Here is a 44,128-nt window from a genome sequence, read left to right as displayed (position 1 = left end):
CCCAAAATCCCTTTCTTGCCGTAAAAGAGCTGATGGATGGGTGAAAAAATCAACAATTCTACTCCTTGGGACACAGGGAGTCTGCCGGAAAAGATAAGTGATTATCTTGCTAGTTAGGATCACCTTCGGGTGAGTGAAACCTACGGAGGGAGGATAAGACCAGCTTAGAGATGGCTCGCGTCGAGGCTCTCCCGTTGAAAGAGGAAGCCCGCACTCTATTTGTTTACAAAATGAGTGTCGGGTATGTCACGCCTTTAAGGCTTTGCGGGTATGGTACCAAGCTGCCATGCCCATCACTGGAACTAAAAAGCCCAAACTCAGCAGCACGATCCGCAAGCCGAGGTCATCCGATCCCACGGCTTTGCTGACAGCATCCGTCAGCGGGCCGGTCAGTGCTAAAGGCAAGCTGAGAGCAATATTAATCGCATTGTTCTCCAAGCCAAAGACTTTTCCCCGCATGGATTCGGGAGTTTTTTCTTGAATCAAAGCTTGCATCGGGCCGTTAATTAAGGAAGCGCCAAAACCGAACAGAGCACTCAATCCGAATCCCAGCCAAAGCTGTCTGACAAAGGCAAACATTCCCAACACAAAACCCATCATTACGAAACCAATTAATGGCAAAGGTTTGTTGTGCATTCGATCGCCCCAGTGGCCCAAAAACGCCGCGCCGAAGACCATTCCGATGCCCGCAGCAGCCAGCAAAAACCCAAATTGAGTTTCTTTGAGACCTATTTTGCCCGAAAGTGCGATCGCCAGAACTTGCAGCGCCGCAAACACCGAATACAAAATCGTCAACTGCACCATCGCGTTGCTAATCAGGCGATTGTGCTTCAAATACCGCAAACCTTCTTTAAAGTCTTGCCAAGGATGAACATTTTTGCCACTGCTACCGCCGCGATTTTCTTTAATGTGCATCAAGTAGAGCAAACCTGCTGAAATCAGGTACAACCCGCCCAGAAAAAACTCTTGAGAAGCTGGCCCGTAGCTGTGTTTGAGCCAAGTAAATATCGGTTCGCCGATCGTCATTCCGACAATTATCCCGCCCATTGTGGACGAGGCGAACAGAGCATTTGCCGACATCAGTCCCTCTCGCCCCACAGCCAGCGGGATTGCCGCCGCCTCTGCGGGAGCAAAAAATTGCGTTACGGTAGACACTAAAAACGTGAGTACCAACAACACCACAAAAGTTTTGGGCAAAAACGGCAAAGATCCAATCAACACCGCTCGGATCGCGTTGCAGCCGATCAGCATTTGCTTTTTGGAAAAGCGGTCTACCACGATACCGGCCGCCGAACCAAAGACGATCGCCGGTAGCGTGTAGGCGATCATCACCGCTGACAGCATCGAATTTTCCGAATGCTGCCAAGAAACGGGCCAGGGTCGGTAGTCGCCTGTTTTCAGCAGAATAATCAGCAATACGTAAAAGATTTTATCCGCCACTTGGGCCAACAACTGGCCAGTCCACAAGGTGAGGAAGGGGCGATTTCTCAGTAGGGCATCAAGCCCGCTGCGGTCAGGGGGAGGGCTAGCTGGGTGCATAGGAATAGTTTAACTGACCGCTTCTGGCAATTATAGTTTTCAGCAATACGTGCAAATCTGACTTGTGCAAAGCGGAAACCGGCGAAAAATCCTGTCTCCTGTGTTCTTTTTCTGTTTTAGCAGATCGGCGACTCTGGGCTTGGGTCTTTTTCACTTTACCGCGATCGGCTCCACACGGCCACCACCGCCGGAAAATCAGGGAATGTTGTTAAATGTTGACCTGCATTATTTCATCGGGAGTACAACATAAGGTAATATATTTGACAAAATAGTTGCTGTTGGCAGTGATCTTAAAAGATGTCACGCCGATTAAGTAATATAACGAACGTAGTAATGTTAGGAGTGAGAAACTTGAAAAAGGTTGAAGCTATTATTCGCCCGTTTAAACTTGACGAAGTGAAAATCGCACTCGTCAATGCTGGGATTGTGGGGATGACTGTTTCTGAAGTTAGAGGTTTTGGCCGTCAGAAGGGCATGACAGAACGCTATCGCGGTTCTGAGTACACTGTTGAGTTCTTGCAAAAGCTCAAGGTCGAGATTGTTGTCGAAAACGATCAGGTTGACATGGTGGTTGATAAAATTATCGCTGCTTCCCGCACGGGCGAGATTGGCGACGGCAAGATTTTCATTTCCACCGTAGAACAAATTATCCGCATTCGGACGGGAGAAAAGAACCTGGAGGCAATCTAGAATACTGGGGAATTGGGAATGGGGAATTGGGAATGGGGCATTGGGCATTGGGCATTGGGCATTGGGCATTGGGCATTGGTAATCAATCACAAATAACCAATAACTAATAACCCATAACAACTGACTTCTTCCTTCTTCCTTTTTCCCTCCGAAATTACTTGACTAATGACTTCATTTGTGGTAATAAAGCCTGGAATGCTTGACCGCGATGGGAGTGCGATCGCTTAATTTCGGGTGTCATTTCGGCAAAACTCTGTTGCTGTGCGGGTACGTAAAAAATTGGGTCATACCCGAAACCTCCCGTACCGCGAGGAGAGTGCAGGATTTCGCCGCGACAAATTCCTTCTACTTGCAGGGCAATTGTACCGTCGGGACGGGCGATCGCGATCGCACACACAAATTGTGCACCCCGGTTCTGTTCGGTTCCCAATTCTTTGAGAAGCCGAGATATCCTGTCAGCATCGGTTTTTCCGTAGCGCGCCGAGTAAATCCCAGGTTGACCGTCGAGTGCATCTACCATTAAACCAGAATCATCGGCGATCGACCATTCACCGATCGCTTTGGCAATTTCCGAAGCTTTCAAACAAGCATTAGCGATAAAAGTCTCGCCAGTTTCTTCTATTTCCAACTCTGCCGGCTTCAGTTGCAACTCCCATCCCAAATCCTGAAGATAAACCTGCATTTCCTTAACTTTGCCAGGATTGCCCGTAGCCACAACTAGCAATTTATTATTTGTCATTATTTCTGTTAAAAATTACGGATCTATCTTAACAAAAGATTGGTGAAACGGCTGCAACAAAATTCCCAAAATCTTATCAACGTCTTGAATATAATATTCGATCTGATCGATATAAACAGTAGTTTCCTCCAAAATCAAGAATTTCCAGTTAGTACCCGTTGTCACCGCGCCGTAAATGCGATCGATCTCAGTGTCTTGATTTTGATTAAAAGATTGAGCCGCCACCATTGCTGCAACACATTGACCCAACCCGCCCATAATATCTTCTTTTTTTGCCTCAAAAATTGTTACAACCGGAGCGCTGATGAATAATTGTTCTGGAGAACCGCTCATGATATAATCGCAAAACCCTTGCAAACCTCTTTCTGGATCGACTATAAAATCTTTACCTGAGAAAAGAGAAACTCGTTTGTTTAACATTCGCCTAACTTCTGCCAAAATCGGAGCAATTAAAAATTCCGATCGAGCTTTTTGAGTTGATATGAAAGTTGCGAGTGGCACATAATCGATGAGAAGTGTTGTTAATATTTCTGATGGTGTAACAGGTTCTGTGTCTGCAAATAAATTGCGCGTTTCATCTAAAGTTAATCCAAAATCTTTTTTGACTCTCGCAAGGCTGAAATCGCTGTATGCCATTTGCTTTTATACCAATTATTAAAAACTCTTACAACATTCTTCCGTAGGGTGTGGATCTCTTAAAAATCTCTGCATAAAAATCAACTGTTCGAGTGGCGACGCACCTTACACAATTGTTGAATAAACAAGCACGAACAATTATTGTGTATCAAGCTTTGTCAGGTGCGCTGCTTTAAGATTGTTTGTCTAATTTAGAGATTTTTAATGGCGGCACATCCTGCAATACTTTTGATTTATGAATAAGAAAGATTTTTTTGAACCACAGAGGCCGCAGAGAACACAGAGAAAGAGAGGTTTCATATTAATTCATCCGCGTTTATCTGCGTTTATCTGCGGTGGCAAACTCTTCTCAATTCTGTGCCCAACTCTTCGCCCAATTCAAGTTTTGCATCACCTCTTTCAAGGTCGCAGCTTCCGAATACAACCGCAACACTGGTTCAGTACCGCTAAACCGAATTAACAGCCAACTTCCGTCAGCCAAACGGAATTTATATCCGTCAACTTTGTTGCAATCTACAACTGCTTTCCCCGCTATTTCTGTGAGAGGTTGATTTTGCAGCAGCGACAGCAAACGCGCTCTTTCTGCCATGCTTGCTAGATGCAAGTCAATGCGATCGTAAGCTGAAGTAAAATTAGTTTCTGTTTGCAGTCGGCGATAGATGTCGCTCAAATCTTCCCCGGATTTGACAACGGCTTCTAGCAAGTACAGCGCCGATAGCAACGCGTCTCTTTCGGGTATGTGGGTACCGTAGCCGATTCCGCCGGATTCTTCGCCGCCGACTAGGACTTGGGTGGTTAACATTCGATCGGCAATATACTTGTAACCGATCGGCGTTTCAAACAATGGTAAGCCATAAAGTTCGGCAATTTTGGGCATGATGTCGGAACCGCTGACGGTTTTGATGACTTCTCCGGTGAAGCCGCGCCGTTTGGCTAAGTGTTCGATTAATATAGGAACTAGGATTTGAGAACTCAGAAAGTTGCCATTACCGTCAACCGCAGCAATTCGATCGCTATCTCCGTCAAATACAAATCCGATCGACAAACCAGATGCTTTTCGCTGGTGAGTCCGCATGACGCGGAACAACTGCGACAGGTAGCGCGGCAAAGGTTCCGGTGCACCGCCACCAAACAGCGGATCGCGATCGCTGTTGACTTCCTGCACTGTTTCTTCTAATATTTGAGCTAATCCGCCCGCCGCTGCGCCGTGCATTACATCTACAAATACTGTGATTTTCCCGGATGCGATCGCCCCCTTAATCGCTTCAATATCCACCATTTCCCGCAAGGTTTTGCAGTAAGCCGGCCAAGGATTGAAACTTTCCAATTTTCCGGGAGTTGCTGAAAGTGCCGCCGGATTTTCGAGTTTTGCTTCTATCTGTTGCGTAACTTCGGGCGAAACTGAACCGCCAAATCCGCCCTTGACTTTTAATCCTAAATATGCGCCTGGATTGTGGCTGGCTGTCAGGACGATCGCACCTAAAGCATTTAATTGTTTGGCAGCTAAACTAAAAGCCGGAGTTGGGGCGTAGGATTCGCTGAGGAGCACGTCAAATCCGGCGTTTTGGACTGCCTTAGCTGCTGCGAGGGCAAAATCTTCAGCCAGAAATCGGCGATCGTAACCGACAATTACAGTGCCGCTACTGGCATTATTGCCGCCGGTTTGTGCGAGAACTTGTGCTGCTAGGGGAGCTACCAACGCTACGCGATCGAAGGTAAAATCGTCAGCAATGATGCCGCGCCAGCCATCTGTACCGAATTTAATAGGATTCATCGTTTAGTCACAAGCCATAAGTCACTCGTCTATTTTATGAGCTTATTTGGCGATCGTCAGTCTATTTTAGATTTTAGATTTTAGATTTTAGATTTTCTTGCAGCCTTGAATCTGGCAGCTTGAACAAGACTCTAAAATTTGGGGAGCTCCTTTTAACGAGTGTACCTGGCACGGTACCGGTTTTGGGGCTGCTTAAAAGTCATCATTAGTCAGCAGTAAGCAGTCATCAACCGACAACTGACAACCGACAACCGACAGTTGACAACTGACAACTGTCAACCGACAACTGTCAACTGTCAACCGACAACTGTCAACTGTCAACTGTCAACTGTCAACTGTCAACTGTCAACTGTCAACTGTCTAAAAGAATGCCGGTTGGTGGCGGATCAAATTCAGGAATTCTTCGCGAGTTTTTTGTTCCTCCTGAAACACGCCCAACATCGCACTCGTCACTGTCCAAGCACCGGGTTTTTGCACGCCCCGCATCGTCATGCACATATGGCTGGCTTCCATTACTACAGCCACTCCCTGTGGTTCCAATATTGTCTGAACTGCTTCGGCAATTTGGCGCGTCAAACGTTCTTGTACCTGCAATCGTCGGCTGTACATTTCGACAATTCTCGCTAGTTTGCTCAGTCCCACTACTTTTTGGTTGGGAATGTAAGCGACGTGAACTCGACCCATAAATGGCAGCATATGGTGTTCGCACATACTGAAGGCGCTGATATCTCGCACCAGTACCATTTCGTTGTGACCTTCGTCAAAGATAGCGCCGTTGAGGAGTTCTTCGAGGGATTGACTGTAACCGCTGGTGAGAAACCGCATTGCTTCTGCTACCCGCTTCGGGGTTTTGAGCAATCCTTCGCGTTCGGGATCTTCTCCTATTCCCAGCAGCATCGTCCGAACGGCTTCCATCATTTCTTCCTGACCTATTTCTGAGGTTACCGGAACGTTGGATTCTTGACCGTGGGAGGAATTGCGATCGGGTCGAGTGGCGATGCGGGGCAAGTTGTTATCGGCGGTTGCGGGCTGTTTCATGGTGTCAGTTGAGATTGAGTTTGAGCCGTTCGTACCGTTATTCGATGCAATTGTCATAAAAAGTTGGTGTGAGGATGAATCTATTTTCGATTTTCGATTTTCGATTCGGCATATACCTATCGATTTTCGATTTTCGATTGAGGGATAGAACGAGAGATTTAAAGATTGTTGAATTCGATAAAAATCCAGCTTTCTACAATCTCAAGTTCACAAAACTCCGGCGTTGGACATGAGCGTGATTTCTTCAATGACTGCACTTGTCGGTAACTGAACTGCGTGCAGGATTGATTGGGCGACGATTTCTGGAGTTAACATCGCGCTGCGATCGAAATCGGCTTGGACGCTCTCTGTGTCCCACATGGGAGTGTTGACAGAACCCGGACAGATGGCTGTGACGCGAATTCCGCCAGCCCGTTCTTCTGCGGCTAATGTCTTGGATAAAGCCATGAGACCGAATTTGCTGACGCAGTACGCTCCCCAGTTGGGGAAGGTTTGGGTGCCTGCGATCGAGGAAACGTTGATGATGATTCCCGATCGCCGATCGCGCATTCCCGGCAAAATTCCTAAAATACACTGCCAAACGCTAGTAAGATTCAGGTCTAGAACGTTCTGCCAGTCGGCTAGGGGCGTTTCGGTCAATGAGCCGGTGTAGCCCATGCCAGCGCTGTTGACCAGGATATCTACGGGGCCGAATTGAGCTGCGATCTCGCTGATGCCGCTTTGCACTTGCTCAATTTTTGCCAAGTCTAAGGGATAAGCTTCTGCTTTCACTCCGAATTCTCGGGCTGCTGTGGCAACGGCTTCTAGGTTTTCTGACTCTCGGCTAACTAAGGCCAGATTTATGCCAACGGCAGCGAACCCTAGAGCAGTTGCTTTGCCAATACCGCTGCTGGCTCCGGTAATCAGAGCCTGCTTTGTTGTTCGATCGTTCATTAAATTTCCTGATACTTTCGCTCGGCAACTCTCTCAAGCGTTACAGCCTTCTTCGGCAAATTAGAAAGCTGTTTGCCACGGGTGAACACAGTTAATTATGAAATTAACATTAAGAACTGTTAAGCCGATGTCATCTGAAAAATTATAACACTGCTGACAGATTCGCAGAATGGTGAGTTGTGAGTTATGAGTTTGAAGTTAAGAGATTTTTAACTCATAACTAATAACTATGAATTCGTCGGCTCAAGCAACCTTTTCAGTGAACACACCGATGTCGCGGAATTTTTGATACCGGAGATCGCGTCGCTGCTGGCCGGTGAGCTGTGTCAGTTCTGCTAAGTTTTCCAACAAAGCTCCTTTGAGCATAGCCGCAGCTTTCAGGGGATTGGAGTGCGCGCCACCAACGGGTTCGGGTACTATCTGATCCAGAACGCCGAGGTTTTTCAAATCCCAGGAAGTAATTTTGAGGGCTTCGGCGGCTAAGTTGGCTTTACCGGAGTCTTTCCAGAGGATGGCCGCACAAGCTTCGGGGGTGGCTACGGTATACACGGAATGTTCTAACATTAACAGCCGCTCGCCGACGCCGATGCCCAATGCGCCCCCGGAACCGCCTTCGCCGATGACAGTGCAAATAATCGGAACGTCGAGGCGAAACATTTCTCGGAGGTTGCAGGCGATCGCCTCTCCCTGTCCGAGCTGTTCGGCTTCTAAGCCAGCCCAAGCCCCCGGAGTATCGATAAAGGTGAAAATTGGCATACCGAAGCGATCGGCGTGTTCCATCAACCGCAGGGCTTTGCGGTAGCCGCCGGGAGCTGCCATCCCGAAGTTGCGGGCGATATTGTCTTTGGTGTCGCGTCCTTTTTGATGGCCGATGATGACTGTAGGGCGCCCGTCTATGCGGGCAATTCCGCCGACGAGGGCGGGGTCGTCTCCCCCGCGCCGATCGCCGTGGAGCTCGATCCACTCGTCGCTAATTGCCTGAATGTAGTCGAGGGTGCTGGGGCGGCGCGGGTGACGGGCGAGTTGCAGCCGCTGCATAGGGGACAAGCTGCTGAAAATTTCTTGTCGCAGTTGGGCGGAACGAGCTTCGAGTTTGCGAATTTCGTCGGTGACATCGACGCTGTTTTCTGCGGCGAGTTCGCGAATCTGGTGAATTCGGGTTTCGAGTTCGGCCAGAGGCTTTTCAAAATCTAGGAGTAATGGTTTGCGGTCGGGGTTTGCCACGCTGATAATTTCTATAGGGTTTTTAAGGTGAAAGTCGATCGACTGTTTCCCGATCCTACCTTGTCAGTTGACACTGAAAAAGAGGGTTCTTGGGAAGTTTTGAATTTTGAATTATGTTTTTCTTCGTAGCCAGAGTTGAAAACCTGAGGCTTGAGCCTCGTTTTTTGTTACACTATTTTTGCTTAATCCCAGAGTTTTACCAGAAAGAATTGGTTTAAAGCCGAAACCCTTGTAGGGAGAAATTAAAATCAGACTATTCATTAATCCAATCCTCTTGCTTCCAGGTAGCTGTTAACTGTCAACTGTCAACTGTCAACTGTCAACTGAACCACCCCCCCTATGCCTGCCCACAGCCACAAAAGACCTAACCCTGCTGAATTGTTCCAAAGCGCAAAAAGCGATACAAGTGCGATCGAACTCAGTCCGTCGGAAGCTTTGACAGCTATTTCAGTCTTAGCTGTTGCCGCCGACGGTGAAATATCCGAAGCCGAAAGACAAACCCTTGCCGCCAATCACATTCGCTTGTTCGGCTCTTATTCTGGCGAACACTTCCAAGAACTATTTAAGAAAGTTCTGAAATTGAGCAGTCTGTACACTCCGGCCGAAGTATTTGCCGCAGCTAAAAACGCATTGAATGCTCAGCTTCGAGAAACAGCTTTTGCAATTGCCACAGATTTGGTCTTGGTAGATGGAGTTTTCACAACCGAGGAAAAAGATTTCTTAGTTGAACTTTCCCAAGCTCTCGACATCTCCGAGACAATGGGCAAAAAAATCATCGAAGTCATGACCATCAAAAACTGCGGGGACAATTTGATCTCAGCTCAATCTCTTGAATAAGTTGAGCGATAGACCACTATATCATGTCTGGTTAAATAACCGTTAGCTGTATATTTTTGACCGATCCGCACTCTTTGTCCTGACTGCCAAAAACTTTTCTTCGAGTCGTGCGATCGAACACAATCTCAACTCTTAACTCCCTCAAAAAAAAAGTTACTGGTTATTATCAGAAAAAATTTCCTCAATAACCAATAACCCTTAATCAATCACATCAAAATGACATCAAAGGTCGGAAACCGTGCTTGACGGAAATTTCTCCGATTTGCTCCATCTTTTCTACCGTAATTTGATTCCGTCCCCAAGAAAAATTGGTGTACAACTTTTCAAATTCCAGCAGCATGGATTCGGCAAAACAGGCAAATAACTGCCGGCCCGGCACATCCATATTCACAATCTTCATAATCTTCCACTCAATATCGAGGGAATGCTCCACAATCCCGCCATTGAGTACGTAAATTTCGGGATGCTGAACCTGAGTTGCCAGATTTTTCGGATAACCACCGTCAATCAACAAACAGGGTTGCTTCAATGTCTTGGGGTCAATTTCTACTCCCTTTGGCATACTGGCTACCCAGACTACAATATCCGCTTGGGGGAGAGCTTCTTCCAAATCCATGATTTTGCCTCGTCCCAATTCCGATTGCAAATCTTGCAATCGTTCTTTGTCGCGGGCAATGAGCAACAATTCTGCTACATTAGTTTTAACATTCAGCCAGCGGCAGACAGCACTGCCAATATCTCCAGTAGCACCACAAACCGCCACAGTAGCTTTTGAAAGTTCAATCCCCAATTTGGGGGCTGCTTCTTCTACTTGGCGGCAGAGGATGTAAGCCGTGTGGGTGTTACCAGTGGTGAAGCGTTCAAACTCCAACTTTAGATTGCGGATTTGCTTAATTTGCTGCAAGTTGAAGGTTTCAAAAATGATCGAAGAAAAGCCGCCTAAAGCAGTGATATTAATCCCGTTTTTTTGAGCGTGTGCCATCGCGTTAATGATTTTGCGAGTGGCTGCTTTGATCCGGCGAGTGGCTAGCATTTCTGGTAGAAAACACGACTCCACATAGCGGCCTTCTATTTTTTGCCCGGTAATGCTAGTGACAGTGATATGATCGACTATCTGGGGCGGTGCGCTGCACCAAAAATCGAGCCCTTGATCGGCATATTCTGGATAGCCCAGCTCGTTAGCTACTGATTGGGCGTGTTCTAAGCTGGTTAAGTGACCGATTAGACCAAACATTAAGTTGTCAAATGAAGGAAGAAGAAAGATGTCAGTTGACAGTTGACAGTTGACAGTTGTTAGTTGTCAGTTATCAGTTATCAGTTGTCAGAAGTCAGAAGGGAAAATTAATTTTTTTTAATTTAGTTCCCGTTCTTTATTTCCAACTTGATTGGGGTACAAGACCTTGTAATGCAGAAGGAAGAAGGGAAAATTAAAAGGTTTTAATTTTTAATTTTTATCCCATTCCTTATTTCCAAATTGATTAGGCTGCGAGGCCTTGTGCTGACATCCGCATGATGTCGCGGTTGTTAAACCCTATGTTACCCAGGGCTTCGCCGTAGGCAATCATGAAGTCTTCAATTAAAGCATCTTTTTCCATTCCCAAAACGCTAGCATCGTCTGCGACAGCGTTTAGCAGCCTCCAGATGATGGGCAGGTTTTGGCGGTTGGCGGCTTCGAGTTCAGCTTTGGATTCTTCAAAGTGAGCTTGCAGCCAGACTTCCCCAAAGTTGAGGTGGCTGTATTCTTCTTTGACGACGCCTTCGGTGATTTTGCGGGCAAAGTCATCGGCGACGGGAATGTAGATGTTGTAGGCTGCGATCGCAAAACACTCGATAATGAGTGATTGAATCAGCAAGCAAGTTACAACCTTACCTTCGGCGGATGCCGTTTGGAAGTTGCTGTGCAAATCCGAAAAGAACTCCTTGGCAAATACCATGTCAGGCGTGACTTTGAGATTCTTGCCACAAGCTTGGAAGCCTTTCATGTGGCGGTTCTCCATCTTGGACAAGCCAATTAACTCACTTTTTTTGTCAGCCAACATTTCTGCCAGTTGCAGGTAATTGTCATGAGCTTCTTGTTCGCCTTCAATCACAATGGCGTTGATGCGGCTGTAAGCATCTTTGTAAGTTTCGGTTTGAAAGTCAATTGTTGGGCTGGCCTCAAGCTGGGGCATAGATATGTCGTCTCCTTATATAACCTTGTAGGATGTTTGGAAACCCCTTTGAATTTTGGGGTCACGTGCACTACACTTTACCTATTTTTGACTAAAAATTTACGGTTGTGTGGGAATCTGGAAGGCGATCGGGTTTGAGAGCCTCACAAGCTTATTATTTTAGGTTAATTCACAAGTTTATGGGTAAATCGTGGGACAGGTCTCAATCACTGGAACTGCTGAGTTTTATTTTGTTGCTGGTGGGGGCGGCGCTGGTGCTGCTGCCGCTGGCTGCTGTTTTTTGGGTTTCTTTATCACCATCTGGTGTCGGTGTCAAGGCCACAGGTCTGACTTTTGGGAACTATCAGGAGGCTTGGCGCCGGGGTAATTTTTTGTTGGCATTTCTTAATTCTACTCTAGTGGCGATCGCAGTTACTGCTTTTCAGGTAGTGACTTCTGCTTTAGCGGGTTATGCTTTGGCCAGGCTGAAGTTTCGCGGGCGACAGGCCCTAGTTTTGGTGGTTTTGGCGACGCTAGTGATTCCGTTTCAGCTTTTGGTGATTCCAATATTCATGGTTTTGAAGTGGGGTCATTTGCTGAATACTTACGGGGCGCTGATTTTGCCGACGGCGGTTAACGGTTTCGGAATTTTTCTGCTGCGCCAGTATTTTCTGACAATTCCGGTGGAGTTGGAGGAGGCGGCAATGCTGGATGGGGCTAACCGCTGGCAGGTGTTGTGGCAGGTGATGCTGCCTTTGGCGCGCCCTGCTTTGGTGACACTGTTTTTGTTTACCTTTATCGGCGAGTGGAACGATTTGTTTAAGCCGCTGGTGTTTACAACGCGACCAGAGTTGCGGACTGTGCAGTTGGTTTTAACCCAGTTTCAGGAACAGTTTACTAGCAGTTGGCAGTTGTTGATGGCGGCGGTGGTAATTGGGACTGTGCCGGTGGTGTTGCTGTTTTTGGCGGGCCAGCGGCAGTTTATTCGGGGGATTGCGGCAACGGGAATTAAGAATTGAGTTGGTGGGCCGAAGAAGACCGGGCGGTTGAAACCGCGTCTATACAAACAAAACCCACCTCCGTGGGTTGAAGAGTGAGCAATTAAAATTACGTTATTTTCTTTACACCCTCGCTCGGACTTCCTTTGTGTATGCGCGGTTTTAACCGCGGCCCGATCTATAATTATCCAATAAATGAAATCTATGCAGAATTTGCAAAAGCTGGGTTGGTTTTTATTTATTGCATCTTTTTTGCCCTGGCTGGCAATCTTGTTTATTGTACCATTCCTACCACTGAGCATCGCCGAAAAAACGCAAATAGATGTTGTTTTAGCTGTGCTAGCCGAAGTGTGTTTTTGGCTGAGCGTGGTAATTTTGGGGAAAGAAGTAGTTACTAAATATCGGCGTTATTTGAATCCCCGCTATCTTTGGAACAAAATCAGAAATTTTCACCGCAGATAAACAGGGATTGACGCAGATTTGGTTCGTAGTGAGGACTTTAGTCCGCATTTGGAGAGGACTAAAGTCCTCACTACGAACCCAGGTCAAGGTTGAGCTATTCGCTGATAATTTGCAAGCGAATAGAGCGCTCTCCGTCTCCAAAATCCACTTCAATCTTTTCTCCGGAAAGACTGTCCAAGCATCCCAAAAGTAAGCGCAAATTTGGTGTGCTTGCTCCTGTATCCACGTACAATCTATCTGCCAAACTTCCTAAACGCTTCCAAACAGTGTAGAGTTTGACTACAGTTTGTTCTAGCAAGGCGGCTTGTTTGACAACATCGGCGGTAGTTCCCAAACAGCCGACTCGCAAAGATTCTTCCAAAGCCATTTCCATGTCTAGGTGAGACTGGTTCAGAGCTTGGACTTGGGCGGCGGCATCGAGATATTTCGATAAATTCTTGGCGTCAGAAGTTAGCTGTTTGACTGTATCTACATCTGGATTTTCTGCTACTTCTTTTTGAATTTCGCTTTGGTGAGATGGGGAGAGTTTCTCCATTTCTTTGACTAAAGGAGCCAGATAGCGGGAAGGAAGAGAACCGCTAGATGCTTTTTCTTTGACTTCTTCTGGCAATAAATCGGAGTTCATTGCCATCCATTCGTCGGATAGTTGTTTGACTTCGCGACGGGTAATACGATCGCCCTTTCCGGCAGCATCTGTTACCATTTGCTGTACTTCTGGAGATGCTTTGGCCGTTTCTACAAAGGCTCTTTTGCTGAAGTTTCTAATGGATTCTGGGTCTAAATCTCCTTGTTCGATGAGAGTATCGGCACTTTTAGCTAATTCGATTAAAGAATAGGCTTGACTTTTGCTGATTTCTCTTTCTTTTAGCCAATTCAAGAAGCCGGTACCGCGTCCGTCGCCGCCTTTTTTTTCTCTATCTCTGACTGTGCGGAGAATTTGTCCGCGCCAGATGTCGGTTTGTAAGTCGAAACGATCGCACACTTTCCAGGCATTGTCAACCTGATTGTCAAAATCGAAGTCTGGTATTTGTTCGTCTTCGGGATCTGGTAATTGGAAATTGATATCTGTCAAGCCTCTGAGGGCTTCGGCGAGTTCTGTGGGAGATTGGGGGACTTCAGCCATTAGGAGAAATTTGTGTAGAGCGACAGCCGGTTTAATTGGGAATTTGCACGAATTGAGATTGAAGACGCTATCTGTAGTAGTAAGGCGGCAAGGCTGACACTACTGATAGAGTTTTTGTGCAAGTTATCTCATTATTGCATGGCGGGGGGCGATCGGCGAAAAGATACTCAAAAAGACTCCGGGTACGGCCCTGATGGGACTTGATGCGAGTGCTGGCTGTGGGGGGATTGAGTTAAAGTGAATTAGGAAACTAAAGGAACTAATAAAATGCTGGAAACTACCAAACGTTAGGAGCGCTTTATCCCTTTGTTAAGCTAGAATTGAGAAAATAAGGTAAAGGAAAAGTGCCATGTCAGAACAAGACATCGCTAAGATAATTACGATCGAACCGGGAAAGCGTGGTGGTAAGCCCTGTATTCGGGGCATGAGAATTACGGTTTATGACGTGTTGGAATATCTTGCATCTGGGATGAGTTATGAAGAAATCCTAGATGATTTTCCCTATCTCACGCAACAGGATATTTTGGCTTGTTTGAGTTTTGCTTAAGAGGTAACTATGTCAACAACTGCGATCGACATTGGCACGCTGGTTGTCAGTACGCCTGAAACCTGTGGAGGGCGGCCCCGAATTGCGGGAACCAGAATTTCTATTGCTCAAATTGCCGTTTGGAATAAACAAGGAATGAGTGTAGAAGAAATACTCGAAGAGATTCCCTATTTAGATTTAGCACAGGTTTATGCGGCCCTATCTTACTATCATGCTAACCGTAATGAAATTGAGGCAGATTTAGCTGCGGAATTAGCTGAATATCAGCTTTTGGAAGCTGAACACAGGGCGGGGAATCTTTAATGAGCCTGATTCGTTTGTATTTGGATGAGGATACGCTTAGAAAAGCATTCGTGCAAGCCCTGCGAGAGAATGGGGTTGATGTGGTGACTGTCTCAGATGCCAATAATTTAGGGCGTATAGATGAAGAACAACTGATATGGGCAACAGAGCAAGGTCGAGTCATTTATACTTTTAATAGTCGAGATTTCTGTCGGTTGCACGGGAACTTGCTCGCAGTAGGCGGGAGTCATTCAGGAATTATTGTTGCACCGCGACAAAGTTACTCTGTAGGCGAACAGTTGCGCGGTTTGTTGAATTTGATTGGTAGCAAGTCTGCTGAGGAAATGATGAATCAACTGGAATTTTTAGGAACTTACATTAGTTATGAATAGAAGTATCTAAGTCAGTGGTTGTAACTATCCCTGCCTTGTGCTAGATTTTTATCCAATTCCGTAAAATTTTTGTCAGGGCGATCGCCACAGCATCGCAATGAAAAAATAACTACTATCTCCCTGCGTGAAATCATGCCCCAAGACTTCTCCGGTAAAAATCTCCGAGGCCGCAACTTCAAAGGTCAAAACCTCACAGGTGCAAAATTCATCGGTGCAGACATCCGAGGTGCAAACTTCACCAATGCCATCCTCAGAGAAGCTGACTTCACTGGTGCCAAAGCTGGACTGCAACAGCGATGGCAAATTCCACTGCTAATAATCGCATTACTTATCGCAGCAGCAGCGGGATGTGTCGGGGCAATAGGCGGTGCTTTTGTAGGAGCTTTTTTGTCCGAAAACTATCAAAAATTTCTGAGTTACCCAGGGATAATCTTTTCAATAGCTACTGTTATTTTCTTGATGATTATTATCCCCCACGGATTCAAGTCTGCTTTTGAATTTTTCCTAGTTATAGCTTTTGTTTTTGTTGTAATTTTAACGTTTTCCTTTGGCTTATCATTAGAAGTAGCTGGACCTGTAAGTCTGGGTTTATTATTAACTTTGGTTTTTGCTGTAGAGTTTTCTTTGGCTTTGGCTTTAACTTTTGCTGGAGTTGTATCTGATACTTTTGCTTTAGGTGTGATCGCGACTTTATTTGGAAGTTTGATCGCACTAATACTTGTAGCTTTTGTTAAGGCGTTTGCAATAGCAAGAGCTATTAGTGTCGTTGGGGCTTTGGTTGGCATTTACGCTGTTACTTTTATATCAGGTTATATTAGCAAGCGAGCTTTAGCTGATGATAACAGATTTTCGTGGCTAAAAAGTATAGCAATTGAGTATGCAACTGTGAAAGGTACTACTTTTCGTAATGCCGATTTAACTGATGCCAATTTCACTGAAGCAACTCTCAAAAGTACAGATTTTAGAACAGCTAATCTCACTCGCACTTGCTTCCGAAATACAGAAAAACTCGATCGCGCGCGAGTCGGTAAATCGATATTAGCTGATACCCGCGTCCGAGAATTACTCGTCACTGGCAATGGCTACAAAAAATCCTATGTTGGTGCGAATCTTCAAGGCGCAAACTTGATAGGCGTTAATCTCAACGAGGCTAATCTCAAGCAGGCTAACCTCAGCGAAGCAACTTTGCATCAAGCTAATTTGGAATGGGCAAACCTCACTGAAACTCAAGCCTTGGCAACAAATTTTACAGCAGCTAGTTTTACAGGTGCTTGTTTGGAAGCTTGGAACATTGACGGTAATACAAAGCTCGATCGCGTTGACTGTCGGTTTGTTTATCTTCTAGAATATCCTAAACCGGGAACTGACGATCGCGAACGTCGCCCGAACAGTGGCGAATTTGCACCCGGAGAATTTACCAAACTGTTTGAGGAGGTTTTGAATACCGTTGACCTGATTTTTCGTAATGGCGTTGACTGGAAAGTCTTTATCACTGCTTTCACACAAGTGCAATTAGACAATGAAGAGACTGAACTCACTATCCAGGGTATTGAAAATAAAGGCGATGGAGTTTTCGTTATCAAAGTTAGCGTTCCTCCCGATACGAATAAGGAAAAGATTCATAGTGAATTTACGCAAAATTATCAACGAGAACTTAAAGCTGTAGAAGAAAAATATAAAGCAGAATTAAAAGGTAAAGATGACCAAATTGTTATATATCGCCAGCAAAGTGCAGATATGTGGCTAACGATTAATAAGTTAGCCGATCAACCTATTAATGTTGAATTTAAAGCCATAGCAGAGATTCAATCTATGTATCAAAGTTATGACCAAAGCCGTAAAATTGAAATTTCCGGCGGCACCGTTAACGCTGCTGGTGCCGGATCGTTAAGTCTAGGAGATAATGACGGTACAACAGCTAACACGATCGAGCCATTGCCCGATCGAGCCGATCGCCCTTCCTGACAAAGTGAGTAATGCTATAATCTTAGTCAAACTCTGGTAACAGCGGAAACCAAAACTATGAGCGTATCAGTAAGTTCAGAAAAACCGGAATTCAAAGAATTACTGCTGCAATTGCAAGCTGCGATTGTAAATGAAAACACAGAATTATCAATCCAGAATATAGAAAATTCAGAAAAGGGAGTAATTGCCATCTTTGTCAATACTCTGACAGATGAGAAGCAAGCTATAATTTATCACGATTTAAAGCAAAACTACGAACTGCTATTAAAGGCTATTGAAGATAAATATCAAGCGGAATTACGAGCCAAAGATTGCGAAATTGCCATGTACCGTCAAGAAATAGCTATTTCCGAAGCAGTTTCCGAAAGTTTAACAGAACTTGATAATCCCAGTCAAGAAGATGACTCGATCGCCGAATTAGAGGATGTAGAGTCACTAAGGGCGATCGCCGACAAATACAAAGCCGAATTAAAATACAAAGAGGAGGAAATCGCCTGGTGTCGCGAACAAATAGCTGAACTGAGAGAACTCAATTTGATGTTAGCTAAACAACCGCTATCGATTAATATTATTCAGGAGGAAAAGTAAGCATGAACTCTGAGCCAAATCATGCACAATGACGAAAGTCTTACTCGAATCATCCAGGCATACGAGCAAATTATCAAAGATTTAGAAGCCAAGCACAAATCCGAACTGCAAGCTAAAGATAGAGAAATAGCGTTTTACCGTCAGAAAAGTTCGGAGCTAAATGAACTTCTAAAATTGTTGGCTAACCGACCAGTTAATGTTAAGATTACTAATAAAGCTAAATCTATATCGGAGAGTAAAGCTATGAGTGACCCAATCGACCAAAGTCGTAACATACAAATTACAGGTGGAACCGTTAATGCTAGCGGTGCAGGAGCCTTAAGTTTAGGTGATATCAGCGGTACTGTTGCCAATACAATTAATCAATTATCTGATTCTGCTAAACCAGATGAACCGGGAATCAAAGAATTATTGACTGAGTTACAAACTGCGATCGAAGCTGAAACTAATTTATCTGATGATGATAAAGCCGAAGCCTTGGAACAGGTAAAAGCTTTGGCAGAAGTAGGGCAAAATCCCCAAGAAGGCACAATGAAAAAAGCGGGGAAAACAGCAATGAAAATTTTGAAAGGCACTATTGCTAGTTTACCGAGTGCGGCAACATTGGTCGAAGCTTGCAGTAAGTTGTTGCCCGCGATCGCGAGTCTCTTACTTTTACCCTAAAATTATTCAGAAATTCAGACATAACTAACGCGCTGCTACGAAGAAACCGGGTTTTTGACAATATCTGGGACTGCAATGAGTATGCTCGGAAAAACTCGGTTTCTGAACCCCGTGCGAAGTCCTAAAAAGGACACAGCAATGCTGTTTCCCTACCCCAAAACTCAACATCAACCGCCAGTCAAAGCTTTAAACACCCACCCAAAAAACATCACGCTCAAGAAAATTACACTACCAACAATTAACATCAAACCCAACAGCAAAGCCACCACAAACAACCAATCAGCTTTTTTTCCAGCCGGTTCAGGCGAACCTAAATGAGCGTCTAGCAATTCTATATTTTTGACATTAGCTTTCCAAGCCACATCAAGTAAGTCTCCGGCAACTGGTACAGTACCTGCAACTGTATCAAATACGATGTTAGCTGCCATCTTTACTAAAGTCTCTTGCGGCACTCCCATTTGAGCGGATTTGAAAACTACATAACCTGCAAAAATTGAACCAACTAAATCGCCGCCACCCGGTATCAATCCTAATATTGGATCGAGTCCGATGCGGTATTTTGTGCCGGGAATCGGAATTGCATTGTCTAGTAAATGACTGATGCGGCGGAGTCGGCGCAAGGATGCAGCCTGAGATTTGTTGGGAGTGTTTGCGGAGGAATTTTGTATAGGAGGACGAGACATTTAGATTACTCCTGACTTTATTTCTTAGTCCGCGGAGGCGGACTTCGTTTTTGTAGAAGCGATTTCAATCGCCGAATCATGAAGGTGTTAACTTTTATCATACAGAGAAACCCGGTCTCTATTCAAAACCGGGTTTCTTGCTTCTAGCTGCTGGCTGTTAGTTTAGCCTACTATTTGTTGCCTTCGGTGAAGTCGGCGTCAATCACGTCGTCGCCGCCGCCAGTCGGGCCGCCGTCTCCAGGGCCACCAGGGCCGTCAGTGGGGCCGCCTGCTTGCTGGTAAAGGTTGCTGCTGACTGCGTAGAATGCTTGCTGCAACTCTGTTGTCAAGGTTTTGATCCGATCGTCATCTTCACTCTCGATCGCAGCCCGCAAGTCTTTTAGCAAGCCTTCAATCTTGGTTTTGTCATCAGCAGGAACTTTATCGCCCAATTCTGCCAACTGCTTCTCGATTTGGTAGGCTTGAGAATCGGCTTGGTTTTTGCGATCGATCCGTTCGCGACGTTCTTTGTCAGCAGCCGCATTCGATTCGGCTTCCCGAACCATGCGATCGACTTCATTGCTAGGCAAAGTAGAAGCACCGGTAATGCTGATAGATTGTTCCTTACCAGTACCTTTATCCTTAGCAGCTACATTCAAAATACCGTTAGCATCGATATCAAATGTAACTTCAATTTGAGGTACGCCACGGGGAGCTGGGGGAACTCCATCTAAACGGAAAGTTCCCAAATCTTTGTTATCGTTTGCCATTTCCCGTTCGCCTTGCAAAACGTGAATTTCCACGTTTGTTTGGCCATCTACAGCAGTCGAGAAAGTTTCCGACTTCTTGGTAGGAATTGTGGTGTTGCGGGGAATGATTTTGGTCATCACGCCGCCCAAGGTTTCCACGCCGAGAGACAGCGGGGTAACGTCGAGCAACAGGATGTCTTTGACTTCGCCTGCGAGCACGCCTGCTTGAATTGCGGCACCGACTGCGACCACTTCATCCGGGTTTACCGTTTGGTTGGGGTCTTTGCCGAGGATTTTTTTGACGAGTTCTTGCACGGCTGGAATGCGTGTAGAACCGCCAACTAAGACAACTTCATTAATTGCTGATTTGTCGAGTTTGGCGTCGCGGATTGCGTTTTCTACGGGAATGCGAGAGCGATCGATCAAATCTGAACAAAGTTCTTCAAACTTGGCCCGCGTCAAGGTGGTGTCCAAGTGTTTTGGGCCGTCTTGAGTTGCGGTAATAAACGGCAAGTTGATTTCTGCTTGGGTAACGCTCGAAAGTTCAATCTTGGCTTTTTCGGCTGCTTCCGTCAGGCGTTGCAGTGCTTGTTTATCTTTGCGGAGGTCAATTCCTTCGGCTCTTTGGAATTCTCCGGCGATGAAATCAACAATTTTTTTGTCGAAGTCGTCACCACCGAGGTGAGTGTCTCCAGAAGTTGCTAGCACTTCAAATACGCCGTCGCCGACTTCGAGAATTGATACGTCGAAAGTACCGCCGCCCAAGTCAAATACGAGGATGGTTTCGTTGCTCTTTTTATCTAATCCGTAGGCTAAAGCGGCTGCTGTAGGTTCGTTAATAATCCGCAGAACTTCAATACCGGCAATTTTTCCCGCGTCTTTAGTAGCTTGGCGCTGGGAATCGTTGAAGTAAGCGGGTACTGTAATTACCGCTTGGGTAACAGTTTCGCCGAGGTATTTGCTGGCATCTTCTACGAGTTTACGCAACACTTGCGCGGAAATTTCTTCGGGAGCAAATTGCTTGCCGCGGGCGGGACAGTCGAGTTTGAGGCTGTTGCCGACTTTCAGGACTTTGTAGGAAACTTCTGTGGTTTCGTGGGTTACTTCGTCAACCCGACGCCCGATAAACCGTTTTACTGAGTAAAAGGTGTTTTCGGCGTTCATCACGGCTTGACGCTTGGCGATTTGTCCGACGAGTTGATCGCCATTTTTAGCATATGCTACTACGGAAGGTGTGGTGCGACCCCCTTCGGCGTTGGCTATGACGGTGGGTTTGCCGCCTTCCATAACTGCGACGCAGGAGTTTGTCGTACCTAAGTCAATTCCAACTACTTTTCCCATAGGGGTGTTCCGGCTCCAATCTCTACAAAATTTTGGTTTTCTATCTGTGTGATAGTCTGGTTATTCAGAACTGCGATTCTACTTCGCGGTTTACGGGTAGTCAGCTCTGCTTTAATACAACAGTCTTCGATAGGGTGCTTATCTCTATACTGCGGGCGGTTAGACCTTGCGATGAAGGTGTATTTACCGAACCTGTTGGGGGACGGTTGCATCGGTGAGGCTTGTACTGCTACAGCTTTGGACTGCTTTTCTTTACTCTTCCTAATGTAGGGCGTGCGATCGATTCGGGCATTGTGGCAAACCGTATACGTTGTGTTGTATTTGCCGTCTTGCGCGTATAAATTTAGTTGGGCCGGTTTGGGCGATTCGTTGTGCGATCGCATTTTTTGGATGCCAAATATAACGGTTATCAGAAAGATGAGGTACGTTGTTGGGCTTTAGCCCTCTTAGTTTAAGGGTTATGTAAGCTGTCAGTTATACATCATCCATCTTTTTGAGAAAGGCTATATAAGATTTTATACGATGTCCATGCCAAGCGGACTGAAGATAATGTAATTTAACTGTCAACTCTTCAACCCGCTTTCGTCGGGTTTTGTTTCTGTAGATGCGGTTTCCAACCGCCGGATTTCAACCGCCGAGTTTCAACCCAATTTCAACCACCGCCGAATTTCAACTACCGCGCATCGCCAATTAAAATAAACGGCGACCAATAAAACGGATGGCGACTAATCTGACTCAACTTAGCTTGCCGCAAAGCATCATTTTTACTCATCCCCTTATTAATATTTTGATAAAACTGAACCATCAAATCTTTAGTAGCTGCATCATCAACACTCCACAAACTCGCCATCACAGCTCGTGCACCCGCACGCTCAAATACATAGGCAACTCCCGATATTTCTTCACCGTTAGAATTTGCTTGCATAGCAGTTTGACACGCGCTTAAGGTGAGGAGTCTGGTGTTTTGCAATCCTAATAAGGCGGCATCGCGAATATTGAATTGGCTGTCAGCAAACAGCAGTGTATTTTCGTCCATGCCCAAATTTTGAGCTTCGCGAAACCCAACTCTCTAAATCGAACAAGTTGGGTTTCGTTCCTCAGCCCAAGCTAAAACTGGACGCACTCCTACCGAAAGAAACCGGGTTTTTATCGAATCTGCGGGCTACAACGAAATATTTTCGTAAAAAACCCGGTTTCTGACCCCCGACGGACTCAATAAGGAGTCACTACAATTGTCATAGTCTTTTTCTGCACATTAAATCGCATTTCATCGACGAAAAATCGCTTGTTTTTCGGTACGTTCAAAATGTATTTTAGTTGCGCGCTATTGACGACAGGCGAACTCAGTTGCACCACAGCTTCACCTTTAGCAGCATTTTTCAGCTCAAAAGCACTCATGGGAATGTTATTCCATATGGCTTCGGCTTGAGGCAAAATCCCATGACGATAACGACGCTCCCGATTACTCTTAGGTGGTGGCGTACTTTTAGGAAATATGATGTTCTCAATTTGGCTCAGCGGGAGCGATCGCTGTTCCCCGGATGCTTGTATCCATAATTTTTGCCCTTTCCGATCGATTTTTACAACTCGACCGTCTCTTGTTTCACCTCCTTTCATCACAATTTGGGCTTGCGTCCGTAATCTTAAGGGTACGGCCTGGCTAGCATTAGCTTGTGCTTGTATGGATAGCAAATTCTGTGGTTGGCTGGCCGCATTGACTTGTGCTGCTATACCCGCTATTACTGTAAAAAATCCTACAACTAGAAATGAAAGTGTGTTGCGTTTCATAATCTCCCTAAACCCCCTTCAATGGTAAGCGTTAACTCCGCTACCGTTATAAAATTGTATTTCACCTCTCTAGATACGGTATGAAAGGCTAAATATGCCAGTCATAGAAACCAGTATCGACAAAGCTTGGGGATTTTTAACTTATTTTTTTCATACCCTGATTAAGCAACGCCATTTTGTGAAGGTGATTGTGTGACCGCTTCTCCCCAACCTACTCCTCAACCTACTCCTCAACCTACTCCTCAACCTACTCCCCAACCTACTCCCCCGAATCCCCCGAATCCCCAGCCGAATCCCCAACCGACTCCTCAACCTACTCCCCAACCGACTTCCCCGCTGACTCCAGAACCGAATATTTTAGGTAACTTTGCCAGTATTGTTGGCTTGCTTGGTACAGCTTTGTTTTTCACAGGCTGGATTTATCGCTGGTCTTATTTTTACTACTTTCAGCTAGAGGTAATGACCCTTGATTTACCAGTAGAATCGTTTTTCATAGTACCGATTCAGGTTTTTTTAGCTGACCCCTGGACGATACTCAAAAGTTTACTCGCACTTCTGCTAACAGCTCTAGCAATTTACCACACTTTGTGGGTATTTGATATTGTAAATAGAAAAATTTCTGCTATAGTCAATTGGACAATTATAAGGTTTTCTTCGTCGGCTCGTGTAACAAGAATTTCGTGGTTTTATCACCCACTGATGTCTTGGCAGCAATTTAATATCAATCGATTTAACTCGATTAAATTGGTACGATCGCTGGTTAACGAAATTATTATCGTTAGTTTGGTATTAGTAATGTTGTTTTGGTCTGCTCGCTACCAAGGTATTGCCGATGCCCGAGGCGATGCGGGGGAAAATTCATCTTTACCCGCCGTTGCTTTAATCGCTAAGCAAGACAACATTGCTTTAGGCAGAAAACTCGACGATCCAACACTCCGATTAGCCCCCAAAGGATTTAAGGCGATCGGCGATGCAGGTCTATTTGCAGATTTGAGCAAAAGAGATTATACTGATATCAATAATCCCAAAGAACCTAGAGTTTGGCGGTTGCTTTTGGAGAGAGGAAACTGGATTTATCTGTTTCCGGCTTTAACAACAGAACAGCAAAAAGACCCTAAAGCACGCCCGCCAGTGATGGCAATTCAACAAAGTCAATCCGGCGATCAATTGTTAATTATAAGTCCCGAACCTTCTAAACCGTCTAAATAAAGTCGGGGCTGGTTGATTGGATGCCAAAATAGTCTCGATGCTAATGGTTAGACAGTTAAATTAACTTTTAGAGTGTGTCAGACATTTTAAGACAGTCCGTTGGAAAAACGAGGTGAAAAATAGACGCTGCGATTGCCGCGCGTGGACGTTCGCAATGACAAAAAAGCATTAAGTAAACCGTATTGCGATTTCAACAGGTTTTTCTGGGGAACCTTACGCATTTTCTAAGCAACTCCATAGCCAGTATATGGACGCTTGTACGGTGGATGCAACCCTAAAATAATATCCTCTTTGGGTACTCCCATCTCAACTAATTCTTGTCCTAAATCGGCTTCTGTCATATTGCGTTGAATCCAGATTTTACCATCCTTGATATCTAAGTGAATGAAACAGTTATAAATCCGCTTGTATCCCTCCCAGCCAACGTCTAAAATTTGGTAATGATCTTGTTCTGTATCGAACACCAACTGACATTCAACATCCAATTCTGAATTTGGATCGACTGTGGCATGAGTGGTTAGCAACTGGCGGATAAATTGGCGGTACTCCTCTATTCTTTCCATTCAATGATTACCTCCTGAACTGGTTCGTAGACGATTAACTTCACTTGATACTGTCTGACGGCTTCCTGAGTGAATCTTTCTTGAAAAAAGGATTCAAATATATCGAGAGGAATTGCCAGATACAGAGTTCTATCTGGTTCGTTCATTTGCAATCCTAAGCGGTAGTTCAAAAACTGTCCCAACGCTGAATGAAAGTCTGTCACCGCTGATGGATTCAAAAAACTTTTGATTTCAACTGCAATCTTTTGTCCAGCTTTTTCAGCGGCAAAGACTTTTTCTGCTGCTAAATCAATCTCAAACTTCACCTTATCTATCTTGAGGATCAGCGGATCTGCCGTAATTACCCACTGCTCCTTCAAGAGAGCTTGTTTAACAGCATCATGAAATCGGTCTTTGGCAGCCATCGTTTTTTACAGTATCTAGGTATTATGATAGCCGATCGCCCTCCTTTGACTCTTCCGGTGTTTTCCCTCGCGAATTTAAGTTGAGTTCGATCGCGGGACGATCGGCAATTACCGGAGAATTGGCTTTTCTGAGAGTGTTGAGATAACGGGCGATGGCTACGCCCCGGCTTGCGCCTACGCACTTCCGTTCAAATTCGCCCCGACGCGCAGAATCAGAAACACCGCCAAGCTTTCGAGCTCTGGCTGAGTCATACACGCGCGATCGGCATCAAAATCGTCATCAGAGTAGCTGCGGATGCGCGACAGCAGTTGCGTCACGCTAAAGTCATCCAAAGCTTGTTGATAGCCGCGAGTATATTCACTCTCGTCGCTTTCAGGTCGTACCATAGAGATTGCCTCCTTGTTTATTAGGGGCCATAAGCCAGCGACGAACTTTCCTAGGGATGACGCTGGCTTTTGACTTGTTGAGATTATAGCATGGATATAGCACATATAAATGCTTTAAATGAGCTATATTCGACAAAGTGGTCTAGATACAGCACAATTGCGATCGGTTTAAACTAAAAAATAGTGAATATCTTATGACCAAACGCTTAGCGACCTATTTAGCCGATGGAATCTATGACATCCTTGAAGAGTGGGCAAGTCAAGAACGCCGTTCAATCAGCAGCTTAGCAGCCTTCGTTTTAGAACAAGCTGCTAGAGAACGTCAAAAGGAAATGAAACAACAGCCCCCGCCATCGGATGAGAAGCAGGAGAAGAGTTAAGTTGAGTTTGGGCGATCGATCGCTCTCTCAAACAAACTGAGGACTGAAGTTTTTTATTGCTGATTCATGCGCGATCGGGCGCATAGTGCTGTGCAAAAGCAGCATAATGCTGCATATTCGACAGAATCGTCTAAAATACTCGACAATGACGATCGCCCTAAATAAAAAAATACTGAATTTCTAATGGCTAAACGTGTATCAACCTCAATAGCAGAAGGAATTTACGACCTACTCCAAGAGTGGGCAGATGAAGAACGGCGCTCAATCAGCGGCTTATCAGCATTCCTTTTAGAACAAGCTGTGAGAGAACGTCAAAAACAAAAACAGCCCCCGCCATCCGATGAAAAGCCGGAGAAAAATTAAGTGCAGTTTGTGCGATCGCCCGAATTCAGCAGATCGATGGCTGAAGTCCTTGCTGCAAAACGATTGTGCAACAAGTCTATTCTGCTGCGACTTCAAAATTTATGCGATCGTAAATATCCGTCAAGCTAATTTGGAACTCAACCGAGTCCATTGCTAATACAGAATCTTCTGACTCATACTCAGTAAATAGCCATTTATCATCAGCAGTCTTAGTCAATTGTTCGACATGATATTTGTATTGGTCAATTAAAATATATTCCCGAAGTTCAGGAATCGATCGATAATAAAGAAACTTCTCCCCTCTGTCATAATCTTTAGTAGATTTCGACAAAACCTCAACAATTAGCAAGGGATTTGTCACAGTCGTGGTGTTAGTTCCCTGATAAACCGGTTCACCCTGAATCACCATCACATCTGGATAAGTGTACAGACGATAACGCGGTATCCACAACCGCATATCATTGATAAAAATCTCGTAATTTTGCCCGCTTACAGTCAAGGGAAATATGCGGCAAAAATTCAGCGCAATTTTATTGTGATTAGCTGTTCCACCAGTCATCGGTAATATTTCTCCATCTAGATATTCGCTTTTGTATTCCGCAGCTTCGTCTAAAGCTAAATATTCCTCTGGAGTATAGTAGCGTTTTTCTGTTTCTGCCAACATACTATATTTCTCCTATCCAATTTTATATCTATCATTGTATCATATTTTTGATGGTGCAATTATCTCTCGCACACAAGCATCTGTAGGAAAGCGGCACTGCCGTATCCTAATCCGCAGCTAGATTTTTATGTATAATTATCACGGCTGACACATGGGGGTAAGAAACCCGGTTTCTACGAGATTTTGCGGACAGGAACGAGAAATATACGAGGAAACCGGGTTTCTAATCTCAGCGCGCGTCCAGGACTAATTTAAACAAGTATGAAATTTATCGGCATAGACTTAGGTTGGAGTTCAGGAGCAAGCGGTTTGTGCTGTTTGAATTGGGAAAACAATCGATTGCAATTCATCGAGTGCGATCGCCAACAATCCCTCAACGACATCCTCACCTGGATCGATCGCCAAATCTCCCCAACCGAACCAGCCATCATCGCCGTAGACGCACCCACAATCATCGCCAATCCAACGGGAATGCGCGACGCTGACAAACTCACCCACAAACACTTCGGGCGCTACCACGCAGGCTGCTATCCCGCCAATCTTTCTCGCCCCTTCGCCCAAAAAACAGTCGAATTTGGCCTTTGTTTAGAAGCCCGAGGATTTGTCCACTCACCAACTATTGAAGCTAAGAAACTAGGCAGATATCAAATAGAAGTCTTTCCCCATCCAGCCACAATCAACTTATTTAAATTAGATAGAATCATCAAATACAAAAAAGGAAAACTGGCAGAGCGTCAATTAGAATTGATGAAACTCTGCCAGTATATTATCGATATTTTACCGAGCCTTGAACCAAGTCTCAATCTGTCTTGTGGCACAGACATCTTGCCTGTGAACTGTGGCATAGGCATCTTGCCTGTGAGCGATATCCCCACCAGTATCGCTACCCTTAAAGCCTTAGAAGACCAGCTAGATGCCTTGCTATGTGCTTATATCGGCGCCCACTGGTGGTACTGGGGAATCGAGCGGAATTTGGTTTTGGGCGATCGCGCAACCGGCTACATAGTCATTCCCCAACTTCAATAAGAATAGGGAGCATCTCATTTTTGTAAAAAGCATTTTTTCTTATAGTGCGAGCTTAAGAGCTCGCGTATCGTATAATACGCGAGCTCTTAAGCTCGCACTATTAAATGCAAAACAGAGATGCTCCCTGCGGACTAAAGTCCTCACTACGAACCTGAGGGAGTATCTCAGTTTTGCAAGAAGCATTTTTTATGGTAGTGCGAGCTGTCGCGAACTCGCGACAGCTCGCACTGTAAATGCAAAACTGAGATGCTCCCGAAAAATAGCACAATCGCGCATTGACCATCACAAATGTCAACTGTCAACTGTCAACTGTCAACTGTTTAATGTGCCCAGAGAATCACACCAACTTCATAAGGACTGCTGAGATTATCGTGCTTCGGCAAAACCCGCAGCGACAAACCTTGCAAACCGCTAGAAGTATAAGTAATGTCAGCCGTATAAAGGCTAGCATTGTGAGGATCTTCTCCCAAATACTCCATTACCATTGGCACGCCACCAACAATCTCGCCATTAGCATCAACCGAACCTTGATAAAGTTCGACTTGCACATCCGCAGGTGTCAATCCCATTAGATTGATTCGAGATTTAACAGCGATCGACTGATTGACCTTAACTTCCTTATCCTGGGAAATATCAACAGCCTCAATCTTAATATCCTGCCACTTCCCGAGAAGGTGCTTCTTCCATTGAGACAACTCCTTCGCCGGAGCGCACCCGTCGTTCGTCATGGTGTAGAAGCGATCGCTCACGGGGAAATAAGCCCGCTGCGCGTAATCCTTCACCATCCGAGCCGTATTGAAGAAAGGACAGTTCAAAGCAATAGAATCCTTCATTTTCGCCGTCCAACCGCGGGGAATGCCATCAGCATCGCGGTTATAAAACAACGGTACAACTTCCTTTTCCATCAAGTCGTACAAAGCATTCGCCTCGACATCATCCTGATACTTAGTATCTTCGTAAAACTCGCCATGTCCGATCGGCCAACCAGTGCGAACATAATCCGCCTCATCCCACCAACCGTCAAGAATGCTCAGATTTGGCAAACCATTCATCGAAGCTTTCATCCCCGAAGTACCCGAAGCCTCGCGGGGGCGGCGCGGCGTATTCAGCCACACATCGCAGCCCGAAACCATCATCCGAGCGACGTTAATGTCGTAGTTCGGCAAAAACACCATCGAACTCAGGGTGTCGTGTTCGCGGATGAAGTGAACGATATCCCGAATCAATTCCTTACCCGGAATATCCATCGGGTGAGCCTTCCCAGCAATCACAAACTGCACGGGGCAGTTTTTGTCCCGCATGATCCGCATAATTCGATCGACATCACGCAAAAACAGTGTCGCCCGTTTGTAAGTAGCAAAACGGCGCGCAAACCCGATCGTCAGCACCTTCGGATCGAGAGCCTCGCGCGCGGGTTCGATTTCCGTTTGAGCCGCCCCGCGCTCGCGTAGAGTCTTTTGCAGCCACTCCCGCGCGAACACTACCAACTCCGATCGACAGCGTTCGTGATTGCGCCACAGTTCCTCATCAGGAATCGAAGTTATCTTATCCCACAGGCGATCGTCCGTGGGAGTCATTTCCCAATCCGGGCCAAGATAGCGATCGTACAACTCCTGAGTAGACTTCGCCACACAACTGCGAGCGTGAACCCCGTTGGTAATCGAAGTAATCGGCACCTCTTCCTCAGGCAAACCCGGCCATAACCCTTGGAACATCGGGCGCGACACCACACCGTGCAAAGCCGCCACCCCGTTGACAAAACTCGACATTTTAATTGCCAAAATTGCCATATTCAGAGGCCCAGACAAATCTTTAGTATTCTCCCGGCCCAATCCCAGGAACTCATCTTGCGACAAGCCAAACATCTTGGGATACTGACCCAGATAGTGCATCACCATATCCGGCTCGAACAAGTCAAACCCAGCAGGCACAGGCGTGTGAGTCGTAAACATACTGCTCGAAACCACAACCTGTTCCGCTTCCAAGAAACTCAGGTGATGTTCCTCCATCAGCATCCGTATGCGTTCCAAAGCCATGAAAGCCGCGTGGCCTTCATTCATGTGATAAGCCGTAACTGTCAAGCCCAAAGCCTTGAGCATTTTCACTCCGCCGATGCCCAACATGATTTCTTGGTGCATCCGCAGAGTTTTGTCACCGCCGTACAGTTGGTCGGTAATATCTTGGTCGTAGCGGCTGTTAGGTTCAATATTTGTATCCATTAGGTACAGGGGCACCGTGCCCACCTGTACCCGCCAAATCCGGGCGTATACCTTGCGGCCGGGATAGTCCACCTCAATCCGCAATTCCGAACCGTCGGGATTGCGTTCTAGGTGCAGCGGCATATTGTAGAAATCGTTCAGCGGATAGCGTTCTTGCTGCCAGCCGTCGGCGTTGAGATACTGCGAAAAATAGCCTTCTTGATACAGCAAGCCTACGCCAGCCAAGGGCAAGCCCAAGTCGCTAGCAGATTTGAGGTGGTCGCCTGCGAGCACGCCCAAACCGCCGGAATAGATGGGTAGGGCTTTAACTAAGCCGAATTCCATCGAAAAGTAAGCGTAGCATTCCTGGCGATCGGTGCCGCGCTGTTTGCGGTACCAGGCCCGATTTTTGAGATAATCGTCTAGCTGCTGGGCTGCTCGGTTCATTTGAGCAATGAAGCCTTCATCTTCTGCCATTTCTTGCAGTCGCTCTTGAGAAATGGTTCCGAGCATCAGCACCGGGTTTTGATTGCTGGAATCCCAGAGATCTCGATCGAGCCGGCGGAAAAGGTCTTTGGTATCAACGTTCCAGTCCCAGTGCAAGTTGTAGGCAAGCTTGCGTAGGGGTTCGAGAATTGCCGGCAGAGACGGGGAAACGTTAAATGTGCGAATTGGCTGCATAGACAAAGCGTTTATGTTGGGGTAGCGATATTTTCGTCTGTCTTTTGGCACAAGTCCGTTATTCTGCACACTATTTTAAGTTTTAAGTCGTGCGGGCGATCGATCGCAAGGTCGATCGGTCATCTGCAACGACACAGCATTAGCGTTTCCCTAGCCCAGCTAAGCTGTGAACTGCGGTATGCCGATCGCTCTTGACTCCTGTCCGAGAAGCAACTCTCGCATTCAAGGTACGTAGTTGCGCTTGGGCGCTCTTTCTTGATATTTATACAAATCCCTAGAAGCAACTCTCGCATTCAAGGTACGTAGTTGCGCTTGGGCGCTCTTTCTTGATATTTATACAAATCCCGATCGCCCTTTACTCTCACTTTCAAGGTACGTAGTTGCGCTTCAGCGCTCTTTCTTGATATATAGGAAAAGAGCGCTGAAGCGCAACTACGTACCTAAAGCAGCGTCAGCACCCGATCGAATGACCAATGACCAATTAAGCAATTTTCACTTTCCTCAACAGACAATTTACCAAAAGTTTGCTCGCATCCCCAGCCGAGAGCGCAGTGCTAAAATAGTGACCCTGAATTTCGTGACAGTGGAGCGATCGCAAACAATCCAACTGCTCTTTAGTTTCTACTCCCTCAGCCACCACGCTCAAGTTCAAATCTCGCCCCAGAGTTGCTACAGCATTTGCGATCGCCCGTTCGCACGGATCAGTCGTCAGTTCGCTGACAAAAGATTTGTCTATTTTCAAGATATTCAACGGAAACTTTTTGAGATAATTTAGAGAACAATAACCCGTACCGAAATCGTCCAGCGCAATCTGCACTCCCATAGCCTGCAACTCCCTCAAAACTTTTGTGGTATAATCCACATCTTGCATAGCTGTAGTCTCGGTGATTTCTAACTCCAAATACTTCGGTGCTAAACCAGTTCTTTCCAAACAATTCGCCACCATTTGCACTAAATTAAATTGCTGAAACTGCCGCGCCGAAAAGTTGACCGCTACCCGCAAATCTGGTTGCAAAGCATCCTGCCAAGCTTTATTTTGAGTGCAGGCAGTTTGCAGCACCCATTCGCCAATAGGGACAATTAATCCGTTCTCTTCGGCGATCGGAATAAATGTCGCCGGAGAAACTAAACCTAATTCTGGATGTTTCCAGCGCAGCAGGGCTTCCATACCCTGGATTTTCCAAGTAGTGATGTTGACTTTTGGCTGGTAAAAAATCTCAAATTCTCCCTGTTCTAGAGCCTCGTGCAACCTGTTTTCTATATTTAGCAACTGGCTGCCTTCGGGATTAAGTGTTGCAGTGTATAATTGATAATTATTTCTTCCCCTTTCCTTAGCGCGGTACAAAGCGGCATCGGCATTTTTGACTAAAGTTTCGGCATCTTCACCGTCGTTGGGATAAAGGGCAATGCCGATGCTGCTACTGATGTGAAACGCCTGTTGTTCTAGTTTAAATGCTGGTTTTAAATTGTCGAGTATTCTTTGAGCTGTTTTAATCGCATCTTCTAAGCAATTGATTTCGGGAAGCAGTACAGTAAATTCATCGCCTCCCCAGCGGGCTACCGTATCCGTCGATCGCAAAGTGTCGCTGATGCGTCCGGCAAAACCCTCTAACAGGCGATCGCCCGCAGCGTGACCTAGTGTATCATTAATCTTTTTGAACCTGTCCAAGTCTAAAAACATCACAGCGAGCATTTTTTCATTTTTTTTAGCTTGTTTTAATGAAGCCAACAGGCGATCGTTAAACAGTATCCGGTTCGGTAAACCTGTGAGTTGGTCATAAACAGCTTGATAGCGAATAATTTCTTCAGCTTGCCTGCGCTGAGTGATATCCATCATAGTGCCAATCGCCCGCACTGCTTCACCGCTAGCATTCCGGATAATGTAACCGCGATCGAGCACAAAAACATATCCCCCATCTGCGCGGCGAAAGCTGTATTCCTCCGACCAACATTGAGCGTCTGAGTTCATTGTTTCGTTGAAGCTAGATTTAACTCTTTCCCGTTCTTCGGGATGAACATTCAGCCACCATGATTCTAATTCTATCGTCTGAGTTTCGTTGAGTTTGTATCCAAAAACTTTTTCAAACTCTTCGCTCAACCAATACTCATTTCTTGACACGTTAAAATCCCAAACTGCATCATTTGTTGCCCGCGTCAGCAGGTGAAAGCGTTCTTCACTTTTGCGGAGTTTTTCTTCAGATTGCCAGCGTTCCGTTACATCCCGAAAGCTGAACACTCGACCAGTAATTTTGCCTCCCGTCTGCTGCGGTAGCGAGTAGCGTTCGACAATTCTGCCATCTTGAAACTCGATGACATCGAAACTTTCTGCTGCGGGGATATCGGACAATTCTTTAGCACGGTTGAGAAAGATTTCCGGGTATCTTAACTGGTTGATTCCGAATCCCAAAATTTGGTTGCTATCTCTCGAATCTAGCAGAAAATCTGGCAACTGCCACATTTGGGCAAACTTACGGTTAAAGCTGACAACTTTTCCTCCACCGTCCACCGCCAGAATGCCGTCAGCAGTAGATTCAATGGTTGCTTGAAGCAAGGAAAGAGATGTTTCTAGTTCTAATTCTGCTAATTTGCGATCGCTAATGTCAAAAGCTGTGACTAATATTGACGCTTTTCTCTCAAATTTGATAATATCAACAGTGGCTTCAATCCAGCGTGTGTCTCCGGTTTTCGTGATAATTCTCACTTCATATTTTGAGCCTGCACTGTCTCGCGGCTGGCGGGATTTACCCCATTGTTTAACTGTCGATCGAAAATCTGGATGAATAAAATCGTATAAATCCAATCCTAGCAATTCTTCGCGAGTATATCCAGTTAAAGCTTCTGTCTGAGAATTGACATAGCGCAACTGTCGGCGCTGATAGATAAATGCAGCAGCATTAACAGTTTCTACCAGTTGCCGAAACTTTTTTTCACTGCGCCGCAAATCTCTTTCAGCCCGCTTGCTATCGGTAATATCTTGTGCTACATACAACTTGCCGCTCACTTCACCTTTGCCGTCGCGAATAGTTGAAATTGAAAGCAGTACAATTATTTTTTTACCCTGTTTGGAAAGGTAGACTTTTTCGACGTTGCGGACAGAACCTTGGGCTGTTAATGTTGCTGATTCTAATCCGGCTGCCGGTGATTCAGTTTGTTTGAAAAGTCCAGCTATTTGTTTGCCTAACAACTCTTTTTTAGAGTATCCTAAAAGTTGACAGGTAGCTTGGTTAGACGACAGGATATGACCGCCGGGAGTTGTAGCAACGATCGAGACGCTCATTTCCTCGCAAATATCGAGGGCGTATTCCGCAGTTTGCTGCAAATCTTGGGTCATTTTGGCAATAGTATCCCCGATATCTTGTTCTTTTTTTTGACGCAACACTTTTTTTGCTTCTGGTAGCTTTTCTTTCTCTGTTTCAGAGTGAGATTTCCCGCTCGTCTTAGATAAGATAGTTGCTGTGTTCGTCCTGATTAATAACGAGATTACTATAGAAATAAAAGCCAAAAAAGAACAGATTGTTTCCCGACCAAAACTACGTTTATTTTCGGAATTTTGCGGAGAATGTATAAAGTTGTCGCTTGGTAAATGTACAGCTTCTCTTTGGGATAAATTATCTACAAATAAGTCGGCGGTTGCCGAAGTAGTGGGGCGAGATGACGCTCCCAAAGAGCTAAGTTTCTCAGGCTCCAGCAAAATTGCTTCCACACTGCGATTGTCGGTTATATCCCCTATACTTGCCGACAATTTTATTGAATTAATGCTACATTCCACACCAAAAATAGCAGCAGTCAAAGATACCAAAATCAATTGATACGTAATTTTCATTTGCTCCAGTTCCTGATTTTAAAAAGATGTCTTCCTGTCTCAAGAAATCTAAATACTTTGAGCATATGTTGAGGAATTACAGAAAGAATAGCACCTAAATTTATGTTGCTTTAGTAAATTGAAGAGTTCAAAAATAAGAATTTATCTTTGTAACTAATTATAATTTTAATCTTAATTTAAGATCTGTCATCGGCCATTGTGCCACAAACTATCCGCCATTATGCCTAGACATCGGCTGGGATCGCGCTAAAATTAGAAAATTCCCGCTCATAGGCGGCGGAGATTTGTTAGAAAAATAAACAATTAGCTTAAGATCGATGCAGAGATCCACGAATTGAACCAATGAGTCAGACGATCCCAGAACTCCAAACAGAAGTCCGCGCGCTGCAAGCAGAAGTTGCCACTCTGCAAGAGACGCGGGAAAAACTTTGCCTACAGCGCTCAGAGTGCCGAGTGACAGTCAGTTTTCCCAAGAATAATACTCCTGAGGCCCTTGCCGAGTTCCACCAGCAAAATGCTGCTTTTGGGGAGCAGTGGTTGCAGCAAATCCAGGAAATTGACCGAGAGACTAAAATTATTGAAAAGCAACTGGAAGCAAAACAGGCTTTACTCAATTACAAACAAGGTGAACTAGATAAATTGCTGGCGGGAGAGCACTGGAAAGAAGTAGAAAACCACGTTCAAACCGGGGAAAAGCGCTTGCAAGCACAAGCTCGCAAAATTAATCAAGCAGCAGCGCAGCTAGAGGCAGAAATCCAAGCTTTAAAAGCACTGTACGACCAACTAAATCCCAGTTACTCGGAGTGGTTTCAACAACCAACTCAAATTGTTGAGTTTTCCGCAAAAACTATTCCTTATGCTGTGGGTAGCAGCAGCGGGTTGATATTGGGAAATAAGGAGATAGAGTGGGAGAAAAAGTAGTTTTGAGTTGTGAGTTACGAATGTAAATTAGTATTTGAGTTCGTCGTGAATTTTCTGAAGCAAGTAACAGGAATTACGCAACGGCTACATTGAAACAGGTACGTAGTTGCGATGAAAGCGCTCTTTCATATATAAAAGAAAAGAGCGCTGAAGCGCAACTACGTACCTAAGAGCTAGTTATACAATACGATCTTTGAGGATAGCGCTACTAGAAAAAATGTTAAGAACTTTGAGTTTCATTTTTGGAAACAGGGTTATTTTAAAGGATGGTGTCAAGTAAAATCACAAACATAATAGCCTAAAATATAAAATAGACTTACTGATGAAACAATTGATTTCGATAGCGCTATTTATTCTGGTTGCGGTGGCAGTTGTGGGTTGGGGCTCTGACTCGTTGCAGCCGAAAACGGCTGTACCGGAAGTTTCGATCGATCGCACTATCCACACTTTCCAAAGCCAGTCTCCTGCTGAAAAAAATGCAGTCAGTCAGCCGCAAGTTGACTCGTCCCGGTTGTGGAAACACGTCGAAACTTTAGCAGGGGAACGCGAGGGAGAACGAGCTCGCTCTTTTACGAGAGACTACATTTCCCAACAACTGAAAACCTTCGGTTTTTCACCAAAATTGCAGGAGTTCGATCGCGGAATCAACGTTTTCGCCGAGAGAAAAGGTACTGACTCAAACGCTGGTGCAATTTTAATTGCAGCACACTACGATACTGTACCACAATCTCCTGGGGCTGACGACAATGCAACAGGAGTTGCGGCAGTTTTAGAAGTAGCAAGATTGCTGGGTTCTCGTCCTACGCCTCGGACATTGCAAGTGGCATTTTTTGACCGGGAAGAAATCGGACTTTTAGGTAGTTTAGCATTCGCGGGTAGCCCGGCGCGGTTAAAAAATTTGCAGGGTGCGATCGTCCTGGATATGATCGGTTATGCCTGCCGCACGGCTGGATGTCAGCGATATCCCGAAGGATTGAAACCGCAACCTTTTCTAGATGCAGCGGGGGTGACTTCTCCCGATAAGGGCGAGTTTATTGCTGTGATTGGGGATGCGGAACATCCGCTGCTGTTGGGTACTTTTGCGGAGTCGCCACAAGCTGATTTACCACCGGTGATGACGTTGCCGGTTCCTCTGAAAGGGCTGCTGACTCCCGATGTTTTGCGTAGTGACCACGCGCCTTTCTGGTATAAAGGAGTTGGTGCTGTGTTGGTGACGGATACTGCAAATTTGCGATCGCCCCACTACCACCAGTCTACCGATACACTCGCAAATATCGATCGACCTTTTTTCATCGGTTCTGCTCAAATTGTGGTTAATGCTACTGCTAAATTATTGGAAATTCGGTAATGGGTAATGGGTAATGGGTAATGGGTAATGGGTAATTGGTAATTGGTAATTGGTAATTGGTAATTGGTAATGGGTAATGGGTAATTGGTAATTGGTAATGGGTAATTGGTAATTGGTAATGGGTAATTGGTAATTGGTAATTGGTAATTGGTAATTGGTAATTGGTAATTATGTAAGGTGTTCTTTCCTTCTTCCTTCTTCCCTCTTCCTTCTTCCTTCTTCCTTCTTCCTTCTTCCTTACAAGAAATGACTAACAAAGACAATCTGCGACAGCATTTACTGCAACTAGACAATCGAAGCTACAAAGCGTACAAAGACATTCAAGGTAGATATGATTTTTCAGAATTCACATTAATAATTGATTATGTCCAGGGAGATCCCTTTGCATCTCCCAGTAAATTTAGAGTCAAAGTTCCGCCAAACATTGCTCGAATTCCCCGCGAACTTTTCCAATCTCGCAGTCGAGAAATAGCCCTGCGAGATTACCTAACTCGCCAGTTTGACAAAGCAGCATATAGCATCAGCAGCAAGCGCGGCAGCGGTAAAAGCGGTACGATCGCAGTGACTCGCTTCAGACAAGAAGTTTTAGAACGAACTTCGGCATTTATCCTAGACTCAACTGCATCAGATCTGGGAGATTTAGGGGGGGTTGAAATCCGATTTTCCGTCGGACTTCCGGCGGGCGGGCGCAGTATTTTAGGGCGACAAGCTGCTGAAATGCTGTGCGAAGATATCCCGCGAATTGTCAGCCAATCTCTGAAATATTCTAGCTTAAATGCTGCGGAATGTCGCCTTCATGTTGAAACGGTAGAAGATGCTGATTGGCTGCGGCAGCAGTTAGCTGAAAACGGATTAGTTGCGTTTGTTGCTGACGGTTCTATTTTACCCCGCCGCAGCGGTGTTGACAACCGTCCTCTGTTAAATGATGCTGTGGCTTTTGTGTCGCCACCGTCGTTAAAGGTTGAGTTTAATTGTCCGAATCGCGGTTTGATTTCCGGTATGGGAATTTCCGCTGGGATTAGTTTGATTGTGGGCGGTGGCTATCACGGCAAATCAACTTTACTCAGGGCGATTGAGTTGGGAGTTTATAACCGAATTCCGGGTGATGGTAGGGAATTTGTGGTGACAAGTCCGGCGGCGGTGAAAATTCGGGCGGAAGATGGCAGAAGTGTGGCGTCGGTGGATATTTCTCCTTTTATCAATCATTTGCCGCAAGGTAGAGATACTGTACAATTTTCTACTGCAAATGCGAGCGGCAGTACGTCGCAAGCTGCTAATATTATTGAGGCTTTGGAAGTTGGGAGAAGGAAGAAGGAAGAAGGAAGAAGGAAGAAGGAAGAGGGAAGAAGGAAGAGGGAAGAATCTCAATCTTTTGCGACAGGGATGCAAGCCGCCTCTTGTGAAGGGGATTTAGTACCTGTTTTGTTGGTGGATGAGGATACGGCGGCGACTAATTTTATGATTCGCGATCGCAGAATGCAGGCCCTGATTGCTAAGGATAAGGAACCGATTACGCCGTTTATCGATAAAGTGAAACAGTTGTACGCAGATTATGGCGTATCGACGATTTTAGTCATGGGCGGAAGCGGCGATTATTTTGATGTGGCGGATACTGTGATTTCCATGGATAATTTTGCAGCATATAATGTGACGGAAAAAGCTAAAGAAATAGCAAGTATTTACTCGACCAGTCGCGCTGCTGAAGGGGGAGAAAGTTTTGGTGATATTACTCACAGAGTCCCGGTTCCTGCTAGTTTAGATCCGAGTCGGGGACGGCGAGATGTGCGGGTGAAGGTGCGGGATGTGGATGAATTGGCTTTCGGAACTGAGGAGATTGATTTGGGCGCTGTCGAGCAAATTGTGGACAGGGGACAGTTGCGGGCGATCGCCTCGGCAATGGTTTATGCAAAGGGTCACTACATAGACGGGAAGCGCACTTTGTCGGAAATTATCGATTTGGTGATGGCAGATATTGACGCGCAGGGGATGGATATTTTATCCTCTTTTCCTGAGGGGGATTTTGCTATGTTTCGCCGCTTTGAATTGGCGGCGGCTATTAATCGGCTGCGAAGTTTGTCGGTTGTCAGTTGACAGTTGTCAGTTGTCAGTTGTGTGCATTTGAGTTTGCCAAATACGTGTGTAGGGGCGAAGCATGACCGCAGAAAATATGAGATTATCACTAATAACTTATATGCGGTCATGCTTCGCCCTCTTCAAAACCCAGATGCGCCCTGTCAGTTGACGGTTGACAAAATGAAGAGGAAAGAATGAAGAGGGAATAGGGAATAAGTAATATAGATGTAACGCGCGCGGAAGACGATAGTATAGACATTTTGCATTAGTTCGCAAATAAATAAGTGGATTGTTGCCTTACTTTTGATATGCTGACAAAAGTGAATGCAAAAAAGGCGATTTAAATATGATAGGTAATATAGGACAACCGACTGCTGTCAGCGATCGCCCTTATTTAGTATTAACGAGTCAAGATCAAAGCATACAGTTGGAGTTAAAACAGCCGCAGCACGTACTGGGGCGCGATCGCACTCGTGCTGATTTGGTTGTTCCCGAACCCTGGCGGGCAGTTTCCGGCGTTCACGCTGTGTTGCGCCAAATTGGTCAAAATTACTGGATTTACGACGGTGACGGCCAGCAGCCGAGCACTAATGGCTTATTTGTCGATCGCACTCGCATCACTCCCAACGACGGTTATTGTCTCAAAAACGGTACAGAAATTAAAATCGGTCTCGATCCCAAAAATCAAGTTTTGGTGACTTATTTTAATCCCCTGGCGAGTCAAATCTTTCCCCCCAGCAAACAGTCAATTCCCCTCAGCAATCGATCGGTTTTGTTGGGCCGCGATCCAAATGCTTCGCTACAATTAGATGCGCCACTGGTTTCGAGGCGACACGCGACAATTGACGCTGACAGTCGCGGCAATTATATTTTACGCGATCACAGTGTTAATGGCGTTTTTGTCAACGGCCAGCGCATCACGAATTCTGTACAGTTGGCCGAGGGAGATGCGATTCGGATCGGCCCGTTTACTCTAACTTACCGCAATCATACGTTAGAGGTGCAAGACCGAGGCAGTCAAATTCGCCTGGATGCTGACAGTCTGGTGATTCCCAAGCGCTTGGATCGTATCACTTTGGCGATCGAACCTGGGCAGTTTGTGGCTTTAGTCGGCGGTAGCGGCGCGGGTAAATCTACTTTAATGCGGACGCTTTTAGGCATCGAGAAAACTACTCAAGGCGCTGTGTTTCTCAACGGCGACAACCTGCGCCAAAACTTCAATATTTATCGCAATCAAATTGGTTACGTGCCTCAAGATGATATTATTCACGCAGATTTGACAGTAGAAGAAGTGTTGAGTTATGCCGCTAAATTACGCTTACCTCCCGATACAGATGTTAAGGAAGTAGTCACAAAAACTTTAGAAGATATTGAAATGACTCACCGCCGTACTGCTTTTGTAAAACAGCTTAGTGGCGGACAGCGCAAACGGGTTAGCATCGGAGTTGAACTGTTAGCAGATCCGAAACTTTTCTTTTTGGACGAACCGACTTCTGGGCTCGATCCGGGTTTGGACAAGAAGATGATGCAACTGTTGCGAAAGTTGGCAAGTCAAGGCCGGACGGTGATTCTGGTGACTCACGCGACGGCAAATATCACGATGTGCGATCGCATTGTGTTTATGGGCCGCGGCGGACGGCTTTGTTACTTCGGCCCGCCCACGGAAGCCCTCGATTTTTTCGATGTCAAAACTGGGGATTTTGCCGATATTTACAACGAATTAGAAACGTCAGAAACTAACGTTCAAAGTTGGGCAGAAAAATTTCTAAAATCTCCCTACTATCAGCGCTATATTGTTAACCACTTCAGCACCGGCAACGCTAGTGGAAAAACGCCCGCTGCACCTCCCAAGCCCAAATCTCTATCTTTTATCAAACAACTTGTTTTGCTATCTCAGCGCTATTTTCAACTAATTTCCCGCGACTTAGTTAACTTAAGTTTAGCTCTTTTGACTGCGCCGATCGGGATTAGTTTGCTGCGGCTTGCCGTCAGGGATAAAGACCCGTTAATTGGCGCGCCGGAGCCAACTTTAGCACCTTTAGCGATGCGAGTTTTGTTTGTGTTTACCTGCGCGGCTATTTGGGTGGGTCTGGCAACTTCCCTGCAAGAAATTGTCAAGGAATCTGCTATTTATCTGCGGGAACGTTTGGTTAATTTAGGATTATTTGCTTATTTGGGTTCCAAGGTTTTCATACTTTCCGGGTTAGCAGTATTGCAAACGCTGTTGATGGTAGGAGTGATTCTGATTGCTTTCAAATCCCCCGAACCGAGTTTGATTTCCTGGCCGGTGGGAGCAGCTATTACCACTTTTCTAACTTTAATGAGCTGCATCAGTCTCGGATTGCTGGTTTCGGCGATCGTCAAAAATGGCTCTCAAGCTAACAGTGCTTTACCTCTAATATTGCTACCTCAGATTATTTTCTCGGGAGTTTTGTTTAGGATGGAAGGTGTGGCGAGCAAGTTTTCTTGGTTGATGTTAAGTCGTTGGTCTGTGGGCGCTTACGGCTCTTTAGTTAATGTAAACGCGATGGTTCCCGCGCCTACGACTTTGCCGGACGGGAGTACACTTCCTCAGCCGTTTGAGCCTACTCCTGTTTACGATCCGACGTGGCACAATCTGAGTTTAAATTGGGGGATTTTGTGCGTGCATATTTTCGTATATTTGATGTTGACTCTGTGGTTGCAGAAACGGAAAGATATTTTATAGCAGTTGACAGTTGACAGTTAAAAAGTTAATAACGTAGGGTGCGTCACCATGAATCATCTGCTCGAAAAAGTGAAAAATCTCACAGCGACGCACCTTTCACAGTTGACAGTTGACACTTGACAGTTTAAACCAAGAAGGGCTAAAGCCCAACAACGTCCGCGAATCTTTGTGAGAACCGCTATACAATTAGAAATCTGCACTTAGTTAATGCCAAAGATTTGAGGATTAAATGTTAGTTAAAACCAACGCCTTAGTAGAAATTCCTGCATCACCGGAAGTAGTCTTTGATTTTGTGGCATCACTATCGAATGTGCCAAAATCATTTCGCGGATTTGGTTTAATTCCAGCAATTATTAAAGCTGAAATGGCTGATGGTGGAGAAATGCGTGAAGGCGGTGTGCGTCAGATAAAACATTCCGATGGATCGGTGATTGATGAAGAAATAATTACTTTTAAAAAGCCAGAAAGACAAACTTACCGATTGGTTAGAGGGTTTAAGTTTCCGATTTCTCTACTGATTGAGTCTGGTGGCGGAGATTGGAAGTTTACTACTACAGAAAAGGGGACTCGGATTGATTGGGAGTTTTACTTTATGCTGACTTCTCCGGTATTTTATCCGGTTGGGTTGTTGTTGGTTCAGGTTTTTATGCAAAAAGCTATGCAGCAGTGTTTAGACAATATTCAACAATCTTTGGCTAACCAAAGCGAAGGGATTGTATGAATTATTGGCTGATGAAGTCGGAACCGGATGTTTATAGTATTGCGGACTTGCGGCGTGACAAATTTTCGATTTGGGATGGCGTTCGTAACTATCAAGCGCGCAATTTTATGCGGCAAATGAGTTTGGGTGATTTAGTATTTTTTTACCATTCTAATACTAAAATTCCGGGCATTGTTGGGTTGGCGCGCGTGGTTGAAACTGGGATTGCTGACCCGACTCAGTTTGATGTGAATAGCGAGTATTATGATGCTAAATCGCAGCTTGATGCGCCTCGGTGGCAGACTGTGAAAGTTGAGTTTGTTGAAGAGTTTACTAAGTTAATATCTTTGGATGAACTGAAAGCAAAGTTTACTGCTGATGAGATTTTGGTGGTGAGGAAAGGTAATCGCTTGTCGGTGATGCCGGTGTCTGAAAGTGCGGCGCAGAAGATTTTTAAGGTGAGGTAGGAGAAAGGTGTTGATATTTGTCACAGGCAAGATGCCTGTGCCACAAAAAATCTTGTGGGGTGGGCTTCTAGCCCGCCCCTAATATTTGTCACAGGCAAGATGCCTGTGATGCCTGTGCCACAAAAAATCTTGTGGGGTGGGCTTCTAGCCCGTCACAGGCAAGATGCCTGTGCCACAAAAAATCTTGTGGGGTGGGCTTCTAGCCCGCCCCAATCTTTGTCACAGGCAAGATGCCTGTGCCACAAAAAATCTTGTGGGGTGGGCTTCTAGCCCGCCCCAATCTTTGTCACAGGCAAGATGTGGTATTGACCTCTTCCCTGGTTAAAGCTATTTTATATTAAGTTGTGATTGTACGAAGTAGTAGTATGATTCATAGAAATTTGAGTCAGGGAAGCAATCAGCAGTTGGGCGGGCAAGATGCCCATCCCAGCAACAAGTATCAATCTGTGATGAAGTCGGTTTCTAGGCTGGGCGGGCAAGATGCCCACCCCACCAACAATTATCAATCTTTGGTGGAACCAAAGTTGAAAATTACTTATAGGAATTTACCTCATTGGGAGTTAGATGGATCGGTCTATTTCATTACTTTTAATACTTGGGAAAAGCTAGAATTGACTCCGGCAGCTCAACAAGTAGTTTTTAATGCTTGCAACTTTTTTGACAAAAAAAGGTATGAGGTGTTTTGCTTGGTTGTAATGCCAGATCATGTGCATATGTTAATTCAGCCTTTGCCAAAGTCGAAGGATAAATTTTGGTCGCTCAGCAGCATTATGCACAGTATGAAAAGCTACAGTTCTAAGCAAATTCCGAAGGTGATGAAGCATATCGGTACTGTCTGGCAAGATGAGCGACATGACCGAATAGTCAGAGATGAAGGAGAATTTGATGGTTTTTGGGAATATATCAGGCAAAATCCTGTCAAAGCTGGTCTTTGTTTGACTCCAGACGAATATCCTTTTTTCTGTCAAATATCTGAAGGTTAGTGTCTGTCCTTTTATTTGTCACAGGCAAGATGCCTGTGCCACAAGCACTTTCACAGGCAAGATGCCTGTGCCACAAAAAATCTTGTGGGGTGGGCTTCTAGCCCGCCCCTA

At 45.4% G+C, this 44,128-nt stretch carries 45 protein-coding genes; 21 read left to right on the top strand and 24 right to left on the bottom strand.

Going from position 1 to position 44,128, the window contains the following annotated elements:
- Positions 1-246: 246 nt before the first annotated feature.
- On the bottom strand, positions 247-1,539 hold the full coding sequence (locus JGK14_RS26550) for an MFS transporter (RefSeq protein ID WP_293182150.1): 1,293 nt from the start codon (positions 1,537-1,539) through the stop codon (positions 247-249).
- Complete coding sequence (locus JGK14_RS26545; protein ID WP_293219663.1) at positions 1,526-1,693, bottom strand: hypothetical protein; 168 nt, start codon at positions 1,691-1,693, stop codon at positions 1,526-1,528. The genes JGK14_RS26550 and JGK14_RS26545 overlap by 14 nt, the downstream gene beginning before the upstream one ends.
- 197 nt (positions 1,694-1,890) lie before the next feature.
- Between JGK14_RS26545 and JGK14_RS26540 the strand changes: the two genes are divergently transcribed.
- Entirely contained in the window at positions 1,891-2,229 is a 339-nt protein-coding gene (locus JGK14_RS26540; protein WP_293182221.1) for a P-II family nitrogen regulator, read from the top strand.
- 154 nt (positions 2,230-2,383) lie between these two features.
- Here the strand turns inward: JGK14_RS26540 and rdgB are convergent, their stop codons facing one another.
- From rdgB to JGK14_RS26505, 7 genes are all read right to left on the bottom strand, one after another.
- Positions 2,384-2,968, bottom strand: a complete 585-nt coding sequence (rdgB, locus tag JGK14_RS26535) for an RdgB/HAM1 family non-canonical purine NTP pyrophosphatase (RefSeq protein ID WP_293193156.1) — start codon at positions 2,966-2,968, stop codon at positions 2,384-2,386.
- Between the two features lie 15 nt (positions 2,969-2,983).
- Entirely contained in the window at positions 2,984-3,604 is a 621-nt protein-coding gene (locus JGK14_RS26530) for a hypothetical protein (RefSeq protein WP_293207676.1), read from the bottom strand.
- A 349-nt stretch (positions 3,605-3,953) separates the two neighbouring features.
- Positions 3,954-5,378, bottom strand: a complete 1,425-nt coding sequence (locus tag JGK14_RS26525; protein ID WP_293274903.1) for a phosphoglucomutase/phosphomannomutase family protein — start codon at positions 5,376-5,378, stop codon at positions 3,954-3,956.
- A 360-nt stretch (positions 5,379-5,738) separates the two neighbouring features.
- Positions 5,739-6,473, bottom strand: coding sequence for a GTP cyclohydrolase I FolE (gene folE, locus JGK14_RS26520; RefSeq protein WP_293182141.1), 735 nt, complete (start codon positions 6,471-6,473; stop codon positions 5,739-5,741).
- A 150-nt stretch (positions 6,474-6,623) separates the two neighbouring features.
- Positions 6,624-7,349 carry an SDR family oxidoreductase gene (locus JGK14_RS26515; RefSeq protein WP_293182139.1) on the bottom strand — a complete coding sequence of 242 codons (726 nt, stop codon included), beginning with the start codon at positions 7,347-7,349 and terminating at the stop codon, positions 6,624-6,626.
- Positions 7,350-7,592: 243 nt separating this feature from the next.
- Positions 7,593-8,573, bottom strand: coding sequence for an acetyl-CoA carboxylase carboxyl transferase subunit alpha (gene accA, locus JGK14_RS26510; RefSeq protein ID WP_293182137.1), 981 nt, complete (start codon positions 8,571-8,573; stop codon positions 7,593-7,595).
- A gap of 111 nt (positions 8,574-8,684) precedes the next feature.
- Positions 8,685-8,834, bottom strand: a complete 150-nt coding sequence (locus JGK14_RS26505; protein WP_293203489.1) for a hypothetical protein — start codon at positions 8,832-8,834, stop codon at positions 8,685-8,687.
- Positions 8,835-8,912: 78 nt separating this feature from the next.
- Between JGK14_RS26505 and JGK14_RS26500 the strand changes: the two genes are divergently transcribed.
- Entirely contained in the window at positions 8,913-9,410 is a 498-nt protein-coding gene (locus JGK14_RS26500; RefSeq protein WP_293182135.1) for a tellurite resistance TerB family protein, read from the top strand.
- 211 nt (positions 9,411-9,621) lie between these two features.
- Here JGK14_RS26500 and JGK14_RS26495 read toward each other — a convergent pair whose 3' ends face one another.
- Together JGK14_RS26495 and JGK14_RS26490 are read right to left on the bottom strand one after the other, a co-directional pair.
- Positions 9,622-10,644 (bottom strand): long-chain acyl-[acyl-carrier-protein] reductase, encoded by a 1,023-nt coding sequence (locus tag JGK14_RS26495; protein WP_293132515.1) that lies wholly within the window; start codon positions 10,642-10,644, stop codon positions 9,622-9,624.
- Positions 10,645-10,888: 244 nt separating this feature from the next.
- Complete coding sequence (locus tag JGK14_RS26490; protein WP_293182134.1) at positions 10,889-11,581, bottom strand: aldehyde oxygenase (deformylating); 693 nt, start codon at positions 11,579-11,581, stop codon at positions 10,889-10,891.
- A gap of 179 nt (positions 11,582-11,760) precedes the next feature.
- On the opposite strand from JGK14_RS26490, the gene JGK14_RS26485 reads away from it, so the two are divergent.
- Together JGK14_RS26485 and JGK14_RS26480 are read left to right on the top strand one after the other, a co-directional pair.
- Positions 11,761-12,579: a carbohydrate ABC transporter permease gene (locus JGK14_RS26485; RefSeq protein ID WP_293198454.1), complete on the top strand. Its 819-nt coding sequence runs from the start codon at positions 11,761-11,763 to the stop codon at positions 12,577-12,579.
- A gap of 183 nt (positions 12,580-12,762) precedes the next feature.
- Positions 12,763-13,020, top strand: coding sequence for a transporter suffix domain-containing protein (locus tag JGK14_RS26480; RefSeq protein ID WP_293182132.1), 258 nt, complete (start codon positions 12,763-12,765; stop codon positions 13,018-13,020).
- Between the two features lie 94 nt (positions 13,021-13,114).
- Here JGK14_RS26480 and JGK14_RS26475 read toward each other — a convergent pair whose 3' ends face one another.
- Positions 13,115-14,143, bottom strand: a complete 1,029-nt coding sequence (locus tag JGK14_RS26475; RefSeq protein ID WP_293142578.1) for a hypothetical protein — start codon at positions 14,141-14,143, stop codon at positions 13,115-13,117.
- Between the two features lie 349 nt (positions 14,144-14,492).
- On the opposite strand from JGK14_RS26475, the gene JGK14_RS26470 reads away from it, so the two are divergent.
- The 6 genes from JGK14_RS26470 (at position 14,493) to JGK14_RS26445 (ending at position 18,580) form a co-directional block, all read left to right on the top strand.
- The gene (locus tag JGK14_RS26470; RefSeq protein ID WP_293182130.1) at positions 14,493-14,690 is read left to right on the top strand and encodes a DUF433 domain-containing protein; all 198 of its coding nucleotides are present in this window, start codon (positions 14,493-14,495) and stop codon (positions 14,688-14,690) included.
- 9 nt (positions 14,691-14,699) lie between these two features.
- A complete protein-coding gene (locus tag JGK14_RS26465; protein WP_293193154.1) occupies positions 14,700-14,993 on the top strand; it encodes a DUF433 domain-containing protein in 294 nt (97 codons plus the stop codon).
- Positions 14,993-15,364, top strand: a complete 372-nt coding sequence (locus tag JGK14_RS26460; protein WP_293193153.1) for a DUF5615 family PIN-like protein — start codon at positions 14,993-14,995, stop codon at positions 15,362-15,364. The genes JGK14_RS26465 and JGK14_RS26460 overlap by 1 nt, the downstream gene beginning before the upstream one ends.
- A gap of 132 nt (positions 15,365-15,496) precedes the next feature.
- Positions 15,497-17,329 carry a pentapeptide repeat-containing protein gene (locus tag JGK14_RS26455; protein WP_325315677.1) on the top strand — a complete coding sequence of 611 codons (1,833 nt, stop codon included), beginning with the start codon at positions 15,497-15,499 and terminating at the stop codon, positions 17,327-17,329.
- Between the two features lie 57 nt (positions 17,330-17,386).
- Positions 17,387-17,917 (top strand): hypothetical protein, encoded by a 531-nt coding sequence (locus JGK14_RS26450; protein ID WP_293182124.1) that lies wholly within the window; start codon positions 17,387-17,389, stop codon positions 17,915-17,917.
- 21 nt (positions 17,918-17,938) lie between these two features.
- Positions 17,939-18,580 carry a hypothetical protein gene (locus JGK14_RS26445; RefSeq protein WP_293182122.1) on the top strand — a complete coding sequence of 214 codons (642 nt, stop codon included), beginning with the start codon at positions 17,939-17,941 and terminating at the stop codon, positions 18,578-18,580.
- Between the two features lie 167 nt (positions 18,581-18,747).
- Here JGK14_RS26445 and JGK14_RS26440 read toward each other — a convergent pair whose 3' ends face one another.
- The 5 genes from JGK14_RS26440 to JGK14_RS26420 all read right to left on the bottom strand — a co-directional run bounded on the left by JGK14_RS26440 (position 18,748) and on the right by JGK14_RS26420 (position 23,120).
- Positions 18,748-19,263, bottom strand: a complete 516-nt coding sequence (locus JGK14_RS26440; RefSeq protein WP_293198441.1) for a DUF4112 domain-containing protein — start codon at positions 19,261-19,263, stop codon at positions 18,748-18,750.
- A 170-nt stretch (positions 19,264-19,433) separates the two neighbouring features.
- Positions 19,434-21,332, bottom strand: a complete 1,899-nt coding sequence (dnaK, locus tag JGK14_RS26435) for a molecular chaperone DnaK (protein ID WP_293198439.1) — start codon at positions 21,330-21,332, stop codon at positions 19,434-19,436.
- Positions 21,320-21,715, bottom strand: a complete 396-nt coding sequence (locus JGK14_RS26430; RefSeq protein WP_325315676.1) for a hypothetical protein — start codon at positions 21,713-21,715, stop codon at positions 21,320-21,322. Before JGK14_RS26430 ends, dnaK begins: the two co-directional genes overlap by 13 nt.
- A gap of 290 nt (positions 21,716-22,005) precedes the next feature.
- The gene (locus JGK14_RS26425) at positions 22,006-22,368 is read right to left on the bottom strand and encodes a CHAT domain-containing protein (RefSeq protein ID WP_293182116.1); all 363 of its coding nucleotides are present in this window, start codon (positions 22,366-22,368) and stop codon (positions 22,006-22,008) included.
- Between the two features lie 176 nt (positions 22,369-22,544).
- Complete coding sequence (locus JGK14_RS26420; RefSeq protein WP_293232651.1) at positions 22,545-23,120, bottom strand: hypothetical protein; 576 nt, start codon at positions 23,118-23,120, stop codon at positions 22,545-22,547.
- 192 nt (positions 23,121-23,312) lie between these two features.
- Between JGK14_RS26420 and JGK14_RS26415 the strand changes: the two genes are divergently transcribed.
- Positions 23,313-24,329 carry a hypothetical protein gene (locus JGK14_RS26415; protein WP_293193149.1) on the top strand — a complete coding sequence of 339 codons (1,017 nt, stop codon included), beginning with the start codon at positions 23,313-23,315 and terminating at the stop codon, positions 24,327-24,329.
- A 224-nt stretch (positions 24,330-24,553) separates the two neighbouring features.
- On the opposite strand, the gene JGK14_RS26410 is transcribed toward JGK14_RS26415, so the two are convergent.
- From JGK14_RS26410 to JGK14_RS26400, 3 genes are all read right to left on the bottom strand, one after another.
- Complete coding sequence (locus JGK14_RS26410; RefSeq protein ID WP_293182108.1) at positions 24,554-24,892, bottom strand: XisI protein; 339 nt, start codon at positions 24,890-24,892, stop codon at positions 24,554-24,556.
- Complete coding sequence (locus JGK14_RS26405; RefSeq protein ID WP_293182106.1) at positions 24,880-25,296, bottom strand: XisH family protein; 417 nt, start codon at positions 25,294-25,296, stop codon at positions 24,880-24,882. Before JGK14_RS26405 ends, JGK14_RS26410 begins: the two co-directional genes overlap by 13 nt.
- A 174-nt stretch (positions 25,297-25,470) precedes the next feature.
- Positions 25,471-25,683: a hypothetical protein gene (locus JGK14_RS26400; RefSeq protein ID WP_325315675.1), complete on the bottom strand. Its 213-nt coding sequence runs from the start codon at positions 25,681-25,683 to the stop codon at positions 25,471-25,473.
- 194 nt (positions 25,684-25,877) lie between these two features.
- Between JGK14_RS26400 and JGK14_RS26395 the strand changes: the two genes are divergently transcribed.
- Both JGK14_RS26395 and JGK14_RS26390 read left to right on the top strand, forming a co-directional pair.
- Positions 25,878-26,063: a ribbon-helix-helix domain-containing protein gene (locus JGK14_RS26395; protein ID WP_293219645.1), complete on the top strand. Its 186-nt coding sequence runs from the start codon at positions 25,878-25,880 to the stop codon at positions 26,061-26,063.
- A gap of 183 nt (positions 26,064-26,246) precedes the next feature.
- Positions 26,247-26,426 (top strand): ribbon-helix-helix domain-containing protein, encoded by a 180-nt coding sequence (locus JGK14_RS26390; protein ID WP_293182100.1) that lies wholly within the window; start codon positions 26,247-26,249, stop codon positions 26,424-26,426.
- A gap of 76 nt (positions 26,427-26,502) precedes the next feature.
- On the opposite strand, the gene JGK14_RS26385 is transcribed toward JGK14_RS26390, so the two are convergent.
- Entirely contained in the window at positions 26,503-27,090 is a 588-nt protein-coding gene (locus JGK14_RS26385; RefSeq protein ID WP_293182098.1) for a Uma2 family endonuclease, read from the bottom strand.
- Positions 27,091-27,351: 261 nt separating this feature from the next.
- On the opposite strand from JGK14_RS26385, the gene JGK14_RS26380 reads away from it, so the two are divergent.
- Positions 27,352-28,116 carry a DUF429 domain-containing protein gene (locus JGK14_RS26380; RefSeq protein WP_293182096.1) on the top strand — a complete coding sequence of 255 codons (765 nt, stop codon included), beginning with the start codon at positions 27,352-27,354 and terminating at the stop codon, positions 28,114-28,116.
- Between the two features lie 320 nt (positions 28,117-28,436).
- Here JGK14_RS26380 and glgP read toward each other — a convergent pair whose 3' ends face one another.
- On the bottom strand, positions 28,437-30,995 hold the full coding sequence (glgP, locus tag JGK14_RS26375; protein ID WP_325315678.1) for an alpha-glucan family phosphorylase: 2,559 nt from the start codon (positions 30,993-30,995) through the stop codon (positions 28,437-28,439).
- Between the two features lie 481 nt (positions 30,996-31,476).
- Positions 31,477-34,818 carry an EAL domain-containing protein gene (locus JGK14_RS26370; protein ID WP_325315674.1) on the bottom strand — a complete coding sequence of 1,114 codons (3,342 nt, stop codon included), beginning with the start codon at positions 34,816-34,818 and terminating at the stop codon, positions 31,477-31,479.
- 342 nt (positions 34,819-35,160) lie between these two features.
- On the opposite strand from JGK14_RS26370, the gene JGK14_RS26365 reads away from it, so the two are divergent.
- Together JGK14_RS26365 and JGK14_RS26360 are read left to right on the top strand one after the other, a co-directional pair.
- Entirely contained in the window at positions 35,161-35,739 is a 579-nt protein-coding gene (locus tag JGK14_RS26365) for a hypothetical protein (protein ID WP_293186728.1), read from the top strand.
- Positions 35,740-36,061: 322 nt separating this feature from the next.
- The gene (locus JGK14_RS26360) at positions 36,062-37,087 is read left to right on the top strand and encodes a M20/M25/M40 family metallo-hydrolase (protein ID WP_293186729.1); all 1,026 of its coding nucleotides are present in this window, start codon (positions 36,062-36,064) and stop codon (positions 37,085-37,087) included.
- Here the strand turns inward: JGK14_RS26360 and JGK14_RS26355 are convergent.
- Positions 37,042-37,344 carry a hypothetical protein gene (locus JGK14_RS26355; protein WP_293186730.1) on the bottom strand — a complete coding sequence of 101 codons (303 nt, stop codon included), beginning with the start codon at positions 37,342-37,344 and terminating at the stop codon, positions 37,042-37,044. The two genes, JGK14_RS26360 and JGK14_RS26355, sit on opposite strands and share 46 nt — an antisense overlap.
- Between JGK14_RS26355 and JGK14_RS26350 the strand changes: the two genes are divergently transcribed.
- From JGK14_RS26350 to JGK14_RS26330, 5 genes are all read left to right on the top strand, one after another.
- Positions 37,334-39,178, top strand: a complete 1,845-nt coding sequence (locus tag JGK14_RS26350) for an ABC-ATPase domain-containing protein (RefSeq protein WP_325315673.1) — start codon at positions 37,334-37,336, stop codon at positions 39,176-39,178. The two genes, JGK14_RS26355 and JGK14_RS26350, sit on opposite strands and share 11 nt — an antisense overlap.
- A gap of 328 nt (positions 39,179-39,506) precedes the next feature.
- The gene (locus JGK14_RS26345) at positions 39,507-41,867 is read left to right on the top strand and encodes an FHA domain-containing protein (RefSeq protein WP_293213545.1); all 2,361 of its coding nucleotides are present in this window, start codon (positions 39,507-39,509) and stop codon (positions 41,865-41,867) included.
- Positions 41,868-42,096: 229 nt separating this feature from the next.
- Positions 42,097-42,588: an SRPBCC family protein gene (locus JGK14_RS26340; RefSeq protein ID WP_293193136.1), complete on the top strand. Its 492-nt coding sequence runs from the start codon at positions 42,097-42,099 to the stop codon at positions 42,586-42,588.
- Positions 42,585-43,034 carry an EVE domain-containing protein gene (locus JGK14_RS26335; protein ID WP_293186734.1) on the top strand — a complete coding sequence of 150 codons (450 nt, stop codon included), beginning with the start codon at positions 42,585-42,587 and terminating at the stop codon, positions 43,032-43,034. The genes JGK14_RS26340 and JGK14_RS26335 overlap by 4 nt, the downstream gene beginning before the upstream one ends.
- A 365-nt stretch (positions 43,035-43,399) precedes the next feature.
- Positions 43,400-44,017 carry an REP-associated tyrosine transposase gene (locus JGK14_RS26330; RefSeq protein WP_293186735.1) on the top strand — a complete coding sequence of 206 codons (618 nt, stop codon included), beginning with the start codon at positions 43,400-43,402 and terminating at the stop codon, positions 44,015-44,017.
- Positions 44,018-44,128 lie beyond the last annotated feature (111 nt).

This window comes from Microcoleus sp. PH2017_28_MFU_U_A, assembly GCF_020738035.1.
Lineage (GTDB): Bacteria > Cyanobacteriota > Cyanobacteriia > Cyanobacteriales > Microcoleaceae > Microcoleus.
The sequence above is the reverse complement of the archived record's forward strand: the minus strand, read 5'-3'. Positions and strand labels throughout refer to the sequence as shown.

Bases quoted from the DNA above. Each gene is read 5' to 3' on its own strand.
- rdgB (WP_293193156.1), bottom strand. From the start codon at position 2,968: ATGACAAATAATAAATTGCTAGTTGTGGCTACGGGCAATCCTGGCAAA.
- JGK14_RS26365 (WP_293186728.1), top strand. From the start codon at position 35,161: ATGAGTCAGACGATCCCAGAACTCCAAACAGAAGTCCGCGCGCTGCAA.
- JGK14_RS26530 (WP_293207676.1), bottom strand. From the start codon at position 3,604: ATGGCATACAGCGATTTCAGCCTTGCGAGAGTCAAAAAAGATTTTGGA.
- JGK14_RS26340 (WP_293193136.1), top strand. From the start codon at position 42,097: ATGTTAGTTAAAACCAACGCCTTAGTAGAAATTCCTGCATCACCGGAA.
- JGK14_RS26505 (WP_293203489.1), bottom strand. From the start codon at position 8,834: ATGAATAGTCTGATTTTAATTTCTCCCTACAAGGGTTTCGGCTTTAAA.
- JGK14_RS26440 (WP_293198441.1), bottom strand. From the start codon at position 19,263: ATGTCTCGTCCTCCTATACAAAATTCCTCCGCAAACACTCCCAACAAA.
- JGK14_RS26330 (WP_293186735.1), top strand. From the start codon at position 43,400: ATGATTCATAGAAATTTGAGTCAGGGAAGCAATCAGCAGTTGGGCGGG.
- JGK14_RS26400 (WP_325315675.1), bottom strand. From the start codon at position 25,683: ATGGTACGACCTGAAAGCGACGAGAGTGAATATACTCGCGGCTATCAA.
- folE (WP_293182141.1), bottom strand. From the start codon at position 6,473: ATGACAATTGCATCGAATAACGGTACGAACGGCTCAAACTCAATCTCA.
- JGK14_RS26405 (WP_293182106.1), bottom strand. From the start codon at position 25,296: ATGGCTGCCAAAGACCGATTTCATGATGCTGTTAAACAAGCTCTCTTG.
- JGK14_RS26515 (WP_293182139.1), bottom strand. From the start codon at position 7,349: ATGAACGATCGAACAACAAAGCAGGCTCTGATTACCGGAGCCAGCAGC.
- JGK14_RS26350 (WP_325315673.1), top strand. From the start codon at position 37,334: ATGACTAACAAAGACAATCTGCGACAGCATTTACTGCAACTAGACAAT.
- dnaK (WP_293198439.1), bottom strand. From the start codon at position 21,332: ATGGGAAAAGTAGTTGGAATTGACTTAGGTACGACAAACTCCTGCGTC.
- JGK14_RS26485 (WP_293198454.1), top strand. From the start codon at position 11,761: ATGGGTAAATCGTGGGACAGGTCTCAATCACTGGAACTGCTGAGTTTT.
- JGK14_RS26390 (WP_293182100.1), top strand. From the start codon at position 26,247: ATGGCTAAACGTGTATCAACCTCAATAGCAGAAGGAATTTACGACCTA.
- JGK14_RS26445 (WP_293182122.1), top strand. From the start codon at position 17,939: ATGCACAATGACGAAAGTCTTACTCGAATCATCCAGGCATACGAGCAA.
- JGK14_RS26360 (WP_293186729.1), top strand. From the start codon at position 36,062: ATGAAACAATTGATTTCGATAGCGCTATTTATTCTGGTTGCGGTGGCA.
- JGK14_RS26470 (WP_293182130.1), top strand. From the start codon at position 14,493: ATGTCAGAACAAGACATCGCTAAGATAATTACGATCGAACCGGGAAAG.
- JGK14_RS26430 (WP_325315676.1), bottom strand. From the start codon at position 21,715: ATGCGATCGCACAACGAATCGCCCAAACCGGCCCAACTAAATTTATAC.
- JGK14_RS26460 (WP_293193153.1), top strand. From the start codon at position 14,993: ATGAGCCTGATTCGTTTGTATTTGGATGAGGATACGCTTAGAAAAGCA.
- JGK14_RS26410 (WP_293182108.1), bottom strand. From the start codon at position 24,892: ATGGAAAGAATAGAGGAGTACCGCCAATTTATCCGCCAGTTGCTAACC.
- JGK14_RS26425 (WP_293182116.1), bottom strand. From the start codon at position 22,368: ATGGACGAAAATACACTGCTGTTTGCTGACAGCCAATTCAATATTCGC.
- JGK14_RS26550 (WP_293182150.1), bottom strand. From the start codon at position 1,539: ATGCACCCAGCTAGCCCTCCCCCTGACCGCAGCGGGCTTGATGCCCTA.
- glgP (WP_325315678.1), bottom strand. From the start codon at position 30,995: ATGCAGCCAATTCGCACATTTAACGTTTCCCCGTCTCTGCCGGCAATT.
- JGK14_RS26450 (WP_293182124.1), top strand. From the start codon at position 17,387: ATGAGCGTATCAGTAAGTTCAGAAAAACCGGAATTCAAAGAATTACTG.
- JGK14_RS26420 (WP_293232651.1), bottom strand. From the start codon at position 23,120: ATGAAACGCAACACACTTTCATTTCTAGTTGTAGGATTTTTTACAGTA.
- JGK14_RS26495 (WP_293132515.1), bottom strand. From the start codon at position 10,644: ATGTTTGGTCTAATCGGTCACTTAACCAGCTTAGAACACGCCCAATCA.
- JGK14_RS26380 (WP_293182096.1), top strand. From the start codon at position 27,352: ATGAAATTTATCGGCATAGACTTAGGTTGGAGTTCAGGAGCAAGCGGT.
- JGK14_RS26345 (WP_293213545.1), top strand. From the start codon at position 39,507: ATGATAGGTAATATAGGACAACCGACTGCTGTCAGCGATCGCCCTTAT.
- JGK14_RS26525 (WP_293274903.1), bottom strand. From the start codon at position 5,378: ATGAATCCTATTAAATTCGGTACAGATGGCTGGCGCGGCATCATTGCT.
- JGK14_RS26455 (WP_325315677.1), top strand. From the start codon at position 15,497: ATGCCCCAAGACTTCTCCGGTAAAAATCTCCGAGGCCGCAACTTCAAA.
- JGK14_RS26480 (WP_293182132.1), top strand. From the start codon at position 12,763: ATGCAGAATTTGCAAAAGCTGGGTTGGTTTTTATTTATTGCATCTTTT.
- JGK14_RS26370 (WP_325315674.1), bottom strand. From the start codon at position 34,818: ATGAAAATTACGTATCAATTGATTTTGGTATCTTTGACTGCTGCTATT.
- JGK14_RS26465 (WP_293193154.1), top strand. From the start codon at position 14,700: ATGTCAACAACTGCGATCGACATTGGCACGCTGGTTGTCAGTACGCCT.
- JGK14_RS26500 (WP_293182135.1), top strand. From the start codon at position 8,913: ATGCCTGCCCACAGCCACAAAAGACCTAACCCTGCTGAATTGTTCCAA.
- JGK14_RS26335 (WP_293186734.1), top strand. From the start codon at position 42,585: ATGAATTATTGGCTGATGAAGTCGGAACCGGATGTTTATAGTATTGCG.
- JGK14_RS26385 (WP_293182098.1), bottom strand. From the start codon at position 27,090: ATGTTGGCAGAAACAGAAAAACGCTACTATACTCCAGAGGAATATTTA.
- JGK14_RS26475 (WP_293142578.1), bottom strand. From the start codon at position 14,143: ATGGCTGAAGTCCCCCAATCTCCCACAGAACTCGCCGAAGCCCTCAGA.
- JGK14_RS26490 (WP_293182134.1), bottom strand. From the start codon at position 11,581: ATGCCCCAGCTTGAGGCCAGCCCAACAATTGACTTTCAAACCGAAACT.
- JGK14_RS26395 (WP_293219645.1), top strand. From the start codon at position 25,878: ATGACCAAACGCTTAGCGACCTATTTAGCCGATGGAATCTATGACATC.